At 64.8% G+C, this 51,425-nt stretch carries 67 protein-coding genes, 1 tRNA gene and 3 pseudogenes (1 of these 71 only partly in view); 40 read left to right on the plus strand and 31 right to left on the minus strand.

Translation table 11 applies throughout. From position 1 onward, the window contains the following. A protein-coding gene (locus CJZ78_RS07580; RefSeq protein WP_094560297.1) for a ParA family protein crosses the window boundary here: on the plus strand, positions 1–24 show its final stretch. It extends 648 nt beyond the left edge of the window; only the last 24 of its 672 coding nucleotides appear in the window; the start codon falls outside the window, past its left edge; its stop codon occupies positions 22–24. Positions 25–160: 136 nt separating this feature from the next. Here CJZ78_RS07580 and htpG read toward each other — a convergent pair whose 3' ends face one another. Then, the gene (gene htpG / locus CJZ78_RS07585; protein WP_094560447.1) at positions 161–2,068 is read right to left on the minus strand and encodes a molecular chaperone HtpG; all 1,908 of its coding nucleotides are present in this window, start codon (positions 2,066–2,068) and stop codon (positions 161–163) included. Between the two features lie 139 nt (positions 2,069–2,207). On the opposite strand from htpG, the gene CJZ78_RS07590 reads away from it, so the two are divergent. After that, positions 2,208–2,951: a DUF3598 family protein gene (locus CJZ78_RS07590; protein ID WP_094560298.1), complete on the plus strand. Its 744-nt coding sequence runs from the start codon at positions 2,208–2,210 to the stop codon at positions 2,949–2,951. Between the two features lie 10 nt (positions 2,952–2,961). Here the strand turns inward: CJZ78_RS07590 and CJZ78_RS07595 are convergent, their stop codons facing one another. The 4 genes from CJZ78_RS07595 to CJZ78_RS07610 are packed head-to-tail and all read right to left on the minus strand — an operon-like array spanning position 2,962 to position 5,697. Continuing rightward, entirely contained in the window at positions 2,962–3,186 is a 225-nt protein-coding gene (locus tag CJZ78_RS07595; RefSeq protein ID WP_094560299.1) for a ferredoxin family protein, read from the minus strand. Positions 3,187–3,211: 25 nt separating this feature from the next. Continuing rightward, positions 3,212–4,381 carry an ATP phosphoribosyltransferase regulatory subunit gene (locus CJZ78_RS07600; protein WP_094560300.1) on the minus strand — a complete coding sequence of 390 codons (1,170 nt, stop codon included), beginning with the start codon at positions 4,379–4,381 and terminating at the stop codon, positions 3,212–3,214. Between the two features lie 36 nt (positions 4,382–4,417). Then, the gene (locus CJZ78_RS07605) at positions 4,418–5,332 is read right to left on the minus strand and encodes an inositol monophosphatase family protein (protein WP_094560301.1); all 915 of its coding nucleotides are present in this window, start codon (positions 5,330–5,332) and stop codon (positions 4,418–4,420) included. Next, a complete protein-coding gene (locus CJZ78_RS07610) occupies positions 5,329–5,697 on the minus strand; it encodes a 2Fe-2S iron-sulfur cluster-binding protein (protein WP_094560302.1) in 369 nt (122 codons plus the stop codon). Before CJZ78_RS07610 ends, CJZ78_RS07605 begins: the two co-directional genes overlap by 4 nt. 68 nt (positions 5,698–5,765) lie before the next feature. On the opposite strand from CJZ78_RS07610, the gene CJZ78_RS07615 reads away from it, so the two are divergent. Beyond that, positions 5,766–5,852: transfer RNA gene (locus CJZ78_RS07615), tRNA-Ser, on the plus strand. A 91-nt stretch (positions 5,853–5,943) separates the two neighbouring features. On the opposite strand, the gene pstB is transcribed toward CJZ78_RS07615, so the two are convergent. From pstB to pstC, 3 genes are read right to left on the minus strand one after another with little or no spacing between them, the layout of a single operon-like run. After that, the gene (gene pstB, locus CJZ78_RS07620) at positions 5,944–6,768 is read right to left on the minus strand and encodes a phosphate ABC transporter ATP-binding protein PstB (protein ID WP_094560303.1); all 825 of its coding nucleotides are present in this window, start codon (positions 6,766–6,768) and stop codon (positions 5,944–5,946) included. 45 nt (positions 6,769–6,813) lie between these two features. Beyond that, positions 6,814–7,725 carry a phosphate ABC transporter permease PstA gene (pstA, locus tag CJZ78_RS07625; protein ID WP_094560304.1) on the minus strand — a complete coding sequence of 304 codons (912 nt, stop codon included), beginning with the start codon at positions 7,723–7,725 and terminating at the stop codon, positions 6,814–6,816. Positions 7,726–7,733: 8 nt separating this feature from the next. Then, positions 7,734–8,699, minus strand: coding sequence for a phosphate ABC transporter permease subunit PstC (pstC, locus tag CJZ78_RS07630; protein ID WP_094560305.1), 966 nt, complete (start codon positions 8,697–8,699; stop codon positions 7,734–7,736). Positions 8,700–8,913: 214 nt separating this feature from the next. Between pstC and dnaK the strand changes: the two genes are divergently transcribed. The 4 genes from dnaK to murQ are packed head-to-tail and all read left to right on the plus strand — an operon-like array spanning position 8,914 to position 13,349. Then, positions 8,914–10,989: a molecular chaperone DnaK gene (gene dnaK / locus CJZ78_RS07635; protein WP_233128572.1), complete on the plus strand. Its 2,076-nt coding sequence runs from the start codon at positions 8,914–8,916 to the stop codon at positions 10,987–10,989. Then, the gene (locus CJZ78_RS07640) at positions 10,986–11,963 is read left to right on the plus strand and encodes a DnaJ C-terminal domain-containing protein (protein ID WP_233128573.1); all 978 of its coding nucleotides are present in this window, start codon (positions 10,986–10,988) and stop codon (positions 11,961–11,963) included. Before dnaK ends, CJZ78_RS07640 begins: the two co-directional genes overlap by 4 nt. 34 nt (positions 11,964–11,997) lie before the next feature. After that, positions 11,998–12,393, plus strand: coding sequence for a DUF3110 domain-containing protein (locus CJZ78_RS07645; RefSeq protein WP_094560306.1), 396 nt, complete (start codon positions 11,998–12,000; stop codon positions 12,391–12,393). After that, positions 12,390–13,349 (plus strand): N-acetylmuramic acid 6-phosphate etherase, encoded by a 960-nt coding sequence (murQ, locus tag CJZ78_RS07650; RefSeq protein WP_233128574.1) that lies wholly within the window; start codon positions 12,390–12,392, stop codon positions 13,347–13,349. Before CJZ78_RS07645 ends, murQ begins: the two co-directional genes overlap by 4 nt. Here the strand turns inward: murQ and mtnP are convergent. Further along, on the minus strand, positions 13,328–14,251 hold the full coding sequence (gene mtnP / locus CJZ78_RS07655) for an S-methyl-5'-thioadenosine phosphorylase (RefSeq protein WP_094560450.1): 924 nt from the start codon (positions 14,249–14,251) through the stop codon (positions 13,328–13,330). The two genes, murQ and mtnP, sit on opposite strands and share 22 nt — an antisense overlap. A gap of 81 nt (positions 14,252–14,332) precedes the next feature. On the opposite strand from mtnP, the gene CJZ78_RS07660 reads away from it, so the two are divergent. Continuing rightward, on the plus strand, positions 14,333–14,773 hold the full coding sequence (locus tag CJZ78_RS07660) for a peptidylprolyl isomerase (protein ID WP_094560308.1): 441 nt from the start codon (positions 14,333–14,335) through the stop codon (positions 14,771–14,773). A 22-nt stretch (positions 14,774–14,795) separates the two neighbouring features. Here the strand turns inward: CJZ78_RS07660 and ribBA are convergent, their stop codons facing one another. Next, positions 14,796–16,487 (minus strand): bifunctional 3,4-dihydroxy-2-butanone-4-phosphate synthase/GTP cyclohydrolase II, encoded by a 1,692-nt coding sequence (gene ribBA, locus CJZ78_RS07665; RefSeq protein WP_261355860.1) that lies wholly within the window; start codon positions 16,485–16,487, stop codon positions 14,796–14,798. A gap of 77 nt (positions 16,488–16,564) precedes the next feature. On the opposite strand from ribBA, the gene argC reads away from it, so the two are divergent. Further along, positions 16,565–17,629, plus strand: coding sequence for an N-acetyl-gamma-glutamyl-phosphate reductase (gene argC / locus CJZ78_RS07670; RefSeq protein WP_094560309.1), 1,065 nt, complete (start codon positions 16,565–16,567; stop codon positions 17,627–17,629). 6 nt (positions 17,630–17,635) lie between these two features. Here argC and purN read toward each other — a convergent pair whose 3' ends face one another. Then, a complete protein-coding gene (purN, locus tag CJZ78_RS07675; protein WP_094560311.1) occupies positions 17,636–18,322 on the minus strand; it encodes a phosphoribosylglycinamide formyltransferase in 687 nt (228 codons plus the stop codon). Between the two features lie 6 nt (positions 18,323–18,328). On the opposite strand from purN, the gene CJZ78_RS07680 reads away from it, so the two are divergent. From CJZ78_RS07680 to CJZ78_RS07690, 3 genes are read left to right on the plus strand one after another with little or no spacing between them, the layout of a single operon-like run. Continuing rightward, positions 18,329–18,673 (plus strand): DUF1257 domain-containing protein, encoded by a 345-nt coding sequence (locus CJZ78_RS07680; RefSeq protein ID WP_094560313.1) that lies wholly within the window; start codon positions 18,329–18,331, stop codon positions 18,671–18,673. Positions 18,674–18,709: 36 nt separating this feature from the next. After that, positions 18,710–20,458, plus strand: coding sequence for a M61 family metallopeptidase (locus CJZ78_RS07685; protein ID WP_233128576.1), 1,749 nt, complete (start codon positions 18,710–18,712; stop codon positions 20,456–20,458). Further along, entirely contained in the window at positions 20,455–21,348 is an 894-nt protein-coding gene (locus CJZ78_RS07690; protein WP_094560317.1) for an N-acetylmuramoyl-L-alanine amidase, read from the plus strand. The genes CJZ78_RS07685 and CJZ78_RS07690 overlap by 4 nt, the downstream gene beginning before the upstream one ends. Here CJZ78_RS07690 and CJZ78_RS07695 read toward each other — a convergent pair. Further along, on the minus strand, positions 21,334–22,077 hold the full coding sequence (locus tag CJZ78_RS07695) for a helicase DnaB (protein ID WP_369802036.1): 744 nt from the start codon (positions 22,075–22,077) through the stop codon (positions 21,334–21,336). The two genes, CJZ78_RS07690 and CJZ78_RS07695, sit on opposite strands and share 15 nt — an antisense overlap. Before the next feature lie 249 nt (positions 22,078–22,326). On the opposite strand from CJZ78_RS07695, the gene CJZ78_RS07700 reads away from it, so the two are divergent. After that, positions 22,327–23,922 carry a glucose-6-phosphate isomerase gene (locus CJZ78_RS07700; RefSeq protein WP_094560456.1) on the plus strand — a complete coding sequence of 532 codons (1,596 nt, stop codon included), beginning with the start codon at positions 22,327–22,329 and terminating at the stop codon, positions 23,920–23,922. Between the two features lie 14 nt (positions 23,923–23,936). Beyond that, entirely contained in the window at positions 23,937–25,802 is a 1,866-nt protein-coding gene (gene recQ, locus CJZ78_RS07705; RefSeq protein ID WP_233128577.1) for a DNA helicase RecQ, read from the plus strand. Here the strand turns inward: recQ and CJZ78_RS07710 are convergent. Further along, positions 25,768–25,950, minus strand: coding sequence for a hypothetical protein (locus CJZ78_RS07710; RefSeq protein WP_094560321.1), 183 nt, complete (start codon positions 25,948–25,950; stop codon positions 25,768–25,770). The two genes, recQ and CJZ78_RS07710, sit on opposite strands and share 35 nt — an antisense overlap. 174 nt (positions 25,951–26,124) lie before the next feature. On the opposite strand from CJZ78_RS07710, the gene CJZ78_RS07715 reads away from it, so the two are divergent. After that, on the plus strand, positions 26,125–26,268 hold the full coding sequence (locus tag CJZ78_RS07715; RefSeq protein ID WP_094560323.1) for a high light inducible protein: 144 nt from the start codon (positions 26,125–26,127) through the stop codon (positions 26,266–26,268). A gap of 37 nt (positions 26,269–26,305) precedes the next feature. Here CJZ78_RS07715 and CJZ78_RS07720 read toward each other — a convergent pair whose 3' ends face one another. After that, positions 26,306–26,818 (minus strand): TerB family tellurite resistance protein, encoded by a 513-nt coding sequence (locus tag CJZ78_RS07720; protein WP_094560325.1) that lies wholly within the window; start codon positions 26,816–26,818, stop codon positions 26,306–26,308. Positions 26,819–27,132: 314 nt separating this feature from the next. Between CJZ78_RS07720 and CJZ78_RS07725 the strand changes: the two genes are divergently transcribed. Next, a complete protein-coding gene (locus tag CJZ78_RS07725) occupies positions 27,133–27,348 on the plus strand; it encodes a Nif11-like leader peptide family natural product precursor (protein ID WP_094560327.1) in 216 nt (71 codons plus the stop codon). 53 nt (positions 27,349–27,401) lie between these two features. On the opposite strand, the gene CJZ78_RS07730 is transcribed toward CJZ78_RS07725, so the two are convergent. Next, a complete protein-coding gene (locus CJZ78_RS07730) occupies positions 27,402–27,650 on the minus strand; it encodes a DUF1830 domain-containing protein (RefSeq protein ID WP_094560329.1) in 249 nt (82 codons plus the stop codon). A 178-nt stretch (positions 27,651–27,828) separates the two neighbouring features. Here CJZ78_RS07730 and CJZ78_RS07735 point away from each other — a divergent pair, with 178 nt between their 5' ends. Together CJZ78_RS07735 and CJZ78_RS07740 are read left to right on the plus strand one after the other, a co-directional pair. Continuing rightward, positions 27,829–28,431 carry a hypothetical protein gene (locus CJZ78_RS07735; RefSeq protein WP_094560331.1) on the plus strand — a complete coding sequence of 201 codons (603 nt, stop codon included), beginning with the start codon at positions 27,829–27,831 and terminating at the stop codon, positions 28,429–28,431. A 6-nt stretch (positions 28,432–28,437) separates the two neighbouring features. Next, positions 28,438–29,337 carry a GNAT family N-acetyltransferase gene (locus CJZ78_RS07740; RefSeq protein ID WP_094560333.1) on the plus strand — a complete coding sequence of 300 codons (900 nt, stop codon included), beginning with the start codon at positions 28,438–28,440 and terminating at the stop codon, positions 29,335–29,337. On the opposite strand, the gene CJZ78_RS07745 is transcribed toward CJZ78_RS07740, so the two are convergent. Further along, positions 29,307–29,651 (minus strand): hypothetical protein, encoded by a 345-nt coding sequence (locus CJZ78_RS07745; protein WP_094560335.1) that lies wholly within the window; start codon positions 29,649–29,651, stop codon positions 29,307–29,309. The genes CJZ78_RS07740 and CJZ78_RS07745 overlap by 31 nt on opposite strands. Before the next feature lie 61 nt (positions 29,652–29,712). On the opposite strand from CJZ78_RS07745, the gene CJZ78_RS07750 reads away from it, so the two are divergent. After that, a complete protein-coding gene (locus CJZ78_RS07750) occupies positions 29,713–30,195 on the plus strand; it encodes a tryptophan-rich sensory protein (RefSeq protein ID WP_315859672.1) in 483 nt (160 codons plus the stop codon). On the opposite strand, the gene CJZ78_RS07755 is transcribed toward CJZ78_RS07750, so the two are convergent. From CJZ78_RS07755 to CJZ78_RS07770, 4 genes are all read right to left on the minus strand, one after another. Continuing rightward, positions 30,173–30,745 (minus strand): rhomboid family intramembrane serine protease, encoded by a 573-nt coding sequence (locus CJZ78_RS07755; RefSeq protein WP_233128578.1) that lies wholly within the window; start codon positions 30,743–30,745, stop codon positions 30,173–30,175. The genes CJZ78_RS07750 and CJZ78_RS07755 overlap by 23 nt on opposite strands. Beyond that, positions 30,742–31,308, minus strand: coding sequence for a hypothetical protein (locus CJZ78_RS07760; protein WP_094560337.1), 567 nt, complete (start codon positions 31,306–31,308; stop codon positions 30,742–30,744). Before CJZ78_RS07760 ends, CJZ78_RS07755 begins: the two co-directional genes overlap by 4 nt. Continuing rightward, positions 31,305–31,883, minus strand: a complete 579-nt coding sequence (locus CJZ78_RS07765) for a PCC domain-containing protein (protein WP_094560339.1) — start codon at positions 31,881–31,883, stop codon at positions 31,305–31,307. Before CJZ78_RS07765 ends, CJZ78_RS07760 begins: the two co-directional genes overlap by 4 nt. Positions 31,884–31,957: 74 nt before the next feature. Next, positions 31,958–32,911, minus strand: coding sequence for a D-2-hydroxyacid dehydrogenase (locus CJZ78_RS07770; protein ID WP_094560341.1), 954 nt, complete (start codon positions 32,909–32,911; stop codon positions 31,958–31,960). 78 nt (positions 32,912–32,989) lie between these two features. Between CJZ78_RS07770 and CJZ78_RS07775 the strand changes: the two genes are divergently transcribed. Beyond that, positions 32,990–34,714, plus strand: coding sequence for a YdiU family protein (locus tag CJZ78_RS07775; RefSeq protein WP_233128579.1), 1,725 nt, complete (start codon positions 32,990–32,992; stop codon positions 34,712–34,714). 308 nt (positions 34,715–35,022) lie between these two features. Next, entirely contained in the window at positions 35,023–35,244 is a 222-nt protein-coding gene (locus CJZ78_RS07780) for a hypothetical protein (protein WP_233128580.1), read from the plus strand. A gap of 132 nt (positions 35,245–35,376) precedes the next feature. Here CJZ78_RS07780 and CJZ78_RS07785 read toward each other — a convergent pair whose 3' ends face one another. From CJZ78_RS07785 to CJZ78_RS07800, 5 genes are all read right to left on the minus strand, one after another. Further along, a complete protein-coding gene (locus CJZ78_RS07785) occupies positions 35,377–35,661 on the minus strand; it encodes a 2Fe-2S iron-sulfur cluster-binding protein (RefSeq protein WP_094560462.1) in 285 nt (94 codons plus the stop codon). Positions 35,662–35,750: 89 nt separating this feature from the next. Next, positions 35,751–35,885 carry a hypothetical protein gene (locus tag CJZ78_RS14665; protein WP_255373955.1) on the minus strand — a complete coding sequence of 45 codons (135 nt, stop codon included), beginning with the start codon at positions 35,883–35,885 and terminating at the stop codon, positions 35,751–35,753. Next, positions 35,885–36,712 carry a transglutaminase family protein gene (locus CJZ78_RS07790; protein WP_233128581.1) on the minus strand — a complete coding sequence of 276 codons (828 nt, stop codon included), beginning with the start codon at positions 36,710–36,712 and terminating at the stop codon, positions 35,885–35,887. The genes CJZ78_RS14665 and CJZ78_RS07790 overlap by 1 nt, the downstream gene beginning before the upstream one ends. Positions 36,713–36,821: 109 nt before the next feature. Then, on the minus strand, positions 36,822–37,028 hold the full coding sequence (locus tag CJZ78_RS07795; RefSeq protein ID WP_233128582.1) for a hypothetical protein: 207 nt from the start codon (positions 37,026–37,028) through the stop codon (positions 36,822–36,824). A 493-nt stretch (positions 37,029–37,521) separates the two neighbouring features. Then, complete coding sequence (locus tag CJZ78_RS07800; RefSeq protein ID WP_094560347.1) at positions 37,522–37,710, minus strand: hypothetical protein; 189 nt, start codon at positions 37,708–37,710, stop codon at positions 37,522–37,524. 166 nt (positions 37,711–37,876) lie between these two features. Here CJZ78_RS07800 and CJZ78_RS07805 point away from each other — a divergent pair, with 166 nt between their 5' ends. After that, positions 37,877–38,056: a hypothetical protein gene (locus CJZ78_RS07805; RefSeq protein WP_094560349.1), complete on the plus strand. Its 180-nt coding sequence runs from the start codon at positions 37,877–37,879 to the stop codon at positions 38,054–38,056. 388 nt (positions 38,057–38,444) lie between these two features. On the opposite strand, the gene CJZ78_RS07815 is transcribed toward CJZ78_RS07805, so the two are convergent. The 3 genes from CJZ78_RS07815 to CJZ78_RS07825 all read right to left on the minus strand — a co-directional run bounded on the left by CJZ78_RS07815 (position 38,445) and on the right by CJZ78_RS07825 (position 39,346). Beyond that, on the minus strand, positions 38,445–38,702 hold the full coding sequence (locus tag CJZ78_RS07815) for a hypothetical protein (protein ID WP_094560351.1): 258 nt from the start codon (positions 38,700–38,702) through the stop codon (positions 38,445–38,447). A gap of 177 nt (positions 38,703–38,879) precedes the next feature. Next, positions 38,880–39,059 carry a chlorophyll a/b-binding protein gene (locus CJZ78_RS07820; protein WP_304442190.1) on the minus strand — a complete coding sequence of 60 codons (180 nt, stop codon included), beginning with the start codon at positions 39,057–39,059 and terminating at the stop codon, positions 38,880–38,882. 14 nt (positions 39,060–39,073) lie between these two features. Next, complete coding sequence (locus CJZ78_RS07825; RefSeq protein WP_094560355.1) at positions 39,074–39,346, minus strand: RNA-binding protein; 273 nt, start codon at positions 39,344–39,346, stop codon at positions 39,074–39,076. A gap of 561 nt (positions 39,347–39,907) precedes the next feature. Here CJZ78_RS07825 and CJZ78_RS07830 point away from each other — a divergent pair. The 3 genes from CJZ78_RS07830 (at position 39,908) to CJZ78_RS07840 (ending at position 40,946) form a co-directional block, all read left to right on the plus strand. Beyond that, positions 39,908–40,294 carry a hypothetical protein gene (locus tag CJZ78_RS07830; RefSeq protein WP_094560357.1) on the plus strand — a complete coding sequence of 129 codons (387 nt, stop codon included), beginning with the start codon at positions 39,908–39,910 and terminating at the stop codon, positions 40,292–40,294. Between the two features lie 100 nt (positions 40,295–40,394). After that, a complete protein-coding gene (locus tag CJZ78_RS07835) occupies positions 40,395–40,619 on the plus strand; it encodes a hypothetical protein (protein ID WP_233128583.1) in 225 nt (74 codons plus the stop codon). A gap of 72 nt (positions 40,620–40,691) precedes the next feature. Beyond that, positions 40,692–40,946, plus strand: coding sequence for a hypothetical protein (locus CJZ78_RS07840; RefSeq protein WP_094560361.1), 255 nt, complete (start codon positions 40,692–40,694; stop codon positions 40,944–40,946). Positions 40,947–41,299: 353 nt separating this feature from the next. Here the strand turns inward: CJZ78_RS07840 and CJZ78_RS07845 are convergent, their stop codons facing one another. Continuing rightward, positions 41,300–41,893, minus strand: a complete 594-nt coding sequence (locus CJZ78_RS07845; RefSeq protein ID WP_233128584.1) for a MerR family transcriptional regulator — start codon at positions 41,891–41,893, stop codon at positions 41,300–41,302. Between CJZ78_RS07845 and CJZ78_RS07850 the strand changes: the two genes are divergently transcribed. The 11 genes and pseudogenes from CJZ78_RS07850 to CJZ78_RS07900 all read left to right on the plus strand — a co-directional run bounded on the left by CJZ78_RS07850 (position 41,867) and on the right by CJZ78_RS07900 (position 47,264). Then, positions 41,867–42,490, plus strand: coding sequence for a DUF305 domain-containing protein (locus CJZ78_RS07850; RefSeq protein ID WP_233128585.1), 624 nt, complete (start codon positions 41,867–41,869; stop codon positions 42,488–42,490). The two genes, CJZ78_RS07845 and CJZ78_RS07850, sit on opposite strands and share 27 nt — an antisense overlap. A gap of 19 nt (positions 42,491–42,509) precedes the next feature. Further along, a complete protein-coding gene (locus CJZ78_RS07855; RefSeq protein WP_094560367.1) occupies positions 42,510–42,728 on the plus strand; it encodes a DUF3721 domain-containing protein in 219 nt (72 codons plus the stop codon). Between the two features lie 19 nt (positions 42,729–42,747). Beyond that, positions 42,748–42,993 carry a hypothetical protein gene (locus CJZ78_RS07860; protein ID WP_094560369.1) on the plus strand — a complete coding sequence of 82 codons (246 nt, stop codon included), beginning with the start codon at positions 42,748–42,750 and terminating at the stop codon, positions 42,991–42,993. 191 nt (positions 42,994–43,184) lie between these two features. Continuing rightward, positions 43,185–43,553: an AbrB family transcriptional regulator gene (locus CJZ78_RS07865; RefSeq protein WP_094560371.1), complete on the plus strand. Its 369-nt coding sequence runs from the start codon at positions 43,185–43,187 to the stop codon at positions 43,551–43,553. A gap of 271 nt (positions 43,554–43,824) precedes the next feature. Then, positions 43,825–44,016 (plus strand): annotated as a pseudogene (locus tag CJZ78_RS07870) (ArdC family protein); the annotation flags it as partial. A gap of 109 nt (positions 44,017–44,125) precedes the next feature. Next, the gene (locus CJZ78_RS07875) at positions 44,126–45,250 is read left to right on the plus strand and encodes a PglZ domain-containing protein (RefSeq protein ID WP_233128586.1); all 1,125 of its coding nucleotides are present in this window, start codon (positions 44,126–44,128) and stop codon (positions 45,248–45,250) included. Between the two features lie 44 nt (positions 45,251–45,294). Beyond that, a complete protein-coding gene (locus tag CJZ78_RS07880; RefSeq protein WP_233128587.1) occupies positions 45,295–45,588 on the plus strand; it encodes a type II toxin-antitoxin system Phd/YefM family antitoxin in 294 nt (97 codons plus the stop codon). A 70-nt stretch (positions 45,589–45,658) separates the two neighbouring features. Continuing rightward, positions 45,659–46,018, plus strand: a complete 360-nt coding sequence (locus CJZ78_RS07885) for a type II toxin-antitoxin system VapC family toxin (RefSeq protein WP_233128594.1) — start codon at positions 45,659–45,661, stop codon at positions 46,016–46,018. A gap of 88 nt (positions 46,019–46,106) precedes the next feature. Continuing rightward, a pseudogene (locus CJZ78_RS07890) lies at positions 46,107–46,427 on the plus strand (type II toxin-antitoxin system VapC family toxin); the annotation flags it as partial. Between the two features lie 155 nt (positions 46,428–46,582). After that, on the plus strand, positions 46,583–46,837 hold the full coding sequence (locus tag CJZ78_RS07895) for a type II toxin-antitoxin system Phd/YefM family antitoxin (RefSeq protein ID WP_094560377.1): 255 nt from the start codon (positions 46,583–46,585) through the stop codon (positions 46,835–46,837). Between the two features lie 4 nt (positions 46,838–46,841). Next, complete coding sequence (locus CJZ78_RS07900; protein ID WP_094560379.1) at positions 46,842–47,264, plus strand: type II toxin-antitoxin system VapC family toxin; 423 nt, start codon at positions 46,842–46,844, stop codon at positions 47,262–47,264. A 97-nt stretch (positions 47,265–47,361) separates the two neighbouring features. On the opposite strand, the gene CJZ78_RS07905 is transcribed toward CJZ78_RS07900, so the two are convergent. Further along, entirely contained in the window at positions 47,362–48,279 is a 918-nt protein-coding gene (locus CJZ78_RS07905; RefSeq protein WP_233128588.1) for a sterol desaturase family protein, read from the minus strand. Positions 48,280–48,402: 123 nt separating this feature from the next. Here CJZ78_RS07905 and CJZ78_RS07910 point away from each other — a divergent pair. Continuing rightward, positions 48,403–48,516, plus strand: a pseudogene (locus CJZ78_RS07910) (YccF domain-containing protein); the annotation flags it as partial. A gap of 810 nt (positions 48,517–49,326) precedes the next feature. Continuing rightward, positions 49,327–49,587, plus strand: coding sequence for a hypothetical protein (locus tag CJZ78_RS07920; protein WP_094560470.1), 261 nt, complete (start codon positions 49,327–49,329; stop codon positions 49,585–49,587). Between the two features lie 227 nt (positions 49,588–49,814). Here CJZ78_RS07920 and CJZ78_RS14055 read toward each other — a convergent pair whose 3' ends face one another. Further along, on the minus strand, positions 49,815–49,985 hold the full coding sequence (locus CJZ78_RS14055; RefSeq protein WP_158217052.1) for a hypothetical protein: 171 nt from the start codon (positions 49,983–49,985) through the stop codon (positions 49,815–49,817). 266 nt (positions 49,986–50,251) lie between these two features. Between CJZ78_RS14055 and CJZ78_RS07925 the strand changes: the two genes are divergently transcribed. Then, complete coding sequence (locus CJZ78_RS07925; RefSeq protein ID WP_094560385.1) at positions 50,252–50,395, plus strand: chlorophyll a/b-binding protein; 144 nt, start codon at positions 50,252–50,254, stop codon at positions 50,393–50,395. Between the two features lie 250 nt (positions 50,396–50,645). Further along, positions 50,646–50,882 carry a chlorophyll a/b-binding protein gene (locus tag CJZ78_RS07930; protein WP_094560387.1) on the plus strand — a complete coding sequence of 79 codons (237 nt, stop codon included), beginning with the start codon at positions 50,646–50,648 and terminating at the stop codon, positions 50,880–50,882. The last annotated feature ends 543 nt before the right edge of the window (positions 50,883–51,425 follow it).

A 51,425-nucleotide genomic window follows, 5' to 3' on the forward strand; every position in this document is an offset into this window, starting at 1 on the left:
AGTCCACTGCCGCTGAGCGCCTGAGCCTCGTTCAGCCCACCTCGGTAAGCCAGGCGGTGGGAGCACCGATCGCCTGGTTGGCCTTTGCTGGTGGGCTGCTGGGTTCCTTGCTGGGCACCGTTGGCTTTCAGATCGCCTTGGCCCAGGGCTGGTTGCGGTTTTAGAGCCCCCGCGCCATCAGTTGCCCCATCAGGGTGGCGCTGCGCTGTTGGAAGCCGGCCAGTTCGTTGGGCTCCAGGCCGCCCACCGCCAGGCGGGCCAGCTCGTAGACATGGCGGCTGAGGTCGTCGGCGAGCTGCTGGCTGGGGGAGCTGCCGCCGGCACCGGTGATCACCGAACCGGCCGAGAGCTTGAGCAGGCCCTCCACCAGGGGGTGCTTGCGGTTCACCAGCAGCACGTGGTGATCGGGCAGGCCCGGCAGGCGCTGCTCCATCAGGGCGCCCATGTCGTTGATGCGGCGCATCTGCTCCGGCAGCAGGATCAGGGCGGCGGGGGCGTTGTCGCCCTTGAGGGCCTGCACCTGGATGGTGATCTTGTCGTTGGCCAGGGCGCCTTTGAACAGCTCCCGCACCTTTTCACTGGAGTCCTTGCCCTCGGCATCGCTCAGCTCGCTCTCCTTCTCCTGCAGGGAGTCGTCGAGTTCGCTGTCCACCCGCTGGAACTTCAGCTCCTCGTGGCGGTATTCCAGCCAGGGGATGAACTGGGTATCAATGAAGGTGTCGGCCAGCAGCACCTCGGCGCCCTGGCTCTTCCACAGGGCCAGCGCTCCGGCCTGGCCGGCCTCATCGGTGCAATAGAGGATCCGCTTGTCATTGTCGGCGGCCAGGCGTGAGCGGTAGCCAGCGAGGGTGGTGTAAGCCTTGCCACCCTCGCCGGGGATGGGATCGGGGCTGTCGCCTTCACCCGCAGCAGCTGTCGAGCCAAACAGCACCAGGTCGGCCACCTGTTCGGCGAATTTGTCGTCCTCCATGGCGCCGATCTTGATGAACGGAGCCAGCGACTCCCAGATCTCGGCGTAGCGCTTCGGATCGTCGCGATGCAGCTCCTTGAGCCGGTCGCCGACCTTCTTGGCCACGAAGCCACCGATCGAGCGCACCCGCCGGTCGGTCTGCAGGGCTGAACGGCTTACGTTCAGGGGGATGTCGGGCGAATCGATCACGCCGCGCAGGGGCAGCAGGTAGCGGGGCACCACCTCCTTGATCGAGTCGCTCACAAAAACGTTGTTGCAGTAGAGCTTGATCTCACCCTTCTCCCAGTCGGCCCGGCCAGTGGATTTGGGGAAATAGAGGATCCCCTGCAGGTTGTAGGGGTAGTCGGTGTTGAGGTGCACCCACAGCAGCGGGTCGCCCTGGAAGGGGTAGAGGTAGCGGTAGAGCTCGATGTAGTCGTTGTCGCTCAAGTCGCGCGGGCTCTTGCGCCAGGGGGATTCGCGCTTGTTGACGGTTTCGCCCTCCAGCTGCACCTCCACCGGCAGGAAGTCGCAGTAGGTGGTTATTAATGTGCGGATGCGGGCTGGCTCGATGTACTCGAGCTCCTCCTCCATCAGGTGCAGGACAACATCGGTGCCCGGCTCGCTGCGCTCAGCCGCCTCCAGCGAAAAGTTGGGCGAGCCGTCGCAGCTCCAGCGCACCGCCTCAGCCCCCTCGCGGGCCGAGAGGCTCACCAGCTCCACCTGCTTGGCCACCATGAAGCTGGAGTAGAAGCCCAGGCCGAAGTGGCCGATGATCGCGTCGTTCTCCTGCTTGTACTTCTCGAGGAAGTCTTCGGCGCTGGAGAACGCCACCTGGTTGATGTAGCGCTTCACCTCGTCGGCGCCCATGCCGATGCCGTTGTCGGAAATGGTGATCGTTTTGGCTTCGCGGTCGATGCGGATGGAGATCTTGCCTTCGGGGCCTTCGCTGCAGTCGCCGGCCATGGCGGCCATGCGGCGCTTGCTGATGGCATCGACGCCATTGCTCACCAGCTCCCGCAGGAACACCTCATGGCCGCTGTAGACGGCCTTTTTGATGATCGGAAAGATGTTCTCGGTATGGATCTGAATCTGGCCCTGTTCCGCCTGTAGCACCACAGCTTTCAAAATCACGCTGACACCAGATTCCCCCGGGGTGGGGCCGCCCGCCAAGGGGGCGCCATGGGCAGGAAACCGTCCAAGGCCTCTGCCGGTGGGGGCTCCATAGGATCAGTTGCAGTCTCCTGATCCCCAGCCGATGGCCAGCCAGTGGCAGAACTTCCTGGCCAATCTGGGGGCTTGGCAGGGCTCCTTCACCGGCATCAGCCCCACGGGCACGGAGCTCAAGACCACCCTTTCGCTGCTCAGCCTCGAAGCCGGCGAGCAGAACGCAGAGGGTGCGATCTCGATGGTGCGCTTCCGCCTGCAGCGCTTTGAAGGGGGCGACCGCAGCGCTCCGCCCAGCAGCGACCTGAGCCAGGAGTACCGCAGCCTCGGCCGCCAGGTGGTGTTTTTTGACACCGGCACGTTCTGCAAGGGGTCGCTGCAGCTGGCACCGGGCACGGTGTTCGGCGGGGAGTTTGGCTTTGTGCATGGCGATCGTCGCCACCGGTTGGTGCTGCTCTACACCGAAGCCGGCGATGCCGACCAGCTGGTGCTGATCCGGGAATACCGCGTCGGCTCGGGCGCCCAGGAGTGTCCGCCGCTGACGCCGGAGCAGTTGCAGGGTTCGTGGCAGGGCAGCCGGGCCACCATTGCCGCCGACTGGCCCGAGCCCGATCGATCGGAGGCCCGGGTGAGCTTCTCGGCTGCCGAGATGGCTGAGTTGCAGTGGCTCGCCGATGGCGGCTATTGCCGCTGGCCCCAGCAGGTGAGCCACCGGGAAGCCTTCAGCGTGGAGGCCGGTTGGCTCACCGCTCCCGATCGGCTCGAGCGCCTGATCCGCTGCTACGACGGCAGCGGCGCCTGGGTCTCAGCCACTCACGAGGTGTTGGAGCGTTAGGGGCGGTGCTTCAGCCGGCCTGCTGCAGCTCGGGCTTTTCCTCCGGCAGGATCGCCCCGGCCACCGGGCACACCTGCAGGCAGATGCCGCAGTCGATGCAGGTGTCGAAGTCGATCCAGTAGAAGGCCGTGCCCTTGGTGTTGGCGCCCTGGCCTGGATGGATGCAGGCCACGGGGCAGGCATCGACGCAATCGGCGACGCCCTCACAGACGTTGGTGACGATTGTGTGGGCCATGGCTCGCGCGGGTGCTGGCCGGATCCTAGGGAGCGATCCAGAGGGTGCGGCTGCAGCCTCGGGCCTCGCCGATGGCCTGGGCTTCGGCCTGGCTGGCGGTGGCACCGCTGAGCAGTTCCGCACAGGTGCCGGCCTGGTGCAGGGCTTCGAGGTGATCGAGGGCCGGGGCCAGATCCTCCGGCCGGCCGTAGGCCACCAGCACCGGCGAAGAGGCGTCCAGCGTTGGTGCCACCAGCTCGCGCACCGCCTCGATGTCAAAGCCGAAGCCCACGCCTGCGGCCTGGGCAGGGTCTTGGCAGAACCGCCCCACCAGGGCGTCGTAGCGGCCACCGCTGGCGATCTCCACTGGCGCTTCCTGGCCCTGGCACACCAGCTTCAGCACCAGGCCGTCGTAGAGGGCGAAGTGGGGCTGGAAGCTGGGATCGAGCTGCAGCGCCACCCCCAGCCGCTCGGCAGCCGGGGCCACCGCGGCCAGGGTGGCGCCCAGCTCGGCCAGCAGCGGCACGGGGCCCAGCCATTGCTCGAGTTGATACATTACCCGGGCCGGCTCGCCCCGCAGGCGCATCAAGGTGGCTAGCCGCTGGCGATCGGACTCCGGCAGGGGCAGCTGGGCCAGTGCCAGGGGATCGAAGTTGGTGAGGGCGCGGCGGGCAGCGCTGCGCTGTCCGTCGGGGAGCTGGCTCAGTAGGACGCTGAGCACGCCGTGGTGCCCCACCAGCAGTCGGGGTTGATGGCGTTCCTCCAGGCCCAGTCGTCCGGCGGCCGCGAGCAGCAGTCGCATCAGTTCCACGTCGGCGGCGGCGGAGCGCACCCCCAGCAGCTCGACACCGCTCTGGAGCTGTTCAAGGATCCGCTGGCCGCCGCCATCGCCGGTGGAGCTGCGGAAGGTGCTGCCCATCGCCCACAGGCGCAGGGGGCGGGGCCGCTCCGCCAGGCGGGTGCTCGCGGCTCGGGCGATCGAGGCGGTCAGCTCGGGGCGCAAGCCCAGAGGTTCATCGGTGGCCAACCGCACCAGCTCACGGCCATCGATGCCACCACCGGCCTCGAGGGTGTCCAGCCGTTCAAAACTCGGCGGCGCCACCTCCTGGTAGCCCCAGAGCCGGTAGACCGCAGCCAGTTGCTCGGCGATGCGGCAGTTGCCTTCCACCTCGCGGGGATTGAGATCCCGGGCGCCGGCGGCGGGTTGCAGGGCCATTGCGGCGTCGAGCTGGCGAAAGGGACTGGGCTGATCTTATGGATCCAGGTTGGGGGCATCGAGCTCGGGAGCGCCGTAGCTGCCGCCTGCCAGGGGCTTGCAGGCGCCCAGCCCTTCGATCAGCGCCTGGCGCAGCCCCGGTGTGCAGGCGATCAGCTTGCCGCTGGCCAGCTCCGCCGGACCGCCGTCGTAGGCGCACACCACCCCGCCGGCTTGCTCCACGAGCACCACGCCGGCGGCAAGATCCCAGGGCGAGAGCCCCCGCTCCCAGTAGCCATCCAACCGGCCGTCGGCCACAAAGGCCAGATCCACCGCAGCGGCACCGGCCCGCCGCACCCCCCGGGTGCGATGGGTGAACCAGGCGAATTCGGCGTAGTTGTTGTCGACGCGGGTGTGACGGTCGTAGGCGAAGCCGGTGACCAGCAGCGACTGGCTGAGTTCGCTGCAGTCGCTCACCCGGATCGGGCTGTTGTTGGCCCAGGCCCCCAACCCCGGCGCCGCCCAGTAGAGCTGCTCCAGCGCTGGCACCGCCAGGGCCCCCAGCAGCGGCTGGCCATTCCAGGTGAGGCCCACCGAGGTGCCGAAGAACGGAAACCGATGGGCGTAGTTGGTGGTGCCATCGAGTGGGTCCACGCACCACTCCAGCGGTGAACCTTGGCCCTGGCGCCGACCACTCTCCTCCGCCAGCACCCCCAGTTCGGGCGTCTCCTGCTCGAGCACCGCCAGCACGGCCTGCTCCGCCGCCACATCGGCTTCGGTCACCAGGTCGCCGGCCCGGCCCTTCTCGCGGATCCGCTCCAGGTGGCCGAAGTGATGGCGCAGCTGCTCGGCGCCGGCCTCCGCCGCCCGGCGGGCTACGGCGGCGAGCCGCTCGAGTTCAACGGCAGGCAGCTCCGAGGCTTCCCAGGCCTGGTTTGAAAGGCTGGCCGGATGGGTGGGGAAGTCAGTCATTCGTCGTCGAGGGGCAGGCCAGGGCGCACCTTGCCGCGGCCGAAGTGGCGACCGAACTGCAGCTCGTACACCTCGTCTTCGTCCTGGGTTTCCACCTCCAGCGGACCGGTGGCACGCGCGACGCAGAGAAGGCCGTAGCCGCGGCCGCGCAATTCGCGCGACAGCCCCAGCGCTTCCCGCTGGTCGATCTCCCCGGAGATCACCCGCACGGCGCAGGCTGTGCAGCAGCCATTGCGGCAGCTGAAGGGCAGGGCATCGCCCTGCTGTTCAAAGCTGCGCAGGATGTAGTCACCCTCCGGCACCTCGTGGCGGATCACGCGGCCGGTCTGGCGCCAGTGGATCGTGATCGGGTGGCTGCGGGTCATGGTGCGAAGCGACTGGGAAGCCAGAGTCGAACTGCTACATTGCCATCTGGTTGCCCCATTTTGCCCCTGGAGAGGTGGCCGAGTGGTCGAAGGCGCAGCACTGGAAATGCTGTATAGGGGCAACTCTATCGAGGGTTCGAATCCCTCCCTCTCCGTTCAAAAGCCGGCTTTGCAGCCGGCTTTTTCATGGCAATTTCTTCGTCGGCGAAGGGTGTCGTCGATGGCCAGAATCCCGCGGTTTAATCCTCAACCGAAGCGGCCGCTGACGTAGTCCTGGGTGGCCTGCTGGGCGGGTGCATTGAAGATGCGTTCCGTGTCGTTGAACTCCACCAGATACCCCACCTTGCCGGTGCCTCCTTCCACCGCTTCCGCATTAAAGAAGGCCGTGTGATCAGCTACCCGCACCGCCTGTTGCATGTTGTGGGTCACGATGATGATGGTGTAGCTCCGTTTGAGCTCGTGCATCGTTTCTTCGATCTTGAGGGTGGAGATCGGATCGAGAGCTGAGCATGGCTCGTCCATCAGGATCACCTCCGGCTCGGTGGCGATGGCTCGGGCGATGCAGAGGCGCTGCTGCTGACCGCCCGAGAGGGCAAAGCCGCTCTCGCGCAGTTTGTCCTTGCACTCATCCCACACGGCAGCCTTGCGCAGGGATCGCTCCACCAGCTCATCCATGTCGCCTTTGAAGCCGTTGATGCGGGCACCGAAGGCGATGTTTTCGTAAATGGATTTGGGAAACGGATTGGGTTTCTGAAACACCATGCCAATGCGACGCCTCACCTCCACCGGATCCACCTTGGGGTCGTAGAGGTCGTAGCCATCGAACACCACACGGCCTTTGAGTCTGCAGCCCGGAATTAAATCGTTCATCCGGTTCAACCCCCGCAGCACGGTCGACTTGCCGCAGCCGGATGGACCGATGAACGCGGTGACCCGTCCGCGGGGAATGTCCATGAAGACATTTTTGACGGCCTCGAACTTCCCGTAGGAAATGGTGACGTTCTGCAGCGACATGCAGACGTCCTCCTTGCTGGCTTCAACGGCTGGGCTGGTGTGGAAGCTGCTGGTCATGGCTCGAGAGCAGGGAGGAGTTAAGGAAACGGGATGAGGTCGTGATCAGACTTTGGCCATCCGACTAATCCAGCGAGCCAGGAGATTGGCGCCCAGGATCATCATCACCAACACGAAGGAGGCCGCCCAGGCCAGTGCGTTCTGGGCCTCATAAGGCATGATCGCGAAGTTGAAGATCAGCACCGACATGGTGGCGATCGGGTTGAACACCCCTTCGGGCCAAAAGGGGGAGAACAGCGCGGTGAAGATCAGTGGTGCGGTTTCGCCGGCGGCTCGGGCGATCGCCAACACCACCCCTGTGGCGATGGGGGTGAAGGCTGAGGGCAGGGTGATTCGCATCACCGTCACAAACTTCGAAGCCCCCACGCCATAGGCTCCCCAGCGCAGTTCCTGGGGCACCAGCTTGAGGCCTTCATCGGTAGTTTTGATCACCGTGGGAAGCATCAGCACCGCCAGGGCGATACCGCCAGCCATGGCGCTGTAGCTCTGATCAAAAAACACCCGCGTCGCCACCACAATCCCGTAAACGAACACTCCACTGATGATCGATGGAACGCCGGCCAGGATGTCGTTGCCGAAGCTCACAAACTGAGCAAACCAACCGCGCTGGGAGTATTCGCTGAGGTAGATGCCCCCTCCTACGCCGACCGGGATGGCGATCAGGGAGGCAATCAGGGTTACCAAAAGGGTGCCGAGAATGGCATTGCCAATACCACCCCCATCGAGCCCTGGTGCCGGTGGCAGTTCGCTAAACATGCCCACGGAGATCAGTCTGCCGCCCTGCACCAGCACGTGAAACAGGACGAGCAGCAGGGGCAGAACGGCAATCACAGCAAACAAGCCAGCGATTCCGGTAAACAGTTGGTTGAGGCGGTTGCGCCGCAGGTTGGGATCAAAGTGCAGTGGCCTTCTGTCGAAGAGGGCGCTGCTGGAATAGGTGATGGGTTGGTTCGCCATGGGGGATCTCAGTAGCGCAGGCTGAGGCGACGCACGATCCATTTGGCTGCCACATTCACGGCGAACGTGAGGAACATCAGGATCAGAGCGGCATACATCAAGGCAGACACCTGAATGCCATTGGCTTCACCGAACTGATTGGCCAGCATGGAGGCGATGGTGTTGCCCGGTGCCAGCAGCGACAGGTTGAAATTGAGAGCGTTGCCGATGATCATCGTCACCGCCATGGTTTCACCCATGGCTCGACCCAACGCCAACATCACGCCCCCAGTAATGGCCGAGATCGCTGCCGGCAGGATCACACTGAAGATCGCGCCCCAGCGGGTGGTGCCAACCCCATAGGCCCCCTGCCGCAACTCAATCGGCACCTGGTTGAGCGCATCCCGAGAAATCGCCGTGATGATCGGCAGCACCATCACCACCAGGATCAGGATGGCCGGGGTCATGCCAGGGCCCTGGGGCACGGTGTTAAAAAACGGACTCCAGCCGAGCAGGCTGTGGAGCAGGTTGAGAACCGGGCGGAGTGCTGGCTCCATCACGAAGATCGCCCAGAGGCCCAGCACCACCGAGGGAATCGCTGCCAGCAGCTCCACCATCAGACCGATGGCATCCCGCAACACCGTGGGAATCAGGTCTTCGGTGATGAAGATGGCCGTACCCACTCCCAGGGGCACCGCAATCAGCAGCGACAAGAAGGACGTGACCAAGGTGCCGTAGATGGCGATGAAGGCCCCGTACTGCTCGTTGACGGGGTCCCAGGCAGAGGTGGTGAGAAAGTCCAGTCCGAAGGTGGCGATGGCCTCCCGTGCCCCCTGGAACACGGTGAGAAAGATGCCCAGCAGCACGATGGCCACCATCGAAGCCAGCACCAGGGTCAGCTGGCGGAAGCCCAGGTCCACCAGTTTTTCGGTCGGTGGACGCCGACGCAGGGTGAAGGCGTCGGCGTCCAGGGCGGGGCTTGGGTCCGTCAGCATGGGGGAAGAAGGCTTTGCATCGGTCAGCGCAGGGGTGGCCGATTCGAGCTAAATCTACGAAGAGCCCCACACCAGGTCGTTTAAGTGGTGATTAACGTCTGAGATCCCGGTAGTTTTGGGCTCCACCGCGCGGGGCTGCAACAGCCGGTTTCATGGGTCGACGGGTTTCCTGGCACGGTTTTGCAAGTAGCGGTTTTGCATCTCGCGGGGTGGCATGTCGCGGATAGTCGGCATCGACCTGGGCACCACCAACTCAGTGGTGGCGATGTTGGAGGGTGGCCGCCCCGCGGTGATCGCCAGCGCCGAGGGCGGCCGCACGACGCCGACGGTGGTGGGCTTCAGCCGCGACCAGGAGCTGCTGGTGGGCCAATTGGCGCGCCGCCAGCTGGTGCTCAACCCCCGCAACACCTTCGCCAATCTCAAGCGCTTCGTGGGGCGCCAATGGGACGAACTGGAGGAGGGCAGCCTGTCGGTGCCCTACTCGGTGCGGGCCAACGAGCAGGGCAATGTGCGGGTGGTTTGTCCGGCTACCGAGCGGGAATACGCCCCGGAAGAGCTGGTTGCGAGTGTGCTGCGCAAGCTCTGCGACGACGCCGCCACCTACCTGGGGGAACCCGTTGAGGCGGCGGTGATCACCGTGCCGGCTTATTTCAACGACGCCCAGCGCCAGGCCACCCGGGATGCCGGCCGGCTGGCGGGCATCAGCGTCGAGCGCATCCTCAACGAGCCCACGGCTGCGGCCCTCGCCTACGGCTTCGACCGCAGCACGGTGAAGCGGGTGCTGGTGTTCGACCTGGGCGGCGGCACCTTCGATGTGTCGGTGCTGCGCATCGCCCAGGGGGTGTTCGATGTGAAGGCCACCAGCGGCGACACCCAGCTGGGCGGCAACGACTGGGATCGCCGCATCGTCGACTGGCTGGCTGATGCCTTCCAGGTGGAGCACGGCATCGACCTGCGCCGCGACCGTCAGGCCCTGCAGCGCCTCACTGAGGCGGCGGAGAAGGCCAAGATCGAGCTCAGCGGAGTGCAGAGCACGCCCATCTCGCTGCCCTTCATCGCCACCGGTCCCGACGGGCCCCTGCACATTGAAACCACCCTGGAGCGCCGGGTGTTTGAGGGGCTCTGCCCCGACCTGCTCGATCGGCTGTTGCGGCCGGTGCAGCGCGCCCTGCGCGATTCCGGCCTGGCAGCCGAGGACATCGACGATGTGGTGCTGGTGGGCGGCTCCACCCGCATGCCGATGGTGCAGGAGATGGTGCGCACCCTCATCCCCCTGGAGCCCTGCCAGTCGGTGAATCCCGATGAGGTGGTGGCGATCGGCGCTGCGGTGCAGGCCGGCATCCTCACTGGCGAGCTGCGCGATCTGATGCTCAACGACGTCACGCCCCTGTCGCTGGGTCTGGAGACCATCGGCGGCGTGATGAAGGTGCTGATCCCTCGCAACACGTCCATTCCGGTGCGCAAGAGCGACCTGTTCAGCACCTCCGAAGCCAATCAGAGCTCGGTGGAGATCCATGTGCTGCAGGGGGAGCGGCAGATGGCGGACGACAACAAGAGTCTGGGCCGCTTCCGCCTGTCTGGCATCCCGCCGGCGCCCCGGGGCGTGCCCCAGGTGCAGGTCTCGTTTGACATTGATGCCAATGGCTTGCTGCAGGTGTCGGCCACCGACCGCACCACCGGCCGGCAGCAGAGCGTCAGCATTCAGGGCGGCTCCAACCTCAGCGAGGAGGAGATCACCAAGCTGATCGAAGAGGCGGAGCAGAAGGCCAGCGAAGATCGCCGCAAGCGGTCTGAGATCGATCGTCGCAATCGGGCCCAGACCCTGGTGGCCCAGGCGGAGCGCCGGCTCAGGGATGCCGCCCTGGAGCTGGGACCCTATGGCGCCGAGCGGCAGCAGCGCTCGGTGGAGATGGCCCTGCGCGACGTGCAGGACCTGCTCGCTGCCGACGACCTGGTGGAGCTGGAACTGGCGGTGAGCCAGCTGCAGGAGGCCCTGTTTGGGCTCAACCGGCGCCTGTTGAGTGAGCGCAAGGCCGAACAGGGGCCCCTGCAGGGCCTCAAAAACACCCTGGGCTCCCTCAAGGATGAGTTGTTTGCCGACGACGACTGGGACGACTGGAACCGCCCCGGCAGCGACCCCTGGGCCATGCCACCGTCGCGTTATGACCGCGAGCCCAGCTATCGCGAGCCCAGCTATCGGGAACCTCCCTATCGCGAACCCGAAGCTTTGGTGCGTGAGCGCCCGCCCCGGGTGGATGACGACCCTTGGGGGGATGGGTCCTACCGGTGACGCGTAGCCCCGCCGCCCCGTCCGACTACTGGTCGGTGCTGGGCCTTGAGCCCGGCGCCGACGCCAGCAGCCTCAAGCGGGCCTTTCGCGCCCAGGCCCGCCGCTGGCATCCCGACCTCAACGGCAATGACCCGCTGGCAGAGGAGCGCTTCAAGCTGGTCAACGAGGCCTATGCGGTGCTGTCCGACCCGCGCCGCCGCCAGGCCTGGGAGGCCGGCGATCCTGGTGGTGACGCTTCTGGCCGCGAGCCGCAGGATCCCTTCGCCACCGGCTTTCCCGACTTCGAGGAGTACCTCGACGCTCTGTTCGGTGAGCGGCGCCGTTCCCGTCGGCCCTCCAACGCTGATTTTGGGCCCCCTGGACGCGACGACGAGGCTGCCCCGGAGCCCGACGCCGAGCCAGAGGGACACGAGCGAGAGGCTCCGGGCTCGGTGACGGCCTCGCCGCCGCCGCCGCTGCCGGTGCAGGCCTCCAGCGACCAAGAGAGCCTGGTGGAGCTCAGCCCCGAGCAGGCCCTGCAGGGGGAGCGGGTGGAGTTGGAGCTTGCCGATGGCACGGCGGTGGAGGTGTGGACCCCACCCCTGGCGGGCGATGGCTGGCGGCTGCGGCTCGCGGGGGTGACCCCCGGCGGCGGCGACCACTTCCTGCAATTGCGGGTGCGCACGGAGGAGGGGCTGCGCATCGATGGCCTGCGTGTGCTCTACCCGCTGGAGCTCAGCCCAGCGGAAGCCGCCCTGGGCGCCGAGGTGGTGGTGCCAACTTTGCGGGGGCCGGTGAAGCTGCGGGTGCCGCCGGGCTCCTCGAGCGGCCGGCTGCTGCGCCTGCGGGGCCGTGGCCAGGAGTGGGGGGGGCAGCGCGGCGACCAGCTGGTGGAGGTGCGCATCGTGGTGCCCGAGGAGTTGGGCGACGCCGAAGCCGCCCTGTATCGCCGCCTGCAGGAACTGGCCGACGATCCCGACGGTCTGCACCGGTGACACACTGAGGGTCCTCTGCCCTTTGCCGCGATCCATGCCGGTGCACGTGATGCTGTTCGATGCCGGAAGTGACCAGGAAGGCATCCATTCGCTGGAGCTCAATGGCCGCACCGTGGTGCTGCTGTTTGAGGACCGCGATGACGCGGAGCGCTACGCCGGACTGTTGGAGGCCCAGGACTTTCCCGTGCCCACCGTGGAGCCGCTCGACCGGGAGGAGATGGAGTTGTTTTGCAGCCAGGCGGGGTACGAGGCCCGTTTCGTGCCGGCGGGGTTTCTGCCCCAGAGCGCCGAAGATCGCCTGCTGATTGCGCCGCCCGAGCGCAACATGGATGTCGCCAAATGGCAGGAGCAGCAGGCGGCCGAGACTGCCGAGAGTTCTGGCGACCCCAGCCTGGAGGCCTTTCGCCGCCAGCTCGAGGGCCTGTTGTGAGCGGGGCCGCGGCCGGCGTAGACCGCGGCCACCTGCTCACCGAACAGGCCAATCCCCTCAGCGAGCGGCTCGACCAGCTGTCCACCGACGCGTTGGTGGCTCTGTTCTGCGCCAACGACCGGGAGCCCCAACGGGCCCTGGAGGCGGCGGCTCCGGCGCTTACGGCCGCCGTGGATGCCATTGCGACGCGGCTTGCGCGCGGCGGGCGGCTGTTTTATCTGGGCGCCGGCACATCCGGCCGGCTGGGGGTGCTCGATGCGGCCGAATGCCCGCCCACCTTCTGCACGTCGCCGGAGTTGGTGCAGGGCGTGCTAGCTGGCGGGGCGCCCGCCCTGTTGCGCAGCTCGGAGGGGCTGGAGGATCTGGCCGAGGCCGGCCAGCACGATCTGGAAGAGCGGGGCTTCGGCCCTGGCGATTGCCTGGTGGGCATCGCCGCCGGCGGCACCACGCCCTACGTGCTCGGCGCCTTGCGCCACGCCCAGGCAACCGGTGCCCTGGCGATCGCCATGGCCTGCGTGCCCGCCAACCAGGCCCCCATGCCCTGTGACATCGACATCCGCCTGCTGACGGGCCCTGAGCTGCTGGCTGGCTCCACCCGGCTTAAGGCCGGCACCGCCACCAAGATGGCCCTCAACCTGTTGTCCACCGGCGTGATGGTGCGGCTGGGCAAGGTGCACGGCAACCGCATGGTGGATGTGGCCGTGACCAACACCAAGCTCGAAGATCGGGCCCTGCGCATCCTGCAGGACCTGGCCGGGCTGCGCCGCGAGCAGGGCGCTCAGCTGCTGGAGCAGGCGGGTGGTTCGGTGAAGCTCGCGCTGCTGATGGCGGCCTCAGGCATGGATCCTGGCTCAGCCGCCGCCCATCTGGCCCAGCATGGCCCCAGCCTGCGGGCGGCTCTGCAGGCCTGCGGTGCTCAGTTGAACGGTCTGGCTCAGTTGAACGAGCCCCAGTAGGGCGCGGTGAACAGGTCGACCTGGCGGCGGGTGCTGGCCGGCACCTGCTCTTTGGGGGTCATCAGGGCGTGGCGCAGGGCCTGGTGGGCGCTGCTGGTGGGGCGCTGGGCCGCTACCCGTTCGGCCGCCACCCGCACGATCTGTTGGGCCAGGCTGGCGTTCGCGTGCAGGTTGGCAATCACCATCTCCACCGTCACCGAGGCGTGTTCCTGGTGCCAGCAGTCGTAGTCGGTCACCATCGCCAGGGTGGCGTAGGCGATCTCAGCTTCCCGGGCCAGGCGCGCTTCGGTGTGGTTGGTCATGCCGATCACGGCACAGCCCCAGGAGCGGTAGAGCTCCGATTCGGCGCGGGTGGAGAAGGCCGGACCCTCCATGCAGAGGTAGGTGCCGCCGCGGTGCAGTTGGCGGCCGGTGGGCATCAGGCTTTCGCCCACATCGGCCAGCAGCCGGCTGAGCACCGGACAGAAGGGATCGGCGAAGCCCACGTGGGCCACCAGCCCGTCGCCAAACAGGGTGAGCGGGCGCTGGTGGGTGCGATCGATGAATTGATCCGGCACCACCATGTCGAGCGGCCGAAACTGCTCCTGCAGGGAGCCCACTGCCGACAAGGACAGGATCCAGCGCACGCCCAGGGAGCGCAGGGCCCAGAGGTTGGCGCGATAGGGCACCTCCGTGGGGGTGTGGCTGTGGTGCCGGCCGTGGCGGGCCAGGAACACAACCTCCATATCGCCGATCTTGCCCAGTCGCAGGGAATCGGAGGGAGGCCCGTAGGGCGTGTCGATCGTCAGCTCCTGTACATCCTCCAGGCCCTCCATCGCGTAAAGGCCACTGCCTCCCAGGATTCCAAGCCGGGCACGGCTCAGATCGAGACCGCTGGGCGAGTCGGACGTGGGGCTGCTCATCGGCGAGGCGACCGCATGGCTCTCCATTTTCAACACGCGCATTCCCCCACCCCATACAGTCGGCTTTTACGCACAGCAACCGTGACCAAAGCCGTGATGGAGACCGAGGCCGGAACCATCGAACTCGACCTGTTCGAGAGCGATGCGCCCAACACCGTGGCCAACTTCACCAAGCTCGCCAAGGAGGGCTTCTACGACGGACTGGCCTTCCATCGTGTGATCCCCGGTTTCATGGCCCAGGGCGGCTGCCCCAACAGCCGGGAAGGCTCCCGCGGTACGGCTGGCACCGGTGGCCCCGGCTACCAGATCGATTGTGAGATCAACAGCCAGAAGCATCAGGCCGGCACCCTGGCGATGGCCCACGCCGGCAAGAACACCGGTGGTTCGCAGTTTTATATCTGCCACGGCGCCCAGCCCCACCTCGATGGCGTGCACACCGTGTTTGGCCACACCGGCAACATGGACGTGGTGCTCGCCCTCAAGAACGGCAGTCGCATCACCAAGGTGACTGTTCAGGATTGAAGATCCTCCAGCCAGGACTGCGTTAGCGCCAGACCAGAAAGGCGCCGGGTTGAACCTTCAACTCGGCGCCCAGTTCGCTGAGGGAGCGCTGCTGGCGCTCCAGGTCAGCGCTGGGGTGACTGCTCCGCTGGGCATCCGGAGCCAGCAGCAGGCTGACGGCGCTGGTGTGGCTCCAGTGCGCCATCTGGCTGAGGGCTGCCCCCACGGCTCCCACTCCACCCCGTGTCTGGTCGAGGCCGCTGAGCACCACCGCCAGCGCCGGTTGGTTGAGCAGGGCCAGCAGGCGCGGGTGCTCCTCACGCTCCACCTGAAGCCCCTGCGCCTGCGCCCACTGCTGGAGGGCGTCCAGCTGGGTGGCAATCGCCACCGTGCTGAGCTCCGTGCTGAGCTCAGTGCTGTGCTGCTCGGCGGTGCTGTGCCAGGCCAGCACCGCCGTGGGTCCACCGATGGGGCAGGACGGCCCATCACCCATCAGGTGTCCCAGCTTGATGCGCTTGGTTTGCAGGTAGGCGGCGTTGTGGCTGCCGGGATCCATCACCAGCGGCACCCGGTCTTCCACCTTCAGGCCGTAGCCGCCCAGACCGGCGATCTTGCGCGGGTTGTTGGTGATCAGGCGCAGCCGGTTCACCCCCAGATCGCTGAGGATCTGGGCACCGACGCCGTAGTTGCGCAGGTCGGCGGGGAAGCCGAGGCGCTCGTTGGCCTCCACCGTGTCGAGTCCTGTGTCCTGGAGGGAATAGGCCTTGAGTTTGTTGATCAGGCCAATGCCGCGGCCCTCCTGGCGCAGATACACCACCACGCCTTCGCCGGCCGCTTCGATCATGCGCAGGGCGGTTTCCAGTTGGGGCCGGCAGTCGCAGCGCAGGGAGCCGAAGGCATCGCCGGTGAGACATTCGCTGTGCACCCGCACCAGCACCGGGGCTTCAGCCCGCTCGGGTTGCCCCTTCACGATCGCGATATGTTCGCTGCCATCGAGCTCGTTGCGGTAGCCGATGGCTCGGAAGTCGCCAAAGGCGCTGGGCAAGGTGGCTTCCGCCTGGCGGCGTACGAAACGCTCGGTGTCGAGGCGGTAGCGGATCAGGTCGGCAATGCTGATCAGCCTTAATCCGTGGCGCCTCGCGTACACGGCCAGCTGGGCCAGCCGGGCCATGGAGCCGTCGCTGTTCTGGATTTCACAGATCACCCCGGCCGGGTAGAGGCCGGCCAGGCGAGCCAGGTCGACGGCGGCTTCGGTGTGACCAGCCCGCTTCAACACGCCGCCCTGCTTGGCCCGCAGCGGAAAGATGTGGCCGGGCCGGCGCAGATCGTTGGGACGGGTGTGGGGATGGATCGCCACCTGGATGGTGCGGGCCCGATCCTCCGCGGAGATGCCGGTGCTCACCCCGTTCTCAGCACCCGCATCCACGCTCACGGTGAAGGCGGTCTGGTTGCTGTCGGTGTTGCGATCCACCATCAGCGGCAGATCGAGGGCATCGAGCCGCTCGCCCTCCATCGCCAGACAGATCAGGCCCCGAGCCTCGATGGCCATGAAGTTGATCTGCTCGGGCGTGGCGAACTGGGCCGCGCAGATCAGGTCGCCCTCGTTTTCGCGGTTTTCGTCGTCCACCACCACGATCGACTCGCCGTTGCGGATCGCCGCCAGGGCATCGGCGATCGAGTCGAAACGGATGCCGGGGTCGTGGGAGGGGAGGGGCTGGTCGCGCAGGAGGGTCAACGGAGTGCGGGTGGGGCCTGAGCCCTGGCGCAATCATCCTTTATAAAGCCCGGGTCGTCCTTCCCCGCGGCTCTGCCATGGCCAACAAGCGCGTTGCGGTGATCGGGGCCAGTGGTTACGGCGGGCTCCAAACCTTGCGGCTGCTGCACCAGCACCCAAACCTGGACGTCACGTTCCTGGGCGGCGAGCGCAGCAGCGGCAAGCGCTGGAGCGAACTGGTGCCCTTCCTGCCCCTGGCCGGTGACCCCGTGGTGCAGACCCCGGAGCCCGACGCCATCGCCGAGGCGGCGGATCTGGCAGTGCTCAGCCTGCCCAACGGTGTGGCGGCCCAGCTGGTGCCTCTCCTGCTCGAGCGCGGCGTGCGGGTGGTGGATCTCTCCGCCGACTACCGCTACAGCTCTTTGGCCCAGTGGCAAGAGGTGTACGCCACCGAGGCCCGCCAGGTGCCCCGCAGCGACGGCGACCTGTGCAGTGAGGCTGTCTACGGGCTGCCGGAATTGGAGGCGGATGCGATCCGTCGCGCCCGCCTGGTGGCCGCCCCCGGATGCTTCCCCACCGCATCACTGTTGGGGCTGCTCCCCTTTTTGAAGCAGGGCTTGATCGACACCGGCGGCATCGTGATCGACGCCAAGACCGGTACCTCCGGCGGAGGACGGGCCGCCAAGGAGCACCTGCTGCTGGCCGAGTGCTCCGAGTCGGTGGCGCCCTATGGCGTGGTGGGCCACCGCCACACCAGCGAGATCGAGCAGTTGGCGGGTCGAGTGGCCGGCCGCGAGATCCAGCTGCAGTTCACGCCCCACCTGATGCCGATGGTGCGGGGTCTGCTAGCCACCGTGTATTGCCGCCTGCGGGATCCGGGCCTCACCGCTGAAGACTGCGCCACCCTGCTGGCCTCGGCCTACCGCCAGGCTCCCTGCGTGGAGGTGCTGCCGGTGGGCACCTACCCCTCCACCAAGTGGGTGCGCCAGACCAACCGGGCCCTGCTGTCGGTGCAGGTTGATCCCCGCACGGGCCAGCTGATCGTGATGGGCGCGATCGACAACCTGGTGAAGGGTCAGGCGGGCCAGGGGGTGCAGTGCCTGAATTTGATGGCGGGCTTGGAGTCCACGACGGGTCTGCCGTTATTGCCCTTCTATCCCTGAGCCCGCTCAGCCAGGCTTGCCAAGCTGCTGGGCGGTGAGGGCTACGGCCAGGGGCAGGATCCGGTGCTCCTGCATCTGAATCCGGCGGGTGAGGCTGGCGTGGTCGTCGCCAGCCAGCACGGGCACGGCCGCCTGCACCAAAATTCTGCCGGCATCCACCTCCTCGCTCACCAGGTGGGCCGTGCAGCCGGCCAGGGTCACCCCGGCCGCCAGGGCCTGACCTACCGCATCGAGGCCCCGGAAGCTGGGCAGCAGGGAGGGATGAATGTTGAGCAGCCGGTCTGGGAAGGCGCCGATCAGAGTGGGGGTGACCACCCGCATCCACCCCGCCATCACCACCAGATCCACGGCAGCTGCCTGAAAGCTGGCCACCAGGGCCCGGTCGAGCTGGTCGCGGCTGGGATGGTTCCGGTGATCGTGCAGCTGGCAGGGAATGCCCAGCCGCTCAGCCCGCTGCTGGGCACCGCAGCCGCCGTTGTTCACCACCAGCAGGGCCACTTCGGCCTGGAGGTTGCCTTGCCGGCAGGCCTGCACCAGGGCCTCGAAGTTGCTGCCGGCACCGGAGGCCATCACCCCCAGCCGCAGGAGGCCGGGCTCCGGTGCGCAGGCCGTTGCATGGGCTTCTCGGCAATCCGGTGGCAACGGCCACTGGACGCAGGGCCCTTGATCGCTAGGGTCTGAAAAAGCGGGCATTGTGCCGTGTCCCACCTCTCCATCCTGCCAACCGTGCTTCGCGATGCCGAGGGACTCGCAGCCAGCCTGGCGGCTCTGGGCCATTCCCCGGAGTGGGGCGGCCAGCTGGAGGGTTTCGCCGGCGAGACCCAGCCTGTCGACTTGCAGGTGACCCTTTCAAGTGGCGTGCAGCTCGGCTGGACGCGCCACACGGATGGATCCCTTGCCTTGGTGGGCGATCTGCAGCGGCTGAGCCGCTCCCAGACCCTGCAGCGTCTGCTGGGCGCCATCACCCGCCGCTACGCCGCTGAGATGGCCCTGCGCGAAGCGGCCAGCCAGCTGTCGGGGGCCCAGGTGAGCGTGGTGCTCTGACGCCTGCTTGTGCCAGAGCGATCCGTGCCAGAGCCCGTGCCCGCGTTTCACCTGGATCTCACGGCCTGCCACCAGCACCTGGTGCGGGTGCGCCTCAGCCACACCCCCAGTCGTTCCTGTCTGCGCCTGTCTCTGCCGTCCTGGACCCCGGGCTCCTACCTGATCCGCGACTATGTCCGTCAGCTTGAGGGGCTGACAGTCAGGCAGGGGGGGCGGACCCTTGAGCCCCGTCGACTCACCCCGAGCCGTTGGCAGCTCGAGCTGCCCAGCCTCGAGCCGCTGGAGATCCACTACGCGGTGCTGGCCACCGAGCTCACGGTGCGCACCTGCCACCTTGACGGCGACCATGGCTTTCTGGCCTTGGCGGCGGTGGCCCTGGAGCTGGAGGGGGAGCGCTGGACGCCCCACCGGCTGCAGCTTTCGCTCCCGACTGGGTGGCAGGCCTTCGTGCCCCTGCCGGAGGCCCCGCAGGGCGATGCCACCGGGGCTGAAGGCGGCGGCTGGCTGGCCCGCGACTTCGATCAGCTGCTGGACACGCCGGTCGAGGCCGGCCCCCACCGCGCCCACGCCTTCAGCGTTGCCGGCGTGCCCCACCGCTGGGTGAGCTGGGGCTCCGATCTGCAAGGACGTGATCCCGTTGACGCCGATCCGCGCTGGCTTAAGGATCTCGAGCAGGTCTGCCTGGCCTGTTGCCGCCTGATGGAGGTGGAGCGGCCGGCGGCGGATCACTACCTGGTTGTGCTGCACCTCACCGACAGCGGCTATGGCGGCCTGGAGCACGATCTCAGCACGGTGTTGCAGTTCGGTCGGCGGTCTTTGGGCCGACCGGAGGGGCGCCGCAAGTTGCTGCAGCTCGCCGCCCACGAATACCTGCATCAGTGGAACGTGCGGCGGTTACGCCCCGCCGAGCTCACGCCCTATCGCTACGACCAGGCGGTGGTGGTCCCCACGCTTTGGTTCGCCGAGGGCGTGACCAGCTATGTCGATCAGCTGTTGCCCCACAGCGCCGGGTGCAGCACCGAGAAGGAGGTGCTCGAGGATCTGGGCGCCGACTTGAGCCGTTACCTGCTCAGCCCTGGCCGGCGGGTGCAGAGCCTGCGCTCCAGCAGCGAGGAGGCCTGGGTGAAGCTCTACCGGCCCGATGCCTATTCGCCGAACAGCCAGATCAGCTACTACCTCAAGGGAGCGGTGCTGGCCCTGGTGCTGGATCTGCACCTGCGTCGCGTTGGGGCCTGCCTGCCCCAGGTGCTGCGCGAGTTGTGGGCCAGCCATGGGGCTGGGGGCCGGGGTTACCGGGACGTGGATCTGATCGATGCGTTTGCCCGCCATGCCGCCGATCTGGCCGTGCTGCTGCCGCAGTGGCTCAACAGTTGCGACGATCCACCGCTGCAGGCCTATCTGGCGGATGTGGGCCTGCGGCTGGAACCCCAGCTGGCCCCCAGCCAGGAGTTGGGCTGCCGGCTGGAGCCTGGGGCCGCTGGCCTGACGCTGCAGCGGGTTGTCCGCGATGGCCCAGCCGAGCGGGCGGGCCTGGCCGTTGGCGATGAATGGCTCGCCCTCGATGGCATGCGTGTGCGCAACGTCGACGACATCGCGGATCTGCTTCGGCCGGAGCGTCCTCTGAGTGGCCACGCGTTGCTGTTTTGCCGGGACGGACGGGTGCGCACCACCACCCTCCTGCCCGAGGCGCCAGCCGTGGAGCGCTGGACTCTGGATCTGGACCCCGCATCCGGCGAGGCGACGGCACCCCAGCGCCAGCGGTGGCTGACCCTGGAGGTCCCATGACCGCCTCCCCCCGCCCCCTGTGGTTGGCCCTGGCCGCAGGCGCCATGGTCGCCCTGGGGGGAATGGGCTGGTTGGCCCGGGAGTTGTCGGCAGAAGCCAGCGGCGGCCGCAAGCGCCCCAGCCTGCTGGAGCTGCTGGAGGAGGTGCGTCAGCCGCCCGCGGCTCCGGAGCCGGGCCGGCGTGCGGCCCCGGGCCCGCCGAGACAGGCCAGCTGGCAATCGCCTCTGCGCAGCAGTTGCACGATCACCGATCCCGCCCAACGCACCCGGCTGCAGGCCCTGGTGAGCGAGGTGCAGACCTCGCCGGCCCGGGTCCAGATCCACCCCACCAACTACGGCGAGCGGTTCATCCGGGATGCCTATGGCAACCCCATCGACCCCACTCCCCAGCTGGTGGTGCTGCACGAGACGGTGTACGGGATCGGCTCGGCGATCAACACCTTCCTCACCCCCCATCCGCGCGATGACGACCAGGTGAGCTACCACTCCCTCATTGGTGGGGATGGCTCAGTGGTGCAGGTGCTGGATCCCGCCAAGCGCGCCTTTGGCGCCGGCAATTCGGCCTTCAATGGCCGCTGGGTGGTGACCAACGCCAAGGCGAGCGGCTCTGTCAACAACTTCGCCTTGCACGTCAGCCTGGAAACGCCCCTTGATGGCGAGGGCCAGAATCCGACCCACAGCGGCTATTCCGCGGCCCAGTACGACGCCTTGGCGGCCCTGCTGGCCGGCTGGATGCAGCGCTACGGGATCCCGGCCGACCACATCACCACCCATCGAGCCGTGGATCTGGGCGGCGAGCGGGCCGATCCCCGCAGTTTTCAGTGGTCAGCCTTGCAACAGCGCCTCCAGAACCTGGGAATGCTGTGTTCTGGCCGATCAGATCAGGGGTGAAGGCGCCGCTTTGCGCCTGGAGTACATCAGGGCGTGCAGCTCGGCATCCTGCATGGCGCGCAGGATGCGGCGGGGGTAGTCGAGCTTGCCGTTGTGCAGATAGGCCAGGGTGGCCAGCGCTTTGGCATCCCGTTGGCTCTTGCTGGCCTGCAGCTGGCGCTTCGGCAAGTTCAACTCCCGGCTCAGGCGCGCGAATTTGCCCACCAGCAGCACCACGTTCTGCTCGGGGTCGAGCAAGGCATCACGGGCCTGGCTGATCTCGGCATCGGAGGCATCGGGCTTCAGCAGACCCTGGTGGACCATTTCACCCAGGCCGAGCTGGGCCGGGCCGTGGGTGCTGAACAACCCGGAGTGGGCCGCCAGGGGCAGATCTTCGCCGGGCTTGGCGTGGCGCATTTCGTCGAAGAGAATCGCCGCCACCAGCATTGGATTCACGCGTTGGCGTTGGCTTTCGGCCAGGATCACTGGCCTCAGATCGGCGATGCGCCCAAGGGTGTGGGAGCGCAGGGGCTCGAGTTGGTCGATGCCGCTGGTGAAAAGCTGGGCCAGCCGTGGCTGGGGGCCGTGCACGCCAAAACGCCGCTTTAATTCGCTGAGCTCGGCTGCCGAGAACTGCAGGGGGTCGACTTGGTCGCTTGCGCCTTGGGCGGTGCTGATGCTGCCGCTCAGACCAGGGTCAAGCAGCAGCAGGGGCTTGCTGGGGCCACCGGTGAACGGCAGGGTAGCCACGGCCAGAAGGGCTGCCGTCAGCCCAGTGGGGCGCCGAACCCCTACCAGGCGCTTGCCCCAGGCAAGCCAGCTCCGGTGGCTGAAACGGTTCGACACACAAGTCTTAAATTCCCAAACTGATCTTAAGGAATTGTCTGGGTTTTTCTTGGCCCAGGGAACGGTCTGACGTCCGGCCCCTGCTCCTGCGCTGGTGCAGGGCGGGGTTCAGGCGTAAGTTCTGTCGACGTGAGCGGCCTGAGCCGCAAGCCCATGCTTGCCAATTTCGATGGCTCCAGTGCTGAATCCCAGTGGCAGCGCTTCTGCGAGCTGCTCTGGTACGAGGAGGATCTCGGCATCTGGCTGGATGTGAGCCGCATGGCGATCGGCCAGGGCGACCTCGACGGCCTGGCTCCTCGCTTCGAACAGGCTTTCACAGCCATGGCAGCCCTTGAGGCCGGGGCGATCGCCAACCCTGACGAACAGCGTCAGGTGGGTCATTACTGGTTGCGCACGCCCAGCCTGGCTCCGGAACCCGCCATTGCCGCCCACATCGACGCGGAGGTGGAACGGATCGCAGCCTTCGGCCAGGCGGTGCTGAACGGCAGCCTCAAGGCTCCCAACGGCCAGGCCTTCACCGACGTGCTCTGGATCGGCATCGGTGGTTCCGGGCTGGGGCCGCTGTTGATGGTGCGTGCCCTGCAGGACGCGGGTCAGGGGCTCCCCTTCCATTTCTTCGACAACGTCGATCCAAATGGCATGAGCCGCACCCTGGCGGCCCTCGACAGTCGGCTGGCCACCACGTTGGTGGTGGTGGTGAGCAAGTCGGGCGGCACGCCGGAGCCCCACATCGGCATGGAGCAGGCCCAGTCCCGGTTGGAGGCCCGCGGTGGCCAGTGGGCCGGCCAGGCGGTGGCCGTCACGATGCTGGGCAGCAAGCTCGATCAGCTGGCTGTTGCGGGCCAGTGGCTCCGCCGTTTCGACATGTTCGATTGGGTGGGCGGACGCACCAGCATCACCAGTGCGGTGGGGTTGTTGCCCGCGGCTCTGATCGCTGCCGACATCCCTGGTTTTCTGTCCGGGGCCTCCCGCATGGATGCGCTCACCCGGCTGGCCGACCTGCGTCGCAACCCGGCGGCCCTGATGGCGGCCTCCTGGTATGTGGCTGGTCATGGCCGGGGCCAGCGCGACATGGTCGTGCTCCCCTACCGCGATCGCCTGGAGGTGTTCAGCCGCTACCTGCAGCAGCTGGTGATGGAAAGCCTGGGCAAGAAGCACGACCGCAATGGCCAGGTGGTGCACCAGGGCATCGCGGTGTATGGCAACAAGGGCTCCACCGACCAGCACGCCTATGTGCAGCAGTTGCGCGATGGCATCGACAACTTCTTTGTCACCTTCATCGAGGCCCTGGAGGAACCCAGTGATATCCCCCCGATCGGCGATGAGATCCCCGGCGATTTCCTCGATGGCTTCCTGCAGGGCACCCGCTCTGCCTTGATGGAGGGCGGCCGCCAGAGCCTCTCGATCACCCTGCGCCGCTTTGATGCCACCTCTCTCGGCGCCCTGATCGCCCTGTTTGAGCGCGCCGTAGGCCTCTATGCCGAACTGGTGAACATCAACGCCTACGACCAGCCCGGTGTCGAGGCCGGCAAGAAGGCGGCTGCCGAGATCCTGGCGCTGCAGGGGCGGCTTGAGGCGCTGCTGGCGGATGGCCAGGAGCGCAGCCTGCAGGAGCTGCAGCAGGCCCTCGGCGCCGAAAGCCCTGAGCCGCTCTTTTGGATCCTGCGCCATCTCTGTGCCAACCCCCGCGGTTATCGGGCCAGCGGTGCGTGGGGACAGCCCGCGGCGATGCGCTTCGCCAAGGCCTGAGCCGCGCCGCTGCGATGCCAAGCCGAGTGATGGCGGGCCTGCCCTCTCCCGCGCAGGTGCTGCAGGAGGTGTTCGGCTATGGCGCCTTCCGGGGCCCCCAGCAGGAGATCGTCGAGCACTTGGTGGCGGGCGGTTCGGCGCTGGTGCTGATGCCCACGGGTGGGGGCAAATCGCTCTGCTATCAGATCCCCGCCCTCTGCCGCCCCGGTATCGGCGTGGTGATCTCGCCCCTGATTGCCCTGATGCAGGACCAGGTGGAAGGCTTGCGCCAGGCCGGGGTGCGGGCAGCTGCGCTGCATTCGAGTTGCTCCGCTGAGGAGAGCGCTGCCACCTGGAGCGCCCTGCGGACCGGTGCGCTCGACTTGCTCTACCTCTCCCCCGAGCGTCTGTTGGCCCCGGGCACCCTGGATCGTTTGGCGGTCCTGCCGATCGCTCTGTTTGCCATTGATGAGGCCCACTGCGTCTCCCAGTGGGGCCACGATTTCCGCCCCGACTATCTGCAGCTGGCGGTGTTGGCCCAGCGCTTTGGCGATGTGCCGCGGCTGGCCCTCACCGCCACCGCCGATCCCCGCACCCGCGAAGAGATCCGCACCAGGCTGCAGTTGGAGCAGGGCCGGGTGTTTCTGGCCAGCTTCGATCGGCCCAACATCCGTTATGTGCTGCGCGACAAGGATGATGCCCGCTGTCAGCTGCTCGAGCTGTTGGCCGACCACCGCGGTGAGGCGGGGATTGTGTATGCCCGCTCCCGCAGCCGCGTGGACCGTTTCTGCCGCGACCTGCAGGCCGCCGGCTACGACGCTGTGGCCTACCACGCCGGTTTGGATGCGGCCCAGCGCAGCGCAGCCCTGGAGCGCTTTCGGCGGGAGAGCGGCGTGATTGTGGTGGCCACGATCGCCTTCGGCATGGGCATCGACAAGCCCGATGTGCGCTTTGTGGCCCACGTGGATCTGCCCAAGAGCCTGGAGGCCTATTACCAGGAGACGGGCCGGGCGGGCCGCGATGGTCTGCCGGCGCTCGCCTGGATGGTGCACGGAGCAGGGGATGTGCCCCAGCTGCGCCGGTTCATCGACGACTCCGACGCCGAGCCCGTTCAGAAGCGGATTGAGCACGGCAAACTCGACGCCCTGATCAGCTTCACGGAGGCCAGTGGTTGCCGCCGTCAGGTGTTGCTGGCCCACTTCGGTGAGGGGCTGGCTCAACCCTGCGGCAACTGCGATCTCTGCCTGGAGCCGGACACGGCGGTGGATGTGACCGAGCCGGCCCGCAAAGCCCTTTCAGCGGTGTACCGCTGCGGCAGTCGCTTCGGGGCGGCCCATCTGGTGGATGTGCTGCTGGGGGCGGACACCGCTCGGGTGCGTGAGCTCGGCCACCAGAACCTGAGTGTGTATGGCATCGGCCAGGAGCTCGACCGGGGCCAGTGGCGCAGCCTGTTTCGGCAACTGGTCGCCCGCGGCCTGCTGCATTCGGACCCTGACCGCTATGGCGCCCTGGGGTTTGGCGCTGATGCGCTGGTGAAGCCTCTGCTGCGGGGCGAGCAACAGCTGCTGCTGCGCCTGCCGCCCCCCAAGCGGGAGCGGCGACGCCAGCCGTCTGCTGGCACGGCACCCCTTCCTGCGGAGCTCAGCCCCGACGACGCTCCGTTGCTGCAGGCGCTCAAGGACTGGCGACGGGAGCAGGCCCGTAGCCAGGGGCTGCCGCCCTATGTGGTGTTCCACGACCGCACCCTGGTGGAGGTGGTGGCCCGCCAGCCCAGATCGCTCCAGGCCCTGGCCGAGATCAGCGGCATCGGCCAGGCGAAGCTGGATCGCTACGGGACGGCGTTGCTGGAGGCGCTGGAGCTGGGCCTCAGGGCCGGGGCAGGCGGCAGCCCAGCTGGATGACGCCCTGGTCGAGCAGGCGACCCAGGCGCAAGGCGGTGGCTTCTTCGACCCGGTTGAAGTCGTCCTGGTGCTGGGTGAGCCAGCTCAGTTCGGCTGGGGCGATGACCCCGGTGCTGAGGGCTTCGAGAAACACGGTTCCAACAGACATGGTGGAGCGGTGCGGCTTCGCAGAAGTTTGCTCCGTTGATCCTGGAGTGACCGGACCTCAGTCTTTCGTAACAGTGCGAACGTGCGGCAGATGCGCCGATTGGCATCCGGAGATACATCCGGGAGCCCCACCCACCGTTACGTTGTCGCAAAGTTTCGTAACAGACTTCCAGTCATGACTGATTCCTCCCCGCGCTATGGCTTCGTCGCCTTTGCTGAAACCTGGAATGGCCGCATGGCCATGCTGGGTTTTGTGATCGGCCTCGCGACCGAGCTGCTCACCGGCCAAGGCATCCTCCGCCAAATCGGCCTGGGCTGAGATCAGGTTTCGCACCCCTCGCTCAGAGCCACTGCATCTAGAGCCACTGCATCCCGGGGGTTTCGAGCATCTCATGGCTGGGCCAAGCGCCCAGCCCTGAGAATGCCGCCCCCAGCAGGGCCCAGATCCCTTTGCCGCTGGACAACTCCTGCTCAGCAGCCCACTCCGCTTCCTGAATCTCGGCCTCGGTGAGGCGAAGTCCTTCCACCAGCTGGCGGTAAAGCACCTTTTCCTGGGGATTGATCGCGGCGCTGTCCTTTGGGCGTTGGCTCACCCTGGCCATCATGTAAGCGAGTTTCAGGGCCAGAAGCCGGTCCTCGGCCACGGTCAACCGCGCCATCAGCTCGTCCAGCAGCGTTCCATCCACGGTCCAGGCTTCCAACAGACGAGCCGCTTCCTCGCTGGCATCGGCGCCGTTTTCCGATGAGAAGTAGCGCGCCACCAACTGTTCAAGCAGGCGTTTCTCTTCTGCCGAGACATCTCCGTCCACCCAGGCCACGCAACAAACGATCTGAAGCAGATCCAGCTGGCGTTCGCGATCGCTGGCCATGGCCTGGAGTCACACAGATCCACCATTTTGAGCGGCTGCGAGCGCTCGTTGCAGCATTGGGTTTCGTGCGCTGCATTGGTGCGCCGTAATCACCCCCGGATGGGGGCAGACAGCCTGCTCCGCCGGGATGACGATGGAAGACAGAACGACACACACACCAAAGGAGGGGGCATGACCTGTTTGGGACGCACCTGCCTTAAGTGGCAGGCCGATGGTGAACTGACAGCTTTGGATCGGCAGCTCGTGCTGCAGCGCTTGGTGCTGGTGGATCAGGATGCCACCGATCTGCTGAGCCTCCTCGCCGACGACCTGCCATGTCCCTCGCTGAGTTGAAGGCCTTTCTGACCAAGGTTCAAGATGACGCGGCCCTGAGGGAGGCGGTCAAAGCCGCTGCAACGGCCGACGACGTAGCCCAGATCGGTGCAGGCCTGGGCTATGAGTTTTCTGGAGACGAACTGCTGCGGATATCGGGCCAGAAGGTGGGCCGGGTCACAGTGACCAAGCAGGACATACCGGGCGAATACAACTGAGGCTTTGGCTCGGTTCCTTGGTTGATTGCTGGTTCGTTTGAAGTTGGCGTTGCTCAGGCAGCGACGGCTGCTGTATCGGCAGGCTGGTTGACCTGCTGAACCAACGTTCGGGCATCAAAGCGCTCCAGCAACTCCGCCCCCCCGAGACCGTGGGTCCAGAGCTCCACATCGGCATTGCCGGGCGCCTGGAAACACCAGTCTTCAAAGGGAAAAATCACCTTCTCGAGAAAGTAGGCCTCAGCACCGATACAGCGCAGGATTACCAGTTGGGCGCTGCAATTTCGGTAGAGGCAGGGTTCCATGGCCCGGGTGTCCTCTGATCGCACCGACCCTGCGGCAGTGCGAGCGCAGCTTCTGTGCCGATGCACACCATTCTGTGGTTTCTTCCCGCCAGGGCCCAATCCATTGGCTAGACATCGCTTAGCGATCGAGATCTCCATGGCCAGGGTTCATCCCACCGCGTCACTGACAGGTCTTGTTTTGGGCCTGCTGACGGCCGCCCCTTGGCTGGACGCGGCCCTGGCGCGCCCGATGCGCGGCGGCGGCCTCGGCGGACCCGCCTCCGGCGCCGGGGTTCGTCCAGGGGCGGGCTGGGGTGCCCCCGGAGCTGGGGTGCGGCCCGGGGCAGGCTTCGGCGCACCTGGGGTTGGGCTGACCCGGGCACCCGGGGTTTCGGCCTGGAATCCGGCCTGGGGGCGGCGGGGCTACTGGCCTGCCCGCACCTGGTCCACCGGCTGGTATTGGCCCTATCCGGCTGCCTGGCCCTGGTGGCGCACCAGTTCAGCGGCCTGGGGTGTCACCAGTCTGGCCACAGCCGCCGTGATCACCAGTGCCGTGGATGCTGCCGCCGACCAGCAGTCCACCGTCATCGTTGTGCCCCAGACCAGCCTGCAGCTCGATTACGGCTCGATTCAGGCTTTGCCCCCCAACGGGGTGCAATTTGCCGTTGCTGCGGCCGGCATGCCTTACGCCACGGTCACGAGCGACTGCAAGCAGGGCCTGATCAACGGCGTCCCGCCCACCACGGCCGACCAGGCGCAGCTGCTCAATGCCAGCTGTCAGATCGCCTGCGGCTCGGTCTGAGGGCGGGTGGCCGCTTCACGGCTGCAGATTCGGGCTCTCAACAAGGGGGACCTGCCCCTGGTCACCGCCTGGGCACGGGCTGAACAGTTCGCGCCGGGCCGCGGGGATTTCGCCATCTACCGCCATACCGATCGCCAGGGGTTCTGGGTGGGCTGTCTTGATGGCCGTCCTATCGGTTGCATCGCCGGTGTGCGCTACAACGCCGAATACGGCTTCATCGGCCTGTTTCTGGTGCAGCCCGAGTACCGCGGCCAGGGCTATGGCCGCCAGCTCTGGTGCCATGCCCTGGCGCATCTCGAGGGCATCCCCTGTATCGGCATCGAGGCGGCAACGGATCGCATTGCCGATTACGCCAGCTGGGGCTTTGTGGCGGCTTCTCCGACCCGACGTTGGCAGAGCATCGTGGAGGAGCGAGCACCCGTTGAGGGCAATGCCTCGGGCCAGGCCGCCGCGGCGGAGGGGCTCAGCCTGGTGGAGGGGCCGGCGATTCCGGATGCGGCCGTGCAGGCCTACGACGCGGTGCGGGAGCCCAGCCCACGCCCCCATTTCCTGGCCGACTGGCTGCACCATCCCGCTGGCACGGTGCTGGCGTTGATGGATGCGGCGGGGGCCTGCCATGGCTTCGGGCGGATTCGCCCCTGCCTGCTGCAACGGGGGGAGGGTTGGCGGATTGGCCCCCTGCTGGCCGACACGCCAGCCCTGGCGGTACGCCTGCTGGAGGCCCTGATGGAGCGCCATCCCGGCGTGGTGTTGATCGATGCCCCGGGGGCCAATCCCCAGGCTGCTCCGCTCCTGCAGCAGCTTGGCTTTGCCGTGGTGGGGGAGAGCCTGCGGATGGTGCGAGGCGTGCTGCCGGCGGTGCCCCTCAACGACGTTTATGGGTTGGCCTGCCTGGAGCTGGGCTGAGCCCGGCGGGCCGCCAGGCCCGCTTCGGTGGCGGTGATGCCCGCGAGCGCCAACAGTCCGGCCAGACCGATCAGTTGGTTGCGCTGCACGAGGTCGGGCATCAGCCCGGGATCCACCTTCTGGCCCAGCAGGGCGCCAGCCACAAACCAGGCCGTGGCCACCGCGGAGGTGATCCAGTAGGCGCGCCAGCGACGTTGATAGATGTAGCCAGTGCCCAGGCCGGGCACCAGGTTGAGCACCACGGCTACCCAGGGGCTAGAGGCAGCCAGGATGGTTTGTGGGCTGGGCCGATCGACCTGGCTGGCTGGCTGCATGGCTGCGACGTGTGGTGCGTTGTGACTTGGCTTAGCGCAGCGCCGCCGGTGCTGCGTCAGGGTGGGGGTTGACGAGCCGCGCGCCGTGCTGGCAGGCCTGATGATTCTGCTGGTGATGACGGGGGTGGCGGGAGTGCTGAACCCCAGTCGTCAGGACTTTGCCTGGTTCATTCGGCTACGCCGGCCCCGCTGGTTGGTGTTTGAAGGCTGGATCCCGGTGATCTGGCTGCTGATCTATGCCTGCTTCGCGGCTTCAGCCTGGCTCACCTGGCAGGCCTCCTGGAGCGCACCCTGGATGGTGGCGTATCTGGTGCAGTTGGTGTTGGTGCAGAGCTACACCCTGGCGATCTGCCGCAGCCGCAGCCTGGGTGCGGGCACGGCGATCGGCTTTGCCGGCTGGGTGTGGGGCATTGCCCTCACCCTGGGGGTGTCAACGCTGAGCTCCCTGGCCGCTGGCCTGCTGGTGCCCTATCTGCTCTGGAGTCCGGTGGGCACGTTGGTGACCTGGCAGATGCGGCAGCTCAATCGCGGGCGACGCCCGTAGCCGCGAGCAAGCCGCCGGCGAAGCCACTGAGGTGGCCGATCCAGCTGACGCCGGGCGGCGAAAAAATTGGCAGCAGGCTTGGCAGCACCCCGGCGTAGGTGACCAGGGCCAGCACCGACAGGGCCAGCGACAGGGGACGCTTCTCCAGCCAGCCGATCAGCAGCAGGTAACCCAGCAGGCCATACACCACGCCAGAGAGCCCATGGCTGCCGTTGGGCCAGAGCAGCCACACGGGAATGGCGGTGGCGTACACCCCCAGCCAAACGGCCAGGTAATCGCGGCGACCGCGCAGCAGCACCAGCCAGGAGAGGGGCAGAAAGGTGAGGGAGTTGGCCAGCAGGTGGCCGAAACCGCTGTGGCTGAAGGGAGCCGTCAGCACGCCCAAAAATGAGCCACCAGGCGTCATCGGCAGATTCCAGCGCCCACCAAACACCAGCTGATCCACCAGTTCCTGCAGCCAGGGGATCAGCAGGATCACCACGGGGATCACCAGGTTGAAACCAGCTCGGGCGATCCAGCGATCCAGGCGTTGGGGCAGCGATTCACTCACGGAACAGGCACGACGCTGCAGCGCAGCATGGCAAGCGCTTCATCCGGAAGGCCGAGGAAGCGATCCAGCCAGGGGTCTCCGCTGGGTGGCACCGTGGCGACGCCCACCAGCAAGGTTTGGCCATCCGCGTCCAGGGGTTGTCCGCTGGCCCGGTGGCGCAGGCCCTGGGCCGCGGTGCTGCTGAGCTCCGTGTCGATCTGCAGAGCGGGGGGCTGGTAGAGGCCTGCGAGGTTGAGGTGAAAGCGAGCGCGAAATCGCAGCGTCAGGCTGGCAGTGGCTGGATCCCAGTGGCCCGCTAGCTCCTCGGGCTCGATGTGGATGGCCAGCCCTGGTGGCAGCGGCAGCCCCAGCACCCGGGTGGTGCGCCAGCAGAGCGGCGGAATCACCAGGCTCGCCGGCGCAAACACCAGCGCCTGGCGGCCAGTGTGATCGGCGGCATCGAGGTGTCCGAGGCCACCGCCTCCACGGGCGTCGTAGCGGAAGCGGGGATAGCCGGCGATCGCCAGGCCGCAGCCCGCTGTGGTGCTCAGCTGCAGCTGGCCGCTGCTCGGCCAGGCGCTCACAGGCCGCGCAGGGCTTCCAGTTCCCCGCGGCTGTGCAGCTCGGCCAGGGCGTCGTAGCCGCCGATGGCCACGCCATCGATGACGATCTGGGGCACGCTGCCTTCGGCAGTGGGCTGGATTTCCAGGAAAGGAATGCCGAGGGTGCGCAACATGCGCAGGGCCCGCCGCGAGAAGGGACAGCCCGGCAACGTGGCGATCTCAACGCGCGGTTTAGCGATCATCCGCGGGTGGGTCAGCTCCTGGGCCGGCTCGGTGAGGAACCCCACCAGCAGGTCGGCGCCGCGCAGCACCAGGGTGCCGTGCTCGAGATGGCCGCCCCACACCTGGCATTCGGCATCGGAGAGGCTCAGGTGCAGGTGAACACCATCCGGCGAGAGGGTGCCCTGCAAGGTGATGACTTCGAGTTCGCCCTGGAGCACGGTGGGGGCGGTTTTGCCGGGGCAGGCGAAGGCCGCCTGGGAGAGGTTGCCCACCACACTCAGCACAAAGCCACCGGCCTGATGCTGCTGGGCCAGCTGCTCGAGGCTGCGGCGCACGTCGCTGCCGGCCTCAAGGTGGAGCGGCACGGCATGCATGGTGCGAGCGGAGCGGGAGTTGGGGGCAGATTACGCCGGTTGCATGCTGGTGCCGTTGCAGAGGAGGGATGGCATCAGGTCACCACGTGTTGCGGCGTGCCGGCGAGGAACGCGGCAATGTTGGCAGCCGAGAGGGTGAGCAGCCGGCGGCGGGCGGCCCTGGTGGCCCAGGCGATGTGGGGGGTGATCACGCAATGCTTCGCCGTGAGCAGTGGATTGTCGGCCGGGGGAGGTTCCACGGAGAGCACATCGAGGCCGGCACCGGCAAGGTGGCCGGCGTTGAGGCCAGCCGCCAGATCTGCTTCCTGCACTAAGCCGCCCCGGGCTGTGTTGATCAGGTAGGCCGTCGGCTTCATCTGGGCAAGCCGGATGGCGTTCACCAGATGCTCGGTGTCGGCGGTGAGCGGACAGTGCAGGCTCACCACATCACTCTCGCCAAACAGGCGATCGAGGTCGACGAAGGCGCCGCCCTCCGCGATGGTGCCTGCGCCACTGCGCCGGTTGGCGAGGATGTGCATGCCGAAGGCCCGGCCCACGCGGGCCACCGCCGCGCCGATCTCGCCGTAGCCCACGATTCCCAAGGTGAGGCCGGCGAGCTCTTGCAGGGTGCCATCCCAGTAGCAGAACTGCTTACTGGCACTCCAGCGCCCTTCGTGCACCGTGCGGTTGTGGTGGCCGGTGCGGTTGGTGAGCTCCAGCAGCAGGGCGAACACCGCCTGAGCCACTCCAGGCGTGCTGTAGGCCGGCACATTGCACACCGTGATGCCGCGATCCTTGGCCGCTGCAACGTCCACCACGTTGAAGCCCGTGCCCAGCACGCTGATCAGCTTCAAATGGGGCAAGGCAGCGAGCACATCCGCCGGCAGCGGAGTTTTGTTGGTGAGCACGATCTCGGCAGCGCCGATGCGGGAGATCACCGCCTCCGCCTCCGTGTGGTCAAACACGGTGCACGGGCCGAGGGCCTCGAGTTCAGCCCAGCTCAGATCGCCGGGGTTGGCCGTGTAGCCATCGAGGATCACGATCTGCATGGTGGGGCGGAGGCTGGGGTTGCGGTCGCGATCCGTACAGCTCTTGATAGGCCATTGATGAGCAGCTTCATAGAGATGATGACCTCAGCGACCGGGCTGGCCCCGGCAAGCCCAGAACCTGAGAGAGCCGTGCTGATCACAACCTTCCCGGAGTTCGTCCAACGGGCCGACTATTCGCTCCTGGAGTCGCTGCAGGGCGATCCCCAGGCGAGCGGCGATGGCCAGGATCACCGGCCCCGCGAGGTGTTCTCCGGTCATTTTGTGCCGGTGACGCCCACCTCGCTGCCAGATCCGGAGTATGTGGCCCATAGCCAAGCCTTGTTTGATGAACTGGGCCTGAGCGATGGGCTGGCCCACGACGACCAGTTCCGCCGTCTGTTTTCCGGCGACATCAGCGTGGCCACAGGGCCGATGCGCCCGTATGGCTGGGCCACCGGCTATGCCCTGTCGATCTACGGCAGCGAATACATCCAGCAGTGCCCGTTTGGCACCGGCAACGGCTACGGCGATGGCCGGGCCATTTCCGTGTTTGAAGGCTTGTTCAACGGCAAGCGCTGGGAACTGCAACTCAAAGGCGGTGGCCCAACGCCCTACTGCCGCGGCGCCGATGGACGGGCGGTGCTCCGCTCCAGCGTGCGCGAGTTTCTGGCCCAGGAGTTCATGCACGCCCTCGGGGTTCCCACCTCCCGCTCGCTGACGCTTTATGTGTCGCGCGCTGAAACGGTGCGGCGGCCCTGGTACGCGCCGAACTCCAGCTCGTTCGATCCCGACATCCTGGTGGACAATCCCGTGGCAATCACCACCCGGGTGGCGCCCTCGTTTCTGCGGGTGGGTCAGCTGGAGCTGTTTGCCCGTCGCGCCCGCAGCCAGGCCCATCCGGATGCGCTACTCGAGCTGCGGATGATCGTGGCGCATCTGATCGAGCGCAACTACCGGGCGGAGATTGATCCGAGCCTGGAGTTCAGGGATCAGGTGGTGGAACTGGCGGGCTTGTTTCGCGGGCGGCTCACCGCACTGGTGGCGAATTGGATCCGCGTGGGCTACTGCCAGGGCAATTTCAACAGCGACAACTGCGCTGCCGGTGGCTACACCCTCGACTACGGCCCCTTCGGCTATTGCGAACTGTTCGACCCCCGCTTCCAACCCTGGACCGGCGGCGGCGAGCATTTCTGCTTCTTGAATCAACCGGTGGCCGCCGAAGCCAACTTCCAGATGTTCTGGGCCGCCATCCGGCTGCTGCTCGCAGACCATGCGGAGGCCCTGGAGCGGCTGGATGCGATCCGCGACAGCTTCGTCGCAGCGATGCAACAGGAGCTCGAGACGATGTGGGCCAGGAAGCTGGGCTTGAGCAGTCCCGATGCCGCGCTGGTGAACGAGCTGCTCGAGCTGATGGTGGCGTCCAAGGCGGATTACACGATCTTCTTTCGGCGGCTCTCCGAGATTCCCGAGCAGCTCTCAGCCCTACAAGCGAGCTTCTATCTGCCCAGCTCCGAGGAGCTCAAGGTGCAGTGGGAGAGCTGGCTGCAACGGTGGCGGCATCAACTCAACGCCAACGGCAACCTCAGCGAAACCTCCGCAGCCATGAAAGGGGTCAACCCCGCGATCACCTGGCGCGAGTGGTTGGTGGCGCCCGCCTATCAACAGGCTGAACAGGGAGATACAACCCTGATCCAGGAGCTTCAGGAGGTGTTCAGCCATCCCTACGACGCGCCAGCAGCCGAACTGGCGGCGACCTACGACCGGCTCAAGCCCAGGGAGTTCTTCAATGCGGGTGGCGTGTCGCATTACAGCTGTTCGTCCTAGGCCGATCGGGATCGGCGCAGGCCCTGCCAGCTGTCAGGGCTGGCCATGATCCCTGCGTGGTGGCGGCTGAACCCGGAATCAGCAAACCACCCCAGTGCAGATGCCGACTTGGTCCCTGTGCTGTGCGGTAGGTCACAGCTTGCTGATTCGTTATTTTTTCTTTTTTAAATGCGTGACTTTTCAAGAACCTGTTGCACAGGCCACAGCAGCCAGGCGAGTGGAAGCTGTGCAGTGAATGACTGTCACCAAAGATTCAAGGAGCTGCTTCTCCGCAACTGGTGATTTCTCAACGTCTGCAGACCTCAACAATGACAACCTCCCCCAGTACCGCGGATGGGTTTGCGGCGGTGGCTTTGGCAGCGCTCTGCTGGGATGGCGTGATGAGCGCAGCGGGAGCTCGCTCCCTTCGCCACGCTTTGGATTACCGCCTGCCTTTTCGCGATTACAGCGATGGCGAGATGGCGCAATTGCTGGATAGCCTGTTAGGGCAATTGCGCACACAGGGAGCCGAGCATCTGATGGTGAGCTGAAGGTGGATGAGCGAAATATTCTCAATAATCTTGCCGCGGTTCTCAATCTGGAGTAGTCGCTCACAGACGACATCCTCCAGGTGATGGATCCTCCAGGTGATGGATGTGCTGCATGGCAGCCTGGAATGAGCACTACGCCAGGTCTTCCTCTGCGTTGGCGCGAATCGTGCAATCGCTCAGCGGGTAGCTGACGCAGAGGAGTGCAAACCCCTTCTCGATCTGGTCGTCGTCCAGATAGGACTGATCGGATTGATCAACCTTGCCCGCGATGAGCTGGCCGGCACAGGTGCTGCAGGCGCCTGCCCGGCAGGAATAGGGGAGATCAATGCCCTGCTCTTCGGCGGCATCGAGGATGTAAGCGTCGTCTGCGCAGGGAAAGGATTTGCCGCTCTCAAGCGTGATGGTGAAAGTGGGCATGGCGATCAAAGTAGGTTTCTCAAGCATGGGCTCCCTGGATCGGCATGGGCTGTGCTGAGCACTACCACTTGGCGTGAGCCTGCATCTGTTCAGCAAGACACAGCTGAAGGCTGCTCACCGCTGAGCCACTGCTCCAACGGAGGCAGCTGGAGTTGCTGGTTGCGATCGAGGCCCTGCAGCTCGTCCAGGTTTCTGGCTGTGCGCACCTCCACGGCGTAGCGCATCAACGAGCCAATGCCGGTGCCGCGGTAGCTGCCGCTGACAGCAGCGGCCAGGCTTGGTGATCGGGGGCAGCGGTGAGCGCCACATGCCCGTCTGCCACGGCCAAGCCAAGGCTGGGGTCATAGCCCCGCCAACCTGCGCCGGGCAGGTAAACCTCCGCCCAGGCATGTAGTTCGTGCTCGCTCACTTCCGCGGGGTGGTGCATCGAGTAGCCGCTGACGAATCGAGCGGCAAGACCGAGACTGCGACAGGCCGCCACAAACAGCATGGCGGTGTCACGGCAGGCGCCGGTCCGCGTTGCGAGCGTGTCGACAGGGGGCATCGGCTCACCGTCGGGCCGTCCCACGTGTTGAAAGCCATGGTGGATCGTGTCGGCCAGATGCATCAGGAAGTCGGTGGTTGCGCCATCCACCTCTGAGGCCAGTGTCGCTGCCCACTGCTGCACCGGCTTGGCTACAGGCTGGCTCCCGGCCAGGCAGGCAAGCAGGGATCGAGCCTCGGCAGACGGATAGGCAGCCGGCAGAACCAACGCCGGTGGATGGGTCACGATCCAATCGAAGGGGTTGGCGCGTGTGGTGCGCACCACCATCTCCACTTCGATGCTGAGCTCGTGCTGCAACGGGTCAAACCAAAGCACAAGGGCTTCGCCACCATCTGCCTCCAGCACGCGGCTGCTGCCGCTTGGTTGGGGCTGCACCCTCAGTTCGTGATGCAGGAGCTGCTGGGCTGGGTCGTTGCGAGGAGCTAAGCGAAGTGTGGTGGGCTCAAGAAATACGGGTTGCCCATAGACGTAGCGCAGAGCATGACGAATGTGAAAAAGCATGGCCATCAGAGCCTACGTCGATCTAGCTGTGCAGCTCACACTGCGACCCAGATGTCCATTAAATGGATCTATGAATTGTCGTTGTGAGGGCTCAGAATGCTTGGCTTGAACACTTTTATTTGAGATCCCAAACCCGCTGCCAGCCGTAGGAGCCGAGATAGCCTGAAAATGATTGGGCTTCGGCAATTGAGGCGAGAGAGACGCTTTCAACTGCCTTGCGCTCTCCGTTTTGCTGAGGCACTTCGTGAATTGCCTTGTACTCACGATTTGCGAATTGGTAAATAATCCACTCGCCCCTGTAGGGCGTAGAGGTGTGTTTCAAGGTTGCAATCTTGGGAGGTAGATAAACTGGATTCATTTATAGGGTTGCGAAGGTTTGTTTGGGAATGCTCTGTATTCATTATATCTTGGAGGCAAAGCCATTGGAAATGGACTCGAACAAGTAAGTATCTTTTCCGTTGGCTAAGCAGAGGAGTGTCTGGCGAATGCCTGAGGCTGAAAATTAAATTACAGGCAATCTTGTGACGAGTGCCTGGTGTCTGTCTGTATCCAAAGGCACTAGCTTTGACTCTCTTAATGATGCACCGCTGCTTGGCAATGGTAGAGCAGCGCCAACCTGCAAAGAACAAGGAATTAGTCGTGTTTTGAATGCATCGGATTGGATGCCGTTTTGAGACAAGTGCCGACGATCAGGATGTCATAAAGAGAGTCAAGAAAAAGCTTGAGAAGCCCCTCGTAAATCCTTAGAAATGAACAATTCTTTGTGCCGAATGCCTAGGGTTGAATTAGCATCGCTACTGTCCGCGAGCAACTGATCACTCCTTGGGCGCCTTGGGTGTCGGGGGAAGCCGCTGCTCCACCTGTAGAAAAACCAGCCAGGCCACCCCTGCCGTGATGCCGCCTGTCCAGTCGTTGCGTAGCAGCTCCACGATCGACACTGTGCTGGCACCGATGCGCAGGCCGCGCAGCAGAAAGCGGCCGAGCTTCTCCATACGGGGGCCCATGGGCTTGTAAGGCAAAACCAGATTGGCGCAACTCGCCGTGAAAGCCAGGTTATTGATGGCATGACAACTGGTTTTTGTGTGTCTCACCATCTACGGGGCCATGTGGAATGGCGCCTAGCAGCAGAGTCGGGCCTAGCCTGAAGCAGAGCTCCACGCCAGGTTTCGCTTGAACAAGATCACCGGACCATTGCGCAGGGCCTTGGTCTATGGCGCGATCAGCTATGGCGGCCTTGTGTTGATCAACAACGCAGAGCTCGACCTGCCGAATATGTGGATCGCCTATCTGCCGATGTTTATCGGGGTCTATGTGCTGACCCAGTGGTTGGATCGCAAGATCGGGGGTTGACAGGCCCTGCGTCAACCCCAAATCCCGGCTCAACTGTGCTAGTACAGGTGTACGCCTCAGAGTTTTTTATGGGCGTTCCCCTTCCCCGGCCGGCGGCTCTGGCGGCCAGATTCGAAACCCCAGTCGAGGAGTGGCCTTACCTCGAAGCCGATACGCTTCTCAGGGCTCGCAGCCGCAAGGTCTGCATCCCGGTGCTCACCTGCCAGCTGCACCAGGGCCTGATTGCCCATGGCGAGCACCTCACGAGCCGATGCCAGGGCTGGACTTCAAGCCACTCCGCTACGACCGCTGGAGCCAGAGCCTGGAGCTGACCCTGGCTGGCGGGCGTGTCCGCCGCAGTGGACGCCGCCACCATCGCCTGCTCTCACTCGCGTCATCACCTGAACTCCTAGACGGAGACCAGGGTGCCCCGACGCCGGCCGAGGGGCTCGATCCAGTCGTTGGCGATTTGCTTGTGCTGGAGCAGCCGCGATGGGATCCGGCAGCCGGGATTGACCACCCCAGCATCAAGGAGGCGGCCCAACCGCAAGGCGGTGGCTTCCTCGGCGCGTGAAAAGCGGCCCTGGCTGCGGGCTACCCAAGCGATCTCGTTGTCTGTGATCACCCCTGTGGTGATCGCCTCAAGGAAAACTTCGCCAAGGGTCACTTGCTTTGTAACGACTTCTTCATATGTTGTCGCGAGGGCAGGCAAGGCGTGGCGCCATCAGGGGTTTTTCGGGTTCGCTTACCCGAACTTCACGCCTCAACAAAAAACCCCCTGGACTGAGTCCAAGGGGGAAGGGCCAGGTCGCTGGGCCGGCTGAGCACCACCACCAGGTATGGATCAGCCCAGGCCGAGTTGACCAAGGATGCTCTGGCCGGTGAGCAGCTCAGTGCCCAGACCGATCACGAAGCCGAGCATGGCCATGCGGCCGTTCCAGGTTTCGGCGAATGCGACGAAACCAAAGCGGGGAGAAGAATCAGCCATAAGAGTTAAAGGTGTTTGTTGTAGTTGTGATGTGATGTGCTGGAGTCAGCTCACCAGCGGGCGCCGCCCGCTGATGCGGTCGGGCGGGGTTCTGCCTTGTTGACGCGGATCATCCGGCCCATCCACTCCACGTCCTGGAGGGCTGTGATGGCCTTGGTCTCGTCGTTGGCGTCTGCCATGTCGATGAAGGCGAAGCCACGCTTGCGGCCGGAGTCGCGATCAAGCGGCAGGCTGCACTTGCGCACCGAGCCGTATTCGGCAAACAGGTGCTCGAGGTCCCCTACTTCGGCATCGAAGGAGAGGTTGCCTACGTAAATGGTCATAAATGGAATCGAACTTATGAATTGGATTCGATGAAAGCCCTGAAGAAAGTCGCTGGCCGAGTAGAGATCAGCAGGGGCCTAAAGCCCGTGGAACCCGCCGCCTGGAAAAGAAACCCGCAGAAGAGTGGTCGTTGAATCAGCTCCACGCTACACCACGACAGTGGACGCCTGCAGAATCGTCCACTGCCTGATTGGGGGCTTGCGTCGGACGGGCGAACGCATATCAAAAAAGCGCCGCCAGGGCGACGCTTGGAACTCCCTTCATCGCCCGGCAGGAGCGACTGATTTCAGTTGCACGATCAGGGGAAAGTGAGGCAAGGCATCTTCTGAATCAATACAGATTTGCACCCTGTGTGTTGATTTAATTCGACAGATTTCAGAGGGTCACTGCACCTTGCAATGTGTTTTCTTTGCCTGCTGACCCAACGCCCGCCTGGCTATTGACTGGCAGCACGAATTCATAACGGTCATGAGATTGCGGTATTGCCTGTTCTGTCCTTCGTGAGTAAAGGCGTTGCTCAACTGGCTTCTTAAGCAGTTTCAGAAGCCTGCGGCTGCCCGATGCAAACCGTCGCCAAGGCACGGCAGTATTTCGGTCTTCATCTGCAAGAGTCGATCGAGATGACGGCTGTTCCCCAGGCTCTTGGCATCAGCCAAGACTGCCTAGATGTCAGCTTTGAGCAGGTCCGGGGGATGACACCAGCCCAGGCCCTGCTGGAGCAGCGCCTCAACGGGTTGTTTGCTGCCCTCACCGATCAGCCGCGCCAAGGCCTGAGGCGCGCCATCCAAGCCTGCGTTCTGGATGGCACCGCCGGTGTTGTGGCGCTGTTTGAGCAAACTTTTGGCATCGACATGCCGCTGTTCTTGCTCACCTGCCGGCGGGCAGCAGATGACCGGTTGTTCCGGCTGGATCACCCGGAGCCCGAGGCTCTGGTGCTGCCCACCTGAGGCGCTTGGGTGGTCATGGCCTGGGTGTCGACTCGCGCCGCGCACGACCTGCCGCCAGCATGGGCTCACCAGTGATCTTGTCGTGCTTCTGAACCCCTTCTTGCCATTCAGCACGGCCAAGGTGTTGGCCCTCAAGGCCACCCTGCTCCTGCTGCTCACCCTGCTGATCAAGGCCAGGGTTCAGATCGTCACCGGTTCGGCCATTGGAATCTTCCTGTTGCTGCTGCAGACGCTGGTGTTTTTCGCCATCAGCGGTGGCTTGGTTCTGGCGGCAGGTGGGGCAGCTCTTTACGCCACACAGCAGCGCCGGACGGCGGTGGCCTGATCGGCAGCCAGGGGATCGCTTTGTTTCATCGCCAGGATCACAAGGCATCCTTGGAGAACGTGAGGACAAACCATGAGTGATCACAGCCAACAGCTCACAGCCCGAGAGATGGTGCGGGCGCACGCCTACCTTGTTCTGGCTGCCATCAGCAGCCTCAGCCTGCTGACCCTTGCCTTGTTGCAGATTCCTGGGGCCGTCAAAGACCATCGTTACAACCTCTGCATCGATGAGCAGATCAAGCTCAGACATTCCAGCAACCTCACCGGCCAGGACGGCCCCGGCAAACTGATCTATCTCAAGGCGGTGCAGCACTGTGAAGGCCTCTGATCTTCCGCTGATCGATGATCTGCAGCGGTTCAGTGCTGATGCCGTTGATCGCACTACCCGACTGGATCCAGCCCGCTCCCGGCACCAAGGAAGCACCATCACGGTGATATCCGCATGGGGGACGCGAGCTGCTTCTGCGTGATGCTGCCAGGTGCGGATTGAAGCCTTTCGGCAGGTGATCAGCTGCGGGATCAGCCCGCTTGGCGCTCAAGCCGCGAGAACGTCCTGATAGTGCATCCAAAGAACGTGGATTGCCATGGGCAAGAATCAGGGACAGCGCTGCTGCTGGATTCCGCTCCTCGCTGCTGGACTGCTGATCGGATCAAGCGGGGTATCGCCAGTGGTACGGCGCTTCAGGCCGCTGAGGGTTTGCGGCCGCCGCAGTCTTCCCAGCTGCTGAGCAGGCCATTGAGCTCTTGGCGCAGATTGTGCAGGGCATCGATCTTCTGTTCGATCTCGCCCGCTTTGCTGCGGATTGTCGCTTTCAGCGATTCACACGTGCAGATCCTCGAACGGCGCGATTCCAGAATTTGCGTCACGTTCTGGAGGGGGATGTCCATGGCTTTGAGGGTGCGGATCAGGGCCAGCTCCGCGAACACCTCGTCGCCAAACAACCGGTAGCCGCCCTCACTGCGGCTGCTGGGCTGGATCAGGTCTTGATCGCAGTAGAAGCGGATCGTCTTGATGGTGAGGCCGGAGCGCTGAGCCACCTCGCCGATCTTCAGGGGTGCAGCAACCACCACTTGACTCTCCTCTAAGGGGAGACTGCATCGTAGAACCATCGCTTGCCCTTTTCCATGCGTTCGCTCGCCGTCTCCCTGCTGCTCTCTGGGGTCTGGGCTGCTCCGGTTCTGGCCCAGGGCGATCCCCACCACCACCATCAGCATCACCAGCACCATCAACACCACAACGCAGTCCCCATGACCCCGGCCGCTGGTCAGGGTCATCACGGGCAGGGCAGCCATGACAGCCACAGTCATGACAGCCACAGTCATGACGTTGGCCCGGCCGGCGCCACCTACGACCTTCGCTGGCTCGACGCCATGGTGCAGCACCACACCGGTGCTCTACGGATGAGCGAGTTCGTGTTCAACATCGGTTCTCCCGGTGTGGGTGCCCTCGCCAACGGCATCTGGCGCAAGCAAGCCCGCGAGATCAAGGCCATGGGGCAATGGCGCAAGCCCTGGTATCCGGAGGCTCCTGTGTATCCCGTGGCCCTCAAGCCCGGCGGGGATGCCAACAGCATGGCCGGCCTTGAGCGCATGAGCGCCGCCCAGATCCAGGCGATGCAGATGATGGGCTCCACCCCCACCAAGGACAACCGCGTGGTCTGGTTTCTGGAAGGGATGATCGCCCACCATGGCGGTGCCCTGGAGATGGCACACGATGCACTCAAGAAGAGCAGCAATCCCACTGTGCGCAGGTTGTCACGGGAGATCATCGTGGCCCAGCGCAACGAAATCATTGAGCTGCGGCGCATGCTGCGGCTTGAGGGATTGAGCAAGCCGGAGTACAGCCAATATGACGCATTGTTCAACTTCTGATCCAGCACCAAAAACCCCAATGAACAAGTTCATCAAGGCCCTCATCTCTGGTTTGGTCCTGGCCGTGGTGGCTGCGCCTGTCGGCGGTCATGCCCACCCCAAGGGCCTCTACGACAGCCAGGAGCAGGCCGAGCAACGGGCCAAGGAGCTGGGTTGTGAGGGCACCCATCGCAACAGCGGCAAGTGGAAGCCCTGCAGCAATGAGGCTGCCTTACACCAGCACCTGCGTCATCACTGATTCATCCGCCGTACTTGCCATGGTCTTGCTGACGAAATCCCGCTGGCGCCAGCTGCATCGTTGGGTCGTGCCGATTGCGGCGGTACCGCTGTTGGTCACCGCGGCCACCGGCTCGCTCTACAGCTTGTTGCTGGAGCAGGGCATCGATGCCTTCTGGCTGCTCAAGATCCATTCCGGTCGCTTTGGCCCGCTGAACCTGCAGCCCTACTACTCCGTGCTTCTCGGCCTATCCACCCTGGTGGTGATCATCTCCGGGGCTGGCTAGCTCCTTTCCCGACGCAGGCCCAAGGGGCACGCATCCAACTAGTTCGGCAGTGCGGGTCTGTGCCTGAGCACAACACGGATCATCCCGAGGTCCGTCGACTGAAGAACGGCTGTAAATCCATCGGGGTGTCGCTCTAGCTGTAGACAACGGGCTATAACTTGTTATGTTATTGATACCACTGTTGTAGAGCGATGCTTACTGGTCCGGATCTGCTCGCCAAGGTTAAGGAGCTCGGCGATGTCTCCAAGTCAGACCTGGCGCGGGAATGTGGTTATGTGACCACCAAAAAAGATGGTGGCGAACGGATCAACTTCACCGCCTTCTACGAAGCCCTGCTCGTTGCCAAAGGTGTCAGCCTTGGCACTGATGGTGGCCGTGGCCTGGGTAAGGGTGGCCGCAAGTTGGCCTACTCCACCAAGGTGCAGTTCAACGGCAACCTGATGGTGGGCAAGGCCTACACCGCCATGCTGGATCTGAAGCCTGGCGATGAGTTCGAGATCAAGCTCGGCCGCAAGCAGATCAAGCTGATCCCCATGGGTGGCTCCGACGAAGAGGAGTGATCCTCAGCTTCTTCGGGCGTTTGAGAGCTGAAACACGACGCGCAGGATTCCTCAGCGTGCGTGGCCGCGCAAGGGCTTCGCAAGCCGGCCCACCGCAAGCGATGAGACGCCCAGGGCACTGGTTGTTGTGAGTGCTGTGGCCGGCCCTTGACGCTGGCCGCGCTGGCGCTTGCGGTCCTGCGCTTGCCCCTTCGTGGCTGTTGCTTCCCCATCCCGCTCCATCCGATCCCAAGGTTCGGCCGCAGCCAAGGCTTCCCCAGAAGAGAAGCTGGTGGCCTCCCTGATTGCCCTGCTGGAAGCGGGCACCACTCCTTGGCGGCGGGAGTGGGATGCCGCAGCCGGCGGGCATCACGTGAATCTGCTTCCGGGCCGGCGCTACCGCGGGGCCAATCCGGTGCTGCTCACCCTGGGGCTGCATCTGCGGGGATCAGCCCTGCCCTACTGGTGCGGCTTTGCCGAGGCCAAGGCGTTGGTGATCTTTCCCCGCAAGGGCAGCAAGGCGGTGCATGTGCTGCGGCCCCAGGTGCATCAGTTGGCAGAAAGCCGGCTGGAGGAAGCCGGCACTGAGGGCGATGCCGGCACTGCGTCCCTGGCTGGATGGCACCGCCAGCCGCTTCCAGAACGCTGTGGCCAGCAGTGGCCTGCCCACTCCGGCCGATCAAGGTGCCATCACGGCCGAGCCAAGCGAAGTGCTGTTGTTTGCCGATGGCCTCCGCTACGACGTGGCCCGCCAACTACAGAAGGAGCTGGAGGTGATGGGGATCACCGGCAGCCTCACCACCCGATGGGCGGGGCTGCCCACGGTCACCGCCACAGCCAAGCCCGCCATCACGCCCCTCATTGGTGACATCCAGGGCCAGGCCCTGCCAGAAGACTTCGCTCCGGCCTTCCGCTCCGGCAAGCCCACCAGTGCCGCCGAGCTGCGCAAGGCCCTCAACGCCCAGGGCTACACCGTCCTGGGCGACGACGAGTTGAACCTCCCCTCCAGTGCTGAGGCTCGCGGCTGGCTGGAGACCGGTGACCTCGACCACCGCGGCCATCAGCTCCAGAACGACCTGCCGCGCCAGATCCATTCGGAGATCGAACGGCTGGCGCTTCGCATCCAGAAGCTGCTGGACGCCGGTTGGCGCTCCGTGAAGGTCGTTACCGACCACGGCTGGTTGTTCTGTCCCGATGGCCTGCCCACGGCTGAGTTGCCCAAGCACCTCACCGCCAGCAAATGGGCTCGCTGCGCCGCCATCAAGGGAGAGTCCCAAGTGCCGGTGCCCACCGCTGCCTGGAGCTGGAACCCCAGTGAGCAGTTCGCCACCCCGAGCGGCGCTGCCTGCTTCAACACAGGAGGCAGCTACTCCTATGCCCATGGCGGCATCAGCCTGCAGGAGTGCCTCACTCCTGTACTGGTCGTTTCCGGTGGAGCGATCAACGCGCCGGCTGCGGCCATCACCGAGATCAGCTGGAAGGGCCTGCGCTGCAATTTGGAGGTCAGTGGAACCACCGCAGGACTGAAGGCTGACCTACGCCGTGACACGGCCAATGGCCCGTCCGTGGCCACCACCGCCAAACCCATCGACGATGGCGCTGCCCGGTTGCTGGTCGAGGATGACGAGCTGGAAGGTGCAGCGGTGGTGGCGGTGCTGTTGAGCCCTGATGGCCGGGTGATCGCCCAACGCCGCACCGTGGTTGGAGGAGAAGCGTGAATAGCAAAATCCGGCCTAGTGTGGTCGCATCGGCGGAGTCAGGCATGGCAGATGTGGTCGCAAGTCAGGTGTCGGTGCGGGATCTCAAAACCCACCTCTCCGAATGGCTGGCCCGTGCCCAGTCCGGTGAGGTGGTGGAAGTCACCTCCCATCGCAAACCCATCGCCCGCATCACCGCTGTGAAGCCAGCGGACTCAGGGATAACCAGCCCGCTGCAAAAAGCGATTGATGCGGGCCTGATCAGCTGGAATGGTCAGAAGCCCAACTTGCCCCCTCCCGTGAAGTTGCGGGGGCAAGGGAAGTTGCTCAGCGACATCGTGATTGAGGATCGGGGTTGAGCTGGTGATCCTTTTCTGTGACACCAGCGCGCTGATGAAGTTGCTGGTTGACGAAGCCCAATCAGATCAGATGCGGCAGGTCAGCAGCACTGTTGATGCCATCGGGGTCTGCCGGATCAGCTGGGCCGAAACAATGGCTGCCCTTGCTCGCCTCCAGCGGGAAGACCCGGTCTGCAACGAAGATCTCGAACAGGCCCGGCAGCACCTGATCCAATCCTGGAAAACCTTCACCATTGTGGAAGTCAGCCAGCCATTGGTGGAAACGGCTGGGCGCTTTGCCGACGTCTTTGCCCTTCGCGGATACGACAGCGTGCAGCTCGCCGCTGCCCATGAACTGCACGTCAACTCCGAACAACCTGTCACCTTCGCCTGCTACGACCGTCGACTGAATCAGGCCGCCCAGCTCCTCCAGCTGGAGGTGTTGCCATGACCGCTTCACCAGCCAACACCAGTGAGATGGACCATCTCGACCAGCTCGGTGCCAAGGCCTTTGATGGCTTTATGGCGCAGCCCGGGCCAGATTGGCCGATGCCAGCCTCGAGGCCCCTGAGTTGATCGATGCCGAGCTGCTCTCGGTGTTGCGGCGGCTCGTGCTGGCAGATCAGTTATCCGAAAAGCACGTGCTGCAGGCCCTGGCCACGGCCCAGCAAATCGGCTTGCGGCGCCATCCCAGCCGCCATCTCTGGCCACGGGCCTGGGACCTGCGCACCAACCTCAGCGCCTACGACGCGCTCTATGTGGCCCTGGCCGAGCAGCTGGGCGCCACGCTGCTCACGGCCGATAGCCGGGCCGCCCGAGCACCGGGCCTGCGCTGCAGCGTGGAGGTGTTGACGCCATGAACGTTGTTCTGGACGTTGCCTTTGCGCAGGAGATCGGCGACGTGCTTTATCGCCTCCAACCCTGGACGAGCTGCGCCGGTCCACACACCTCGTCAAGGATCGGGCCATGTGCCCGCTTAGACTGGTCATCCAACTAGTCAATGGTTGAGGCCTCAATGACGGTCTGGCCTGTTCAGCACGCCAAAGCGCGTTTCAGCGAGCTGCTCGACACCTGTCAGCGTGAGGGGCCCCAGGTGGTGTCGCGGCGGGGCTGTGAAGCCGCCGTGCTTGTGCCCATTGATGAGTGGCGTCGTCTCCAGGCAGCTGCACGGCCCAGCCTGAAAGATCTGTTGCTGAGCCCAGGCGCCCGCAGCGAGATGTTGGTGCCGCCCCGGGGCCAGGCCCGTCGGCGCTCTGTGCCAGCCCTGTAGTCCTGTGGCGTTTCTGCTGGACACCAACGTGGTTTCGGAGCTGCGCAAGCCGCACCCCCATGGCACTGTGCTCGCCTGGCTCCACAGCGTCCACGACGCTGACCTCCATCTAGCCAGCGTGACCCTTGGCGAGATCCAGGCAGGCATCGAACTCACCCGCGAACAGGACCCTGCCAAGGCCGCCGAGATCGAGCAGTGGCTCGTTCAGGTGAGCTGCACCTACAACATCCTGCCGATGGATGGAGCGGCTTTTCGCTGCTGGGCCCAGCTCATGCATCGGCAATCCGACACCCTCTACGAGGACGCCATGATCGCTGCGATTGCCAGGGTTCATCAGCTCACGGTCGTCACACGCAACGAGGCTGATTTCAGCCGATTTGGCGTGGTGCTGATCAATCCATTCACCACTCGGGGGCGTGAGGCCTGAGCAGGTTCTGAGTCTGCGGCAGAAGCATCTCGGGCCAGGGTTCCTACCTCCGTGGGGTTGATGCGCACCAACATCGTTGACCTGAGCCTTGGCCCGATCAGGTCGTCGTCGCAGAAGCGTTCAGACCCGTGGAGTAGCCCGCATCATGCGTGTTGCAAACCTGGTCCCAGAACGTGAAGTAGAGCCAAAAGTGCACCGACGGGCGGTGGTGGTGCAGGGCGTGGTGCGCCGGCCCGATCACCCAGCGGCCCAGCCAGTGGTGGGGGAATCGGCGTGGCAGGTACTCAAGATCGAGGTGGTTCACAATTGCCCACACGGTCATGGTGCTGAGCACAGCCAGCAGGGTGATCAAGTGCAGGGGAATCAGCATCACAACCAACACCAGAAACAACGACTGCACCAAGGCTTCTGGAGGATCGAACGCAAAGGATGTCCAGGGTGTGGGCCGGCGGGAGCGGTGGTGCCCCCGGTGAAACAGGGCATACAGAACTGGGTGATGGAATAGGCGGTGAGTGAAGTAGAAAGCCGCGTCCTGCAAGATGAGCACTGTGAGATAACTCACGCCCAGATACCACCAGGTGTTGGGCTCGACATCCGCGTAGAGCCGCGTCATGCCATGGGCTTGCAGCCCCAGCACCGCAGCAGCGGCAAGGGCGAACACTGCTGCCGAGAGCACTGACAAGCGGATGTCATGGTGGATTCCGTCTCGGATCCTCCGGTTCTGAAGATCCGACGATGCAGATTTGACACGGGAACGGCAGACACGAACCAGGTACCAACACCCTCCGGCAGCAAGGAAATAGCGAGCCAGGATGATCAGAAAAAACACAAGGCTGTCACCCCCGAAGGAATGCTCTGCCCATGTCCACCCGAACCCATCAAAAGCGGGGTGATCCTGAAGCGGTGGCTGGATGATTCCGATGCCGATATCGTTCGCTGCGTTCTGAAATTTCAGGCTAGAGAGAAACAGGACCCCAAAGCTGCCGCAGTGATGCGGCATGTGTGGATCTGCCACCAAACCAACCACAGCTACACGCCAAGGTGTGGCAGGCAACTGGAGAGCGCCGCGACCGGACCCATGCTCCGTTTTCTGCTCAACGTCCTCTGTTTGTGCCGGGGGGCCTTGTGATGGGCCTGGGCCAGGGGCTGCTTTGTGACGATCATCGGCATCCCCTTTGGGATCCAGCACATCAAGTTGGCGCTGATCGCCCTGGCACCGATCGGGATGCAGGTGGTTCCGGGGCGCCGCTGAATGAACAGGGCCTTAAGAACTGGTCGGCCAGCGCCACGGGTTCACCGCTGCGGCTGCCACCCACCGACATGGGCAGTGGCTTCAATGGCATTGATGCCTACTGGTATCAGGACACAGCCAATTACGTGCGGCTGCAGCTGCCCTCAGGTCACAACGGCATCCTGATCGCTGGTGATGGGCAGCAGACGTTCAGCAAGATCCCCCTCTGCGGGACCGCTCCAACAGCCGACAACCACCTCGCCAATAAGGCCTACGTCGACAGCAAGACGGCTGCTGGCACCTACCTGCCGTTGGCCGGCGGAACGATGACGGGTGGCATCACCCTGCCCACCACGATTGCCAGCTTCTCGTACGGCAGCACGGGCTACAACTAGTTCGGTGGCAGTGGTGGCGTTGCCCTGCGCAGCAACACCACCAACCTGTGGACGACGACCTCAGCGAATACCACCTTCAATCAGACGATCGTTGCCCAGCCCACGGGTGGCGTGCACATGGGTTCGGGTGGTTCCTTCCTGAAACGCGGCAGCAGCTCCACAAAGATTGCCGCCACGGGAATGATCGAACTGCCTGCTGATGCACCAGCGGCAGGGGAGGTGATCCGCAAGGACTACGCCGACAGCACCTACGCCACCAAGGTGGCGATGAGCGACGTCTTTGACGAACCGGCCGCCCTCAAGAGCGAAGTGGCTTCCCTCAAGGCTGCGGGGCGTGCTCTAGCCAGCCGACTGCCCCAGCCAGTCCCCGAGCCCGCTCGAGCCACAGAGCCAGGCCGGGCGCGGCAGTATGTAACGAAGTTGTTACATGGCTCTCATGACTGTCGGGGAAGTCTTTCTGGAGTCCCTCTCCAGCGGCGTGATCACGGAACGAGAGATCTCCTGGGTTGCTTCCCAGCAGGGTGCCTTTGCCCGCCACGAGGAAGCCCTGGCGCTTCGGTTGGGTCGCTTGGTCGACGAGGGGCAGATCAACCTTGGCTGCCGCCTGCCTAGTCGTCTTGTCCAGCACAAGCTTGTGCTCAACGAATGGATCGAACCGCTGGGCCGGCGCCGCGGCATAGCAGCCGTCTGCGCCTGATACCGCAGCAGCTCGTATGACGCAAGACAACACATTGCAGTACTGGCAGAACATGCGCATCGCCATGGAAGCTGCCGGCGCAACCTCAAGTGCCATTTACAAACGCGCCGTGGCGATCACCCAGGGGCTGCCAGATCCCCTCGCAGCTCAGGATTCAGCTGAGGGCTAGCTGCTTGTCCCTCTCTGATATTGGGGTTTCACCGCGTTGCTTTGGTGCAGCGGCCAACCTATGCCACCTGTTGCTCATCGCCCACGGATACTGGATGGCCCACCAGTTCAGAAGACTCACAAGCGGTGATCCAGCTACGCAGCAGCGGGTAGCGCTGAACCATCGCGGCATATTCAGCTGATTGACGGTAGGAGGCTTCCAGAAGCCGGTAGTCAAGGTCCGACTGCATGGACTGCTGCTCTCCGGAAACCAGCTCTGCTGTTAGCGCGAGATGCCTGTGGCCTGGTTGATCAGATGTCATGGAGATCAAACGGGCGCCAAGGGCTGTGGCAAGGCGCTCTGCAACAAGAGTGCCGGAGCCGGCTTGCCGTTGCTGCTCCTGTCAGTGGGAGCAGACAGAAGGCGTCACTGTTAGCCGGACGAACGACAGCGGAGCACCCCCTTGCGCCGCATGTTCACAACCTGTTACATTGGCGTTAACACTTCGTCGCAACCATGACTGAGTCCGCTTCTCGCTTCGGGTTTGTCGCTTTCGCTGAAACCTGGAATGGCCGTTTGGCAATGCTTGGTTTTGTGATCGGTCTTGGCACCGAGCTCCTGACAGGTCAGGGCATCCTTTCCCAAATTGGCCTGGGTTGAACGCCATGCAAACCGACTACACCGCTGCAATTTCGGTCGTTGCCCTGATCACCGCCGTGCTCTCGGCAATGACGATCTACGTGCTGAGCCGTCCTACGGACCTGGCTAAGAGGGTTGGATGATTTCTGCAATCACAGTTCTCCTTATCGGTGCCTGGATTGTTGGTGCTCTCAACCAGCCGGACCTAGCCGATTGAGCTTTTAGCTCTTGTTTGTTCAGCTTTCCAGCAATTGTTCCGCCACCCAAAGCCATGACCAACACTCCTTCTAACGACCAGACGCTCAATACCAGCGCCGAACAGCTGACCCTCATGGAGCAGCTCCAGCAAGTTGAACTGTTTAACGGCCGTGCAGCCATGCTTGGGATCGTCATCGGAGTCGTGGTGGAAGGCCTCACCGGTTTTGGTATTGCCCATCAGATCGGCCTTGGCGCCTTGGTTGATGGCTATGCCGCCTGCCGCACCCAATTCCTGCCTTTCTGCTTCTGAGCACCTTCAGGCTTTTGTTTTCTGACCCTTAGGTAATGCCTGGGGGTTTTTGTTTGGCGCCAATGGATTAACCGGCGTCCTCTTGCACCACCGGCTGGCCGGCTAGACGGACCAGCGCAGGGGCTGCTCGAGCTTTTGCTGCTCTTCTTCCAACTGGATTAGCCACCAGGCTGCTGGATAGGCGGCTTTGATCAGCGCATTTAGAGGTGTGGCAGTGGGCACGGGCCTTTGCGAAATGCTCGAGCCGGAGCGAGGGGCTGGAGCAGGCAGGCCGCTACTTCCAGCTCGCAAGCGAGCAGAAGGGGCAATGGAACCCGACCAGGCGCGCATAGCGCAGGGGCTGCTCTTGCCAGACTTCCTATGGGCAGATCAGATCCCAACAGCAGGCGATTGGCTGTTGCTGCGAGAAGAGACTGAGCTGCCACGTTCGAGTTTCACAACCAATCAACAGTGCTCGCCATCCATGGCTTCATGTGCCGGATGCCGAGGCCAGAAGGCGCGCAAGCCACTGGTGAAACAAAGTGTCGCGGTTCAGCAGCAAAG

Source organism: Synechococcus sp. 8F6, from assembly GCF_002252665.1.
In the GTDB taxonomy this organism is placed as follows: Bacteria; Cyanobacteriota; Cyanobacteriia; order PCC-6307; family Cyanobiaceae; genus Cyanobium_A.

Bases quoted from the DNA above. Each gene is read 5' to 3' on its own strand.
- purN (WP_094560311.1), bottom strand. From the start codon at position 18,322: ATGCCCGCTTTTTCAGACCCTAGCGATCAAGGGCCCTGCGTCCAGTGG.
- pstA (WP_094560304.1), bottom strand. From the start codon at position 7,725: ATGGCGAACCAACCCATCACCTATTCCAGCAGCGCCCTCTTCGACAGA.
- CJZ78_RS07645 (WP_094560306.1), top strand. From the start codon at position 11,998: ATGCCGGTGCACGTGATGCTGTTCGATGCCGGAAGTGACCAGGAAGGC.
- CJZ78_RS07770 (WP_094560341.1), bottom strand. From the start codon at position 32,911: ATGCAGATCGTGATCCTCGATGGCTACACGGCCAACCCCGGCGATCTG.
- pstC (WP_094560305.1), bottom strand. From the start codon at position 8,699: ATGCTGACGGACCCAAGCCCCGCCCTGGACGCCGACGCCTTCACCCTG.
- CJZ78_RS07860 (WP_094560369.1), top strand. From the start codon at position 42,748: ATGGTCTTGCTGACGAAATCCCGCTGGCGCCAGCTGCATCGTTGGGTC.
- mtnP (WP_094560450.1), bottom strand. From the start codon at position 14,251: ATGAGCAGCCCCACGTCCGACTCGCCCAGCGGTCTCGATCTGAGCCGT.
- pstB (WP_094560303.1), bottom strand. From the start codon at position 6,768: ATGACCAGCAGCTTCCACACCAGCCCAGCCGTTGAAGCCAGCAAGGAG.
- argC (WP_094560309.1), top strand. From the start codon at position 16,565: ATGGCCAACAAGCGCGTTGCGGTGATCGGGGCCAGTGGTTACGGCGGG.
- CJZ78_RS07605 (WP_094560301.1), bottom strand. From the start codon at position 5,332: ATGACTGACTTCCCCACCCATCCGGCCAGCCTTTCAAACCAGGCCTGG.
- recQ (WP_233128577.1), top strand. From the start codon at position 23,937: ATGCCAAGCCGAGTGATGGCGGGCCTGCCCTCTCCCGCGCAGGTGCTG.
- CJZ78_RS07765 (WP_094560339.1), bottom strand. From the start codon at position 31,883: ATGCATGCCGTGCCGCTCCACCTTGAGGCCGGCAGCGACGTGCGCCGC.
- CJZ78_RS07785 (WP_094560462.1), bottom strand. From the start codon at position 35,661: ATGCCCACTTTCACCATCACGCTTGAGAGCGGCAAATCCTTTCCCTGC.
- CJZ78_RS07875 (WP_233128586.1), top strand. From the start codon at position 44,126: ATGCCGGCACTGCGTCCCTGGCTGGATGGCACCGCCAGCCGCTTCCAG.
- CJZ78_RS07775 (WP_233128579.1), top strand. From the start codon at position 32,990: ATGACCTCAGCGACCGGGCTGGCCCCGGCAAGCCCAGAACCTGAGAGA.
- CJZ78_RS07720 (WP_094560325.1), bottom strand. From the start codon at position 26,818: ATGGCCAGCGATCGCGAACGCCAGCTGGATCTGCTTCAGATCGTTTGT.
- CJZ78_RS07840 (WP_094560361.1), top strand. From the start codon at position 40,692: ATGAGTGATCACAGCCAACAGCTCACAGCCCGAGAGATGGTGCGGGCG.
- CJZ78_RS07610 (WP_094560302.1), bottom strand. From the start codon at position 5,697: ATGACCCGCAGCCACCCGATCACGATCCACTGGCGCCAGACCGGCCGC.
- CJZ78_RS07850 (WP_233128585.1), top strand. From the start codon at position 41,867: ATGACCCCGGCCGCTGGTCAGGGTCATCACGGGCAGGGCAGCCATGAC.
- CJZ78_RS14055 (WP_158217052.1), bottom strand. From the start codon at position 49,985: ATGCAGTCGGACCTTGACTACCGGCTTCTGGAAGCCTCCTACCGTCAA.
- CJZ78_RS07600 (WP_094560300.1), bottom strand. From the start codon at position 4,381: ATGGCCCTGCAACCCGCCGCCGGCGCCCGGGATCTCAATCCCCGCGAG.
- CJZ78_RS07830 (WP_094560357.1), top strand. From the start codon at position 39,908: ATGCAAACCGTCGCCAAGGCACGGCAGTATTTCGGTCTTCATCTGCAA.
- CJZ78_RS07710 (WP_094560321.1), bottom strand. From the start codon at position 25,950: ATGTCTGTTGGAACCGTGTTTCTCGAAGCCCTCAGCACCGGGGTCATC.
- CJZ78_RS07895 (WP_094560377.1), top strand. From the start codon at position 46,583: ATGACGGTCTGGCCTGTTCAGCACGCCAAAGCGCGTTTCAGCGAGCTG.
- CJZ78_RS14665 (WP_255373955.1), bottom strand. From the start codon at position 35,885: ATGCGCTACGCCGTGGAGGTGCGCACAGCCAGAAACCTGGACGAGCTG.
- CJZ78_RS07930 (WP_094560387.1), top strand. From the start codon at position 50,646: ATGACCAACACTCCTTCTAACGACCAGACGCTCAATACCAGCGCCGAA.
- CJZ78_RS07730 (WP_094560329.1), bottom strand. From the start codon at position 27,650: ATGGAACCCTGCCTCTACCGAAATTGCAGCGCCCAACTGGTAATCCTG.
- CJZ78_RS07920 (WP_094560470.1), top strand. From the start codon at position 49,327: ATGACTGTCGGGGAAGTCTTTCTGGAGTCCCTCTCCAGCGGCGTGATC.
- CJZ78_RS07715 (WP_094560323.1), top strand. From the start codon at position 26,125: ATGACTGATTCCTCCCCGCGCTATGGCTTCGTCGCCTTTGCTGAAACC.
- CJZ78_RS07845 (WP_233128584.1), bottom strand. From the start codon at position 41,893: ATGACCCTGACCAGCGGCCGGGGTCATGGGGACTGCGTTGTGGTGTTG.
- CJZ78_RS07745 (WP_094560335.1), bottom strand. From the start codon at position 29,651: ATGCAGCCAGCCAGCCAGGTCGATCGGCCCAGCCCACAAACCATCCTG.
- CJZ78_RS07825 (WP_094560355.1), bottom strand. From the start codon at position 39,346: ATGACCATTTACGTAGGCAACCTCTCCTTCGATGCCGAAGTAGGGGAC.
- CJZ78_RS07780 (WP_233128580.1), top strand. From the start codon at position 35,023: ATGACAACCTCCCCCAGTACCGCGGATGGGTTTGCGGCGGTGGCTTTG.
- CJZ78_RS07690 (WP_094560317.1), top strand. From the start codon at position 20,455: ATGACCGCCTCCCCCCGCCCCCTGTGGTTGGCCCTGGCCGCAGGCGCC.
- CJZ78_RS07800 (WP_094560347.1), bottom strand. From the start codon at position 37,710: ATGGGCCCCCGTATGGAGAAGCTCGGCCGCTTTCTGCTGCGCGGCCTG.
- CJZ78_RS07885 (WP_233128594.1), top strand. From the start codon at position 45,659: ATGCGGCAGGTCAGCAGCACTGTTGATGCCATCGGGGTCTGCCGGATC.
- CJZ78_RS07925 (WP_094560385.1), top strand. From the start codon at position 50,252: ATGACTGAGTCCGCTTCTCGCTTCGGGTTTGTCGCTTTCGCTGAAACC.
- CJZ78_RS07880 (WP_233128587.1), top strand. From the start codon at position 45,295: ATGGCAGATGTGGTCGCAAGTCAGGTGTCGGTGCGGGATCTCAAAACC.
- CJZ78_RS07865 (WP_094560371.1), top strand. From the start codon at position 43,185: ATGCTTACTGGTCCGGATCTGCTCGCCAAGGTTAAGGAGCTCGGCGAT.
- CJZ78_RS07790 (WP_233128581.1), bottom strand. From the start codon at position 36,712: ATGGCCATGCTTTTTCACATTCGTCATGCTCTGCGCTACGTCTATGGG.
- CJZ78_RS07700 (WP_094560456.1), top strand. From the start codon at position 22,327: ATGCTTGCCAATTTCGATGGCTCCAGTGCTGAATCCCAGTGGCAGCGC.
- dnaK (WP_233128572.1), top strand. From the start codon at position 8,914: ATGTCGCGGATAGTCGGCATCGACCTGGGCACCACCAACTCAGTGGTG.
- CJZ78_RS07595 (WP_094560299.1), bottom strand. From the start codon at position 3,186: ATGGCCCACACAATCGTCACCAACGTCTGTGAGGGCGTCGCCGATTGC.
- CJZ78_RS07590 (WP_094560298.1), top strand. From the start codon at position 2,208: ATGGCCAGCCAGTGGCAGAACTTCCTGGCCAATCTGGGGGCTTGGCAG.
- CJZ78_RS07725 (WP_094560327.1), top strand. From the start codon at position 27,133: ATGTCCCTCGCTGAGTTGAAGGCCTTTCTGACCAAGGTTCAAGATGAC.
- CJZ78_RS07855 (WP_094560367.1), top strand. From the start codon at position 42,510: ATGAACAAGTTCATCAAGGCCCTCATCTCTGGTTTGGTCCTGGCCGTG.